The organism is Methylorubrum sp. SL192 (genome assembly GCF_026672325.1).
In the GTDB taxonomy this organism is placed as follows: domain Bacteria; phylum Pseudomonadota; class Alphaproteobacteria; order Rhizobiales; family Beijerinckiaceae; genus Methylobacterium; species Methylobacterium extorquens.
In genome coordinates this window covers 4,737,078-4,790,663 of the sequence record NZ_JAPPQV010000003.1, presented here as the reverse complement: position 1 = coordinate 4,790,663, position 53,586 = coordinate 4,737,078, and the positions used below count along the sequence as shown (strand labels likewise).

General features: G+C 64.9%; 63 protein-coding genes and 4 pseudogenes (1 of these 67 cut by a window edge). 40 read left to right on the top strand and 27 right to left on the bottom strand.

Features of this window, described 5'->3' with window-relative positions:
- The first annotated feature begins 315 nt into the window (after positions 1–315).
- Positions 316–2,343 carry a hybrid sensor histidine kinase/response regulator gene (locus tag OVA30_RS23240; protein ID WP_268177103.1) on the top strand — a complete coding sequence of 676 codons (2,028 nt, stop codon included), beginning with the start codon at positions 316–318 and terminating at the stop codon, positions 2,341–2,343.
- A gap of 88 nt (positions 2,344–2,431) precedes the next feature.
- On the opposite strand, the gene OVA30_RS23235 is transcribed toward OVA30_RS23240, so the two are convergent.
- Entirely contained in the window at positions 2,432–2,812 is a 381-nt protein-coding gene (locus OVA30_RS23235) for a response regulator (protein ID WP_268177102.1), read from the bottom strand.
- 197 nt (positions 2,813–3,009) lie between these two features.
- Here OVA30_RS23235 and OVA30_RS23230 point away from each other — a divergent pair, with 197 nt between their 5' ends.
- Positions 3,010–4,128, top strand: a complete 1,119-nt coding sequence (locus OVA30_RS23230; protein ID WP_268177100.1) for a sensor histidine kinase — start codon at positions 3,010–3,012, stop codon at positions 4,126–4,128.
- Positions 4,129–4,203: 75 nt separating this feature from the next.
- Here OVA30_RS23230 and OVA30_RS23225 read toward each other — a convergent pair whose 3' ends face one another.
- The 4 genes from OVA30_RS23225 to OVA30_RS23210 form a co-directional block, all read right to left on the bottom strand.
- The gene (locus OVA30_RS23225; RefSeq protein ID WP_268177099.1) at positions 4,204–5,064 is read right to left on the bottom strand and encodes a transglutaminase family protein; all 861 of its coding nucleotides are present in this window, start codon (positions 5,062–5,064) and stop codon (positions 4,204–4,206) included.
- Positions 5,065–5,118: 54 nt separating this feature from the next.
- Positions 5,119–6,024 carry an extracellular catalytic domain type 1 short-chain-length polyhydroxyalkanoate depolymerase gene (locus OVA30_RS23220; RefSeq protein ID WP_268177098.1) on the bottom strand — a complete coding sequence of 302 codons (906 nt, stop codon included), beginning with the start codon at positions 6,022–6,024 and terminating at the stop codon, positions 5,119–5,121.
- A 44-nt stretch (positions 6,025–6,068) separates the two neighbouring features.
- Positions 6,069–6,422: a hypothetical protein gene (locus tag OVA30_RS23215; protein ID WP_268177093.1), complete on the bottom strand. Its 354-nt coding sequence runs from the start codon at positions 6,420–6,422 to the stop codon at positions 6,069–6,071.
- A gap of 613 nt (positions 6,423–7,035) precedes the next feature.
- The gene (locus tag OVA30_RS23210; RefSeq protein WP_268177092.1) at positions 7,036–7,287 is read right to left on the bottom strand and encodes a 2Fe-2S iron-sulfur cluster-binding protein; all 252 of its coding nucleotides are present in this window, start codon (positions 7,285–7,287) and stop codon (positions 7,036–7,038) included.
- On the opposite strand from OVA30_RS23210, the gene OVA30_RS23205 reads away from it, so the two are divergent.
- Both OVA30_RS23205 and OVA30_RS23200 read left to right on the top strand, forming a co-directional pair.
- Positions 7,256–7,501 carry a hypothetical protein gene (locus tag OVA30_RS23205; RefSeq protein ID WP_056153852.1) on the top strand — a complete coding sequence of 82 codons (246 nt, stop codon included), beginning with the start codon at positions 7,256–7,258 and terminating at the stop codon, positions 7,499–7,501. The genes OVA30_RS23210 and OVA30_RS23205 overlap by 32 nt on opposite strands.
- A gap of 161 nt (positions 7,502–7,662) precedes the next feature.
- Positions 7,663–7,929 carry a hypothetical protein gene (locus tag OVA30_RS23200; RefSeq protein ID WP_268177091.1) on the top strand — a complete coding sequence of 89 codons (267 nt, stop codon included), beginning with the start codon at positions 7,663–7,665 and terminating at the stop codon, positions 7,927–7,929.
- 202 nt (positions 7,930–8,131) lie between these two features.
- Here OVA30_RS23200 and OVA30_RS23195 read toward each other — a convergent pair whose 3' ends face one another.
- Positions 8,132–8,380 carry a hypothetical protein gene (locus tag OVA30_RS23195; protein ID WP_056153845.1) on the bottom strand — a complete coding sequence of 83 codons (249 nt, stop codon included), beginning with the start codon at positions 8,378–8,380 and terminating at the stop codon, positions 8,132–8,134.
- Positions 8,381–8,481: 101 nt separating this feature from the next.
- On the bottom strand, positions 8,482–9,081 hold the full coding sequence (locus tag OVA30_RS23190) for a phasin family protein (protein WP_268177090.1): 600 nt from the start codon (positions 9,079–9,081) through the stop codon (positions 8,482–8,484).
- A gap of 280 nt (positions 9,082–9,361) precedes the next feature.
- Here OVA30_RS23190 and OVA30_RS23185 point away from each other — a divergent pair, with 280 nt between their 5' ends.
- Positions 9,362–9,523 (top strand): helix-turn-helix domain-containing protein, encoded by a 162-nt coding sequence (locus tag OVA30_RS23185; protein ID WP_268177530.1) that lies wholly within the window; start codon positions 9,362–9,364, stop codon positions 9,521–9,523.
- Between the two features lie 398 nt (positions 9,524–9,921).
- Here OVA30_RS23185 and OVA30_RS23180 read toward each other — a convergent pair whose 3' ends face one another.
- A complete protein-coding gene (locus tag OVA30_RS23180) occupies positions 9,922–10,305 on the bottom strand; it encodes a DUF6894 family protein (protein ID WP_056153839.1) in 384 nt (127 codons plus the stop codon).
- Between the two features lie 664 nt (positions 10,306–10,969).
- Between OVA30_RS23180 and OVA30_RS23175 the strand changes: the two genes are divergently transcribed.
- The 6 genes and pseudogenes from OVA30_RS23175 (at position 10,970) to OVA30_RS23150 (ending at position 13,468) form a co-directional block, all read left to right on the top strand.
- Positions 10,970–11,167 (top strand): hypothetical protein, encoded by a 198-nt coding sequence (locus OVA30_RS23175; RefSeq protein WP_056153836.1) that lies wholly within the window; start codon positions 10,970–10,972, stop codon positions 11,165–11,167.
- Positions 11,168–11,327: 160 nt separating this feature from the next.
- Positions 11,328–11,582 carry a hypothetical protein gene (locus OVA30_RS23170; protein WP_268177089.1) on the top strand — a complete coding sequence of 85 codons (255 nt, stop codon included), beginning with the start codon at positions 11,328–11,330 and terminating at the stop codon, positions 11,580–11,582.
- Entirely contained in the window at positions 11,579–11,845 is a 267-nt protein-coding gene (locus OVA30_RS23165; protein ID WP_082499643.1) for a hypothetical protein, read from the top strand. Before OVA30_RS23170 ends, OVA30_RS23165 begins: the two co-directional genes overlap by 4 nt.
- Positions 11,827–12,036, top strand: coding sequence for a hypothetical protein (locus OVA30_RS23160; protein ID WP_268177088.1), 210 nt, complete (start codon positions 11,827–11,829; stop codon positions 12,034–12,036). The genes OVA30_RS23165 and OVA30_RS23160 overlap by 19 nt, the downstream gene beginning before the upstream one ends.
- Positions 12,037–12,620: 584 nt before the next feature.
- Complete coding sequence (locus OVA30_RS23155; protein ID WP_056153827.1) at positions 12,621–12,842, top strand: hypothetical protein; 222 nt, start codon at positions 12,621–12,623, stop codon at positions 12,840–12,842.
- Between the two features lie 220 nt (positions 12,843–13,062).
- Positions 13,063–13,468 (top strand): annotated as a pseudogene (locus OVA30_RS23150) (helix-turn-helix domain-containing protein).
- A 162-nt stretch (positions 13,469–13,630) separates the two neighbouring features.
- Here OVA30_RS23150 and OVA30_RS23145 read toward each other — a convergent pair.
- A protein-coding gene (locus OVA30_RS23145) for an IS630 family transposase (RefSeq protein WP_268177086.1) occupies positions 13,631–14,592 on the bottom strand; the annotation gives its coding sequence in 2 pieces (ribosomal slippage) (positions 13,631–14,241 and positions 14,241–14,592; 963 coding nt in all).
- Positions 14,593–14,679: 87 nt separating this feature from the next.
- On the opposite strand from OVA30_RS23145, the gene OVA30_RS23140 reads away from it, so the two are divergent.
- The gene (locus OVA30_RS23140) at positions 14,680–14,925 is read left to right on the top strand and encodes a hypothetical protein (protein ID WP_268177084.1); all 246 of its coding nucleotides are present in this window, start codon (positions 14,680–14,682) and stop codon (positions 14,923–14,925) included.
- Positions 14,926–15,442: 517 nt separating this feature from the next.
- Here the strand turns inward: OVA30_RS23140 and OVA30_RS23135 are convergent.
- The 5 genes from OVA30_RS23135 to OVA30_RS23115 all read right to left on the bottom strand — a co-directional run bounded on the left by OVA30_RS23135 (position 15,443) and on the right by OVA30_RS23115 (position 19,668).
- Entirely contained in the window at positions 15,443–15,655 is a 213-nt protein-coding gene (locus OVA30_RS23135) for a hypothetical protein (RefSeq protein ID WP_268177083.1), read from the bottom strand.
- A 117-nt stretch (positions 15,656–15,772) separates the two neighbouring features.
- Entirely contained in the window at positions 15,773–15,997 is a 225-nt protein-coding gene (locus tag OVA30_RS23130) for a hypothetical protein (protein ID WP_268177081.1), read from the bottom strand.
- 557 nt (positions 15,998–16,554) lie between these two features.
- The gene (locus tag OVA30_RS23125; protein ID WP_268177080.1) at positions 16,555–17,922 is read right to left on the bottom strand and encodes a TadE/TadG family type IV pilus assembly protein; all 1,368 of its coding nucleotides are present in this window, start codon (positions 17,920–17,922) and stop codon (positions 16,555–16,557) included.
- Between the two features lie 399 nt (positions 17,923–18,321).
- Entirely contained in the window at positions 18,322–18,498 is a 177-nt protein-coding gene (locus OVA30_RS23120; RefSeq protein ID WP_268177079.1) for a hypothetical protein, read from the bottom strand.
- Between the two features lie 108 nt (positions 18,499–18,606).
- Positions 18,607–19,668, bottom strand: coding sequence for an HD-GYP domain-containing protein (locus OVA30_RS23115; protein ID WP_268177077.1), 1,062 nt, complete (start codon positions 19,666–19,668; stop codon positions 18,607–18,609).
- A gap of 423 nt (positions 19,669–20,091) precedes the next feature.
- On the opposite strand from OVA30_RS23115, the gene OVA30_RS23110 reads away from it, so the two are divergent.
- Positions 20,092–20,772: a sigma-70 family RNA polymerase sigma factor gene (locus OVA30_RS23110; protein WP_056153285.1), complete on the top strand. Its 681-nt coding sequence runs from the start codon at positions 20,092–20,094 to the stop codon at positions 20,770–20,772.
- Positions 20,773–21,033: 261 nt separating this feature from the next.
- Here OVA30_RS23110 and OVA30_RS23105 read toward each other — a convergent pair whose 3' ends face one another.
- The 3 genes from OVA30_RS23105 to OVA30_RS23095 all read right to left on the bottom strand — a co-directional run bounded on the left by OVA30_RS23105 (position 21,034) and on the right by OVA30_RS23095 (position 25,559).
- A complete protein-coding gene (locus OVA30_RS23105) occupies positions 21,034–23,583 on the bottom strand; it encodes an HWE histidine kinase domain-containing protein (RefSeq protein ID WP_268177075.1) in 2,550 nt (849 codons plus the stop codon).
- 252 nt (positions 23,584–23,835) lie between these two features.
- Positions 23,836–24,102 (bottom strand): response regulator, encoded by a 267-nt coding sequence (locus OVA30_RS25965; protein WP_326493626.1) that lies wholly within the window; start codon positions 24,100–24,102, stop codon positions 23,836–23,838.
- Between the two features lie 1,118 nt (positions 24,103–25,220).
- The gene (locus tag OVA30_RS23095) at positions 25,221–25,559 is read right to left on the bottom strand and encodes a hypothetical protein (protein ID WP_268177546.1); all 339 of its coding nucleotides are present in this window, start codon (positions 25,557–25,559) and stop codon (positions 25,221–25,223) included.
- Between the two features lie 156 nt (positions 25,560–25,715).
- Between OVA30_RS23095 and OVA30_RS23090 the strand changes: the two are divergent.
- The 6 genes and pseudogenes from OVA30_RS23090 to OVA30_RS23065 form a co-directional block, all read left to right on the top strand.
- Positions 25,716–25,901, top strand: a pseudogene (locus tag OVA30_RS23090) (hypothetical protein); the annotation flags it as partial.
- A 35-nt stretch (positions 25,902–25,936) separates the two neighbouring features.
- Complete coding sequence (locus OVA30_RS23085) at positions 25,937–26,620, top strand: thermonuclease family protein (protein ID WP_056155885.1); 684 nt, start codon at positions 25,937–25,939, stop codon at positions 26,618–26,620.
- Between the two features lie 118 nt (positions 26,621–26,738).
- Positions 26,739–27,143, top strand: a complete 405-nt coding sequence (locus OVA30_RS23080) for a helix-turn-helix domain-containing protein (RefSeq protein WP_268177074.1) — start codon at positions 26,739–26,741, stop codon at positions 27,141–27,143.
- Positions 27,144–27,311: 168 nt separating this feature from the next.
- Positions 27,312–27,455: a hypothetical protein gene (locus OVA30_RS23075; RefSeq protein WP_268177072.1), complete on the top strand. Its 144-nt coding sequence runs from the start codon at positions 27,312–27,314 to the stop codon at positions 27,453–27,455.
- A gap of 817 nt (positions 27,456–28,272) precedes the next feature.
- Entirely contained in the window at positions 28,273–28,692 is a 420-nt protein-coding gene (locus tag OVA30_RS23070) for a DUF6522 family protein (protein ID WP_326493625.1), read from the top strand.
- Between the two features lie 813 nt (positions 28,693–29,505).
- A complete protein-coding gene (locus OVA30_RS23065) occupies positions 29,506–29,703 on the top strand; it encodes a hypothetical protein (protein ID WP_056154140.1) in 198 nt (65 codons plus the stop codon).
- A gap of 48 nt (positions 29,704–29,751) precedes the next feature.
- Here the strand turns inward: OVA30_RS23065 and OVA30_RS23060 are convergent.
- Positions 29,752–30,263, bottom strand: a pseudogene (locus OVA30_RS23060) (DUF3280 domain-containing protein).
- Positions 30,264–30,489: 226 nt separating this feature from the next.
- Here OVA30_RS23060 and OVA30_RS23055 point away from each other — a divergent pair.
- The 7 genes from OVA30_RS23055 to OVA30_RS23025 all read left to right on the top strand — a co-directional run bounded on the left by OVA30_RS23055 (position 30,490) and on the right by OVA30_RS23025 (position 36,664).
- Positions 30,490–30,678: a hypothetical protein gene (locus tag OVA30_RS23055; protein ID WP_268177070.1), complete on the top strand. Its 189-nt coding sequence runs from the start codon at positions 30,490–30,492 to the stop codon at positions 30,676–30,678.
- Positions 30,679–32,181: 1,503 nt separating this feature from the next.
- Complete coding sequence (locus OVA30_RS23050) at positions 32,182–32,544, top strand: hypothetical protein (RefSeq protein WP_268177069.1); 363 nt, start codon at positions 32,182–32,184, stop codon at positions 32,542–32,544.
- Positions 32,545–33,233: 689 nt separating this feature from the next.
- Positions 33,234–33,626, top strand: a complete 393-nt coding sequence (locus tag OVA30_RS23045) for a hypothetical protein (protein ID WP_268177068.1) — start codon at positions 33,234–33,236, stop codon at positions 33,624–33,626.
- A gap of 266 nt (positions 33,627–33,892) precedes the next feature.
- Positions 33,893–35,076, top strand: a protein-coding gene (locus OVA30_RS23040; RefSeq protein ID WP_085985476.1) for an IS3-like element ISMex5 family transposase whose coding sequence is annotated in 2 segments (ribosomal slippage) — positions 33,893–34,157 and positions 34,157–35,076 — 1,185 coding nt in all. Because the reading frame shifts where the segments join, the coding sequence is not laid out codon by codon here.
- 376 nt (positions 35,077–35,452) lie between these two features.
- On the top strand, positions 35,453–36,211 hold the full coding sequence (locus tag OVA30_RS23035) for an SDR family oxidoreductase (RefSeq protein WP_056154147.1): 759 nt from the start codon (positions 35,453–35,455) through the stop codon (positions 36,209–36,211).
- A gap of 12 nt (positions 36,212–36,223) precedes the next feature.
- Positions 36,224–36,460: a hypothetical protein gene (locus tag OVA30_RS23030; RefSeq protein ID WP_268177067.1), complete on the top strand. Its 237-nt coding sequence runs from the start codon at positions 36,224–36,226 to the stop codon at positions 36,458–36,460.
- Positions 36,461–36,523: 63 nt separating this feature from the next.
- On the top strand, positions 36,524–36,664 hold the full coding sequence (locus tag OVA30_RS23025; protein ID WP_268177066.1) for a hypothetical protein: 141 nt from the start codon (positions 36,524–36,526) through the stop codon (positions 36,662–36,664).
- A gap of 3 nt (positions 36,665–36,667) precedes the next feature.
- Here OVA30_RS23025 and OVA30_RS23020 read toward each other — a convergent pair whose 3' ends face one another.
- Positions 36,668–37,567 (bottom strand): sigma-70 family RNA polymerase sigma factor, encoded by a 900-nt coding sequence (locus OVA30_RS23020; RefSeq protein WP_056154149.1) that lies wholly within the window; start codon positions 37,565–37,567, stop codon positions 36,668–36,670.
- On the bottom strand, positions 37,554–37,949 hold the full coding sequence (locus OVA30_RS23015) for a hypothetical protein (protein WP_056154152.1): 396 nt from the start codon (positions 37,947–37,949) through the stop codon (positions 37,554–37,556). The genes OVA30_RS23020 and OVA30_RS23015 overlap by 14 nt, the downstream gene beginning before the upstream one ends.
- A gap of 844 nt (positions 37,950–38,793) precedes the next feature.
- Here OVA30_RS23015 and OVA30_RS23010 point away from each other — a divergent pair.
- Together OVA30_RS23010 and OVA30_RS23005 are read left to right on the top strand one after the other, a co-directional pair.
- Positions 38,794–39,069, top strand: coding sequence for a DUF2312 domain-containing protein (locus tag OVA30_RS23010; protein WP_268177065.1), 276 nt, complete (start codon positions 38,794–38,796; stop codon positions 39,067–39,069).
- 147 nt (positions 39,070–39,216) lie between these two features.
- On the top strand, positions 39,217–39,717 hold the full coding sequence (locus OVA30_RS23005) for a MucR family transcriptional regulator (RefSeq protein WP_268177064.1): 501 nt from the start codon (positions 39,217–39,219) through the stop codon (positions 39,715–39,717).
- Between the two features lie 168 nt (positions 39,718–39,885).
- On the opposite strand, the pseudogene OVA30_RS23000 reads toward OVA30_RS23005, so the two are convergent.
- The 4 genes and pseudogenes from OVA30_RS23000 to OVA30_RS22985 form a co-directional block, all read right to left on the bottom strand.
- A pseudogene (locus OVA30_RS23000) lies at positions 39,886–40,257 on the bottom strand (integrase core domain-containing protein); the annotation flags it as partial.
- A 179-nt stretch (positions 40,258–40,436) separates the two neighbouring features.
- Positions 40,437–40,757, bottom strand: a complete 321-nt coding sequence (locus OVA30_RS22995) for a hypothetical protein (protein ID WP_056154158.1) — start codon at positions 40,755–40,757, stop codon at positions 40,437–40,439.
- Between the two features lie 3 nt (positions 40,758–40,760).
- The gene (locus tag OVA30_RS22990; protein ID WP_268177062.1) at positions 40,761–41,090 is read right to left on the bottom strand and encodes a hypothetical protein; all 330 of its coding nucleotides are present in this window, start codon (positions 41,088–41,090) and stop codon (positions 40,761–40,763) included.
- 763 nt (positions 41,091–41,853) lie between these two features.
- Positions 41,854–42,216, bottom strand: coding sequence for a hypothetical protein (locus OVA30_RS22985; RefSeq protein ID WP_268177060.1), 363 nt, complete (start codon positions 42,214–42,216; stop codon positions 41,854–41,856).
- A gap of 411 nt (positions 42,217–42,627) precedes the next feature.
- On the opposite strand from OVA30_RS22985, the gene OVA30_RS22980 reads away from it, so the two are divergent.
- On the top strand, positions 42,628–43,512 hold the full coding sequence (locus OVA30_RS22980) for a hypothetical protein (RefSeq protein WP_268177059.1): 885 nt from the start codon (positions 42,628–42,630) through the stop codon (positions 43,510–43,512).
- On the opposite strand, the gene OVA30_RS22975 is transcribed toward OVA30_RS22980, so the two are convergent.
- The gene (locus tag OVA30_RS22975) at positions 43,470–47,549 is read right to left on the bottom strand and encodes a bifunctional DNA primase/polymerase (protein ID WP_268177057.1); all 4,080 of its coding nucleotides are present in this window, start codon (positions 47,547–47,549) and stop codon (positions 43,470–43,472) included. The genes OVA30_RS22980 and OVA30_RS22975 overlap by 43 nt on opposite strands.
- A 291-nt stretch (positions 47,550–47,840) precedes the next feature.
- On the opposite strand from OVA30_RS22975, the gene OVA30_RS22970 reads away from it, so the two are divergent.
- The 11 genes from OVA30_RS22970 to OVA30_RS22920 are packed head-to-tail and all read left to right on the top strand — an operon-like array spanning position 47,841 to position 52,515.
- Positions 47,841–48,182, top strand: coding sequence for a hypothetical protein (locus OVA30_RS22970; protein ID WP_268177056.1), 342 nt, complete (start codon positions 47,841–47,843; stop codon positions 48,180–48,182).
- Positions 48,179–48,448: a hypothetical protein gene (locus tag OVA30_RS22965; protein ID WP_056154172.1), complete on the top strand. Its 270-nt coding sequence runs from the start codon at positions 48,179–48,181 to the stop codon at positions 48,446–48,448. The genes OVA30_RS22970 and OVA30_RS22965 overlap by 4 nt, the downstream gene beginning before the upstream one ends.
- 55 nt (positions 48,449–48,503) lie before the next feature.
- Entirely contained in the window at positions 48,504–48,725 is a 222-nt protein-coding gene (locus tag OVA30_RS22960; RefSeq protein ID WP_268177054.1) for a hypothetical protein, read from the top strand.
- Positions 48,722–48,991: a DUF7940 domain-containing protein gene (locus OVA30_RS22955; RefSeq protein ID WP_268177052.1), complete on the top strand. Its 270-nt coding sequence runs from the start codon at positions 48,722–48,724 to the stop codon at positions 48,989–48,991. The genes OVA30_RS22960 and OVA30_RS22955 overlap by 4 nt, the downstream gene beginning before the upstream one ends.
- Entirely contained in the window at positions 48,991–49,587 is a 597-nt protein-coding gene (locus OVA30_RS22950; protein WP_268177051.1) for a lysozyme, read from the top strand. Before OVA30_RS22955 ends, OVA30_RS22950 begins: the two co-directional genes overlap by 1 nt.
- Positions 49,588–49,598: 11 nt before the next feature.
- Complete coding sequence (locus tag OVA30_RS22945) at positions 49,599–49,811, top strand: hypothetical protein (RefSeq protein WP_268177050.1); 213 nt, start codon at positions 49,599–49,601, stop codon at positions 49,809–49,811.
- On the top strand, positions 49,808–50,347 hold the full coding sequence (locus tag OVA30_RS22940; protein WP_056154183.1) for a hypothetical protein: 540 nt from the start codon (positions 49,808–49,810) through the stop codon (positions 50,345–50,347). Before OVA30_RS22945 ends, OVA30_RS22940 begins: the two co-directional genes overlap by 4 nt.
- A complete protein-coding gene (locus OVA30_RS22935) occupies positions 50,344–50,703 on the top strand; it encodes a hypothetical protein (RefSeq protein ID WP_056154186.1) in 360 nt (119 codons plus the stop codon). Before OVA30_RS22940 ends, OVA30_RS22935 begins: the two co-directional genes overlap by 4 nt.
- Positions 50,700–51,077, top strand: a complete 378-nt coding sequence (locus OVA30_RS22930) for a hypothetical protein (protein WP_056154189.1) — start codon at positions 50,700–50,702, stop codon at positions 51,075–51,077. Before OVA30_RS22935 ends, OVA30_RS22930 begins: the two co-directional genes overlap by 4 nt.
- Positions 51,074–51,247: a hypothetical protein gene (locus OVA30_RS22925; RefSeq protein ID WP_268177049.1), complete on the top strand. Its 174-nt coding sequence runs from the start codon at positions 51,074–51,076 to the stop codon at positions 51,245–51,247. The genes OVA30_RS22930 and OVA30_RS22925 overlap by 4 nt, the downstream gene beginning before the upstream one ends.
- On the top strand, positions 51,247–52,515 hold the full coding sequence (locus OVA30_RS22920; RefSeq protein WP_056154193.1) for a metallophosphoesterase: 1,269 nt from the start codon (positions 51,247–51,249) through the stop codon (positions 52,513–52,515). Before OVA30_RS22925 ends, OVA30_RS22920 begins: the two co-directional genes overlap by 1 nt.
- Positions 52,516–52,663: 148 nt before the next feature.
- Here the strand turns inward: OVA30_RS22920 and OVA30_RS22915 are convergent, their stop codons facing one another.
- Positions 52,664–53,218 carry a hypothetical protein gene (locus tag OVA30_RS22915; protein ID WP_056154194.1) on the bottom strand — a complete coding sequence of 185 codons (555 nt, stop codon included), beginning with the start codon at positions 53,216–53,218 and terminating at the stop codon, positions 52,664–52,666.
- A gap of 2 nt (positions 53,219–53,220) precedes the next feature.
- Positions 53,221–53,586: the 3' portion of a hypothetical protein gene (locus OVA30_RS22910; RefSeq protein ID WP_056154197.1), read on the bottom strand. Its footprint extends 84 nt past the window's final position; the window shows 366 of its 450 coding nt (coding positions 85–450); its start codon lies off the right edge, out of view — the gene reads right to left on this strand; its stop codon occupies positions 53,221–53,223.

The following is a 53,586-nucleotide window of genomic DNA, read 5'->3' as shown; positions in this document are numbered from 1 at the left end:
GAGCTTGGGCATTCCGCGAGCACGCTTGGAGATCTATAGTCCGCTCACGCATCAACAGCGGACCTGCCGCCGAGCGAGTGCAAAGGTCTGCAAGTGGCGCACAGCCGAATAATCGGCGTGCGAACTCCTGACCCCAAGCGGACATTCGACCTGTGCACGCCGAATGTCCGGATGGGGTCGGAAGCGACGCTTCAGGGCCTGTCGGCTCAGTGTCAGCTCCTAGCGCGAGGTAGTCGTATCTCTTGCACCGATAACGGCAAGCGCACGTTTCCCCCGCACCTGGCAAAAGATCCAACATACCCGATCAGGCGTGGTATGGTCATCCGTATGAATGACGAACAGATTCGCCCTGATGCGCAGCAGAACCAGGTTGTAAAGGCTACTCAGGTCCTCGAAACGGCCGCTGATCGTGATGACCGCTACCGGTTGTTGGTTGAGTCAATCGTCGATTACGCAATCTATATGCTCGACCCTCAGGGAAATATCGCGAGCTGGAACCCCGGCGCTCAGCGCTTCAAGGGCTATACGAGCGACGAGATCATCGGGCAGCACTTCTCCCAGTTCTATACCGAAGAGGATCGGGCCACGGACTTGCCTGCCCGAGCTCTGCACATTGCGGCCACCGATGGCCGCTTCGAACAGGAGGGGTGGCGCGTTCGCAAGGACGGTTCCCTGATGTGGGCGCACGTGCTGATCGATCCGATTCGCAGCCCGGACGGTCAGCTTGTCGGCTACGCTAAGATCACGCGTGACCTGAGCGAGCGGAAGGCGACGCAGGACGCGCTGCGGCAAAGCGAACAGCGCTTCCGCCTGCTCGTCCAGGGTGTTCAGGACTATGCCATCTACATGCTCGATCCACAGGGTGCGGTGTCGAGCTGGAACCGCGGCGCGCAACGCTTCAAAGGCTACACCGACGAGGAAATCATCGGCCAGCACTTCTCGAGGTTCTACACGGAGGAGGATCGGGCCACGGGCTTACCCGCTCGCGCCCTGCAGACCGTCGCCACGGAAGGCCGCTTCGAGGCCGAGGGTTGGCGGGTGCGCAAGGACGGCACCCGCTTCTGGGCGCACGTCGTGATTGACGCCATCCGCGGTGATCACGGCGAGCTGGTAGGGTTCGCTAAGATCACTCGGGACGTCACCGAGCGGCGCAACGTCCAGCAAGAACTCGAAGCGACGCGTGCGCGCTTCATCCAGTCCCAGAAGATGGAGGCAATCGGCCAGCTTACCGGCGGCGTGGCGCACGACTTCAACAACCTGCTGGCGGTCGTGCTGGGCAACCTGAGCATCGCGCGTAAGCGTTTGCCGAATGACCCCAAGCTGCTGCAGCTAATCGAGAACTCGATCCAGGCGGCCGAGCGTGGTGCGACGCTGACCAAGCGCATGCTCGCCTTCGCCCGCCGGCAGGAGCTGACCAGAGGGCCTGTCGACGTGCCCGAACTGGTGCGCGGCATGGCCGAGCTTCTGCAGCGCTCGATCAGTTCGAACATCCCAGTCAGCACGCAGTTTCCGCTACAGCTGCCGCTCGCCTTCGTTGATGCGAGCCAGCTGGAGCTGGCGCTGCTCAACCTAACCGTCAACGCCCGCGATGCGATGCCGGACGGTGGCTCGATCACGATCTCGGCGCGGGAAGAACGGATTAGCACCAGAGAGGCTGCCGGACTTCCCGCGGGCAGCTACGTCTGCCTGTCGGTCACCGACACGGGCATGGGCATGAGCGAAGAGACGCTCGCCAAAGCCACAGAGCCCTTCTTCACCACGAAGGGTGTTGGCAAGGGTACGGGACTAGGCCTCTCGATGATCCACGGCTTTGCAGGCCAGTCCGGGGGACGCCTGGTGCTCAAGAGCATTCTGGGACAGGGAACAACCGCCGAGCTATGGCTGCCTGTGGTTGAGGCGCACCTCCTCCATCAGGAGGGCGAGACGCCTCACCCAGACCTCCCGATCCTGAACCCGATGACGGTGCTGGTGGTCGATGACGATCCGCTGGTGCTGATGAACATATCAGCGATGCTGGAGGACCTTGGCCACGAGGTGTTGGAGGCGACCTCAGGCCAGCAGGCCCTGCGCATTCTGCGCCGTTCCGCCGAAATCATCGATCTGGTGATCACCGATCAGATCATGCCGGGTATGAGCGGCGTTCAGCTGATTGAGGCGATCCGCGCGGCGCACGCGGAACTGCCGGTGATCCTCGCGAGCGGCTATAGCGAGCTGCCGGAGGACAAGCTCACAGGGCTCGTCCGCCTGGGCAAACCGTTCGAACAGGCTGACCTCGCCCGCGCGTTGGTGACGATCATGCGGCCGTCCGGCCAAGTGCTCACGTTCCGACCTAAGCACAGCTGACGTAGGCGTGTAATGCCTGCCGTCGGGCGGAACTGGCAGGAGAAAGTCTGCCGATCTCCCTACTCCTGAACGGTGACCAGGAAGGCCGCTAAACCGGTCCGGCTTTGTCAAAGGCGTTGAGCACCTGTTCGACCAGATAGGGCTTGGGCACGAACATACCGTGGTCCGGCACATCGCGCGGCGCGGGGCGACACCGCCCCGACGTGATCACCAGGCGGATGTGCGGCCAACGCTCAGCAACCCGAGCGGCCAGCCCGAAGCCGTTCATCGATCCCGGCATCTCGATGTCGGTGAACAGCAAGCCGATGTCGCTACGGCTCTCCAGGATGTCCCAGGCCTCGTCGGCGCTCGCTGCTTCGAGCACGGTGAACCCAGCGTCCTCCAGCATGTCGGTCGCCATCATGCGTACAAGGTCCTCATCCTCAACAACAAGGACGAGGGAGGAAGAAGGGGTACGCAAGCCGGTCATCGTAGAGGAGAACCGTGTCAGGCGCGTGAGGTTTCAGGGGAGGCCGAACTCCCCCGGAGACGCAATAAGGCACTCCGGCAGAATGCGGCCGCACGCCGCCTGCAGTTCGCTAGAAAAGTATCCCGTCCGCCCAGGATCACCTAGGGTTCGCTATGAATGAGTTTCAACGGGACCTGTCTGGGACCCCAGAACGTACCTTGGCCGAGCGGCATATCGAGGCGATCCGCCAGCACGGGGGCATCTTTGTGGATGCGGTGCGGCTTACCCGGATGCCGATGATCGTCACTGACGCCACCCTGCCGGGCAATCCGATCATCTTTGCCAATCAGGCGTTTATGGAGCTGTCAGGCTACAGCCTGGAGGAGCTGCTCGGGCAGGATCCGCACTTCATGAACGGCCCAGAGACCGATCCGGCGACGGTCCAGGAGTACGAGGCGGCAATCCGCGAGAGCCGCAACGCGACGCTGGAGATCCTGCAGTACTGCAAGGACGGCAAGCCATTCCGGGCAATGCTGTTCGCCGCCGCGCTGGATGACGGCCAGGGCACGGTCACCAACCACTTCTTGTCGTACTTGGATATCACTCGTCGCGTCGAGGCCGAGACAGCGCTGCAGGCGCTGGCCGCCGAGCTGGAGCAACGCGTGGCTGATCGGACACACGAGTTGGAGGCGGCGAATGCACGGCTGAAAGCGCTCGGGGCCGAGCGCGAGATGTTGCTGGTCGAGGTCAATCACCGGGCCAAGAACAGCCTATCCATTGCTGGAGCGCTCTTAAACCTGCAGGGGCGCCGCCAGTCCGATCCTGCTGTCAAAGCGCTGTTCGCCGAGACCCAGGAGCGGATCAACGCCATGGCACGGGCGCACGACCTACTGAGCCGATCGGAGCACGTGCAGCAAGTTAATGCCGGCAGTTACGTAGCCGACCTCTGTGCTGCCTTGGAGGCATTGACCGAAGGCGATGATCGCATCCGGCTGGAGGCCCAGGTGGAAGAGGGGATCTTCGTCAGCGCCGACCGCGCTATTCCGCTGGGCTTGGCACTGACCGAGCTGGTGACCAACGCGGTCAAGTACGCGTTTCCGTCTCCGCGTTCCGGCACGATCCGCGCCCAGGTCCGCAGGCCGCATCCCGGTCGGATCGAACTGGTGATCCAGGACAACGGAGTCGGCATGGCGGGCGTGCGAGAGGGGTCCCTCGGCTATGGGCTGGTGCGCTCGCTGGTGCAGCAGATCGCGGGCGACATCGACATCCGCAACGATGCCGGGGTGACCGTGACAATCTCCTTCCCGGATTTGCCGCCGCGCGAGGCGGCGAGCTAGGCGCCGTAGGGATTGGCTGCCTCAACTCGCTCAAGCTAGAGCTTGCCTACTGACATGCGCGACTTCAGCAGCACGTTAGTCGTGAACTTCGACGGTCACGGACATATCCAGGAGGGCATCAGCGGGCCCGATGAAGCTGCCAGTCACCGGCATGGCCTGGCGAATGTCACGTGCCACAGCGACCGGGATCAGGTTCGCACCGCCCAAGCTGCCGTTCGTCGGGTCGAAGGTGACCCAGCCTGCGCCGGGTAGGTACACCTCGCCCCAGGCATGAGTGGAGCCGGCATCGGCCGACCCAAGCAGGCGACGTGTGGGGTCGTACAGGTAGCCCGAGACAGCCCTTGTGCCGAAGCCGAGGCTACGAACCGCCTCGACGAAGAGCGTGGCCAGATCCCGGCATGAGCCCAGACCTGATGACAAGGTTTGGCTCGGCGACTGTGTGCCCTCGTCCTCCCGAGCCCGGTAGGTGATCGCGACACTCACTCCGGCATTGATGTCCCTGAGGAGCGATAGAGTATCGGTGGGGTAGCCCGCAACGAACCCCTGCGCCCAGTTCTGCAGGCGATCCCCATCGGGGTATTGCCGAACCGTCAGTGCTCCGAGGTCCGTCCACTCGTCGTCAGAGTACCGGAAGGGAAACGAGATGGCAGAGGCGGCGATGTCGAAGACTGGATAGGCAGCCGCGGAAAGTTCGACCTGAGCTGCGCTATCGATGACGAGTGTGCTGGACGGTTTTGCAAAGATGGCGGTCGCGACCGCGTTCCCGGCGATGTCGTCGGCCCAGCGCACGGCTGCATCCGGCGTTACCGTGATGTCGCTCGAACGCAGCCTCAGGTCCCGGGCCTCTCGCGGGCGCAACATCAGCCGATGCGGTCCAAGTTCGACAGGCTGCCTGTAACGGTAGGTCGTCCGGTGGTGGATGCGTAGATCAACCAAGGGATGCTCCTAAGGAACCATTTCGGGCTGTTTCATCCGGACGGGCAGTCAGTGTCAGTACGCTCCGTCGCCCTTCGCGTGTGTCATGAAGAACCGGAGCATCTCACGGCTTGCGTCGGGACCGGTCGGATCGGTGTGCGAGCCGGACGGGTGGCCGCCGGCCCAAGCATGACCGCCGCCATGCAGGACCCACTGTTCCGACGACCACTTGCCATCCGGTTCGATTAGGATCGTTCGCGTATACGCCATTCCGCCATCGGAACGCCCCTCGACGGTGGTGATGTTCAGTTCCCCATCGGGCTGCGCCTGGGCGATGGCCTGATCGCCGTTGACCGGTGAGACGGTCGTGTCGCGGTCTCCGTGGAAGACGATAGTCGGTAGCGGATGCGTTGCTTGACGCGGACGGAGCAAGGCGCCTCGGCGCATCGTGGAGAAGGCCACGGACATCGAGCCTGCCGAACCACTCGCTAATCCAGAGTGTATGCCCACGGCAGCGTAGATGTCCGGGTAGGCCAGCGCCATGACCGCCGCGGCAGCCCCACCTGAGGATAGGCCAGCGACGTAGACCCTCGCGGGATCGACATTGAACTTAGCCATAATCTCACGCGTCAGGCCGGCGAGAATGGACGGCTCGCCCTCGTCGCGCTTCTGGTCCCCATTCCTGAACCAGTTCCAGCTCTTGCCGAGATTGGCCGACCTCGGTTGGTCGGGGTAGGCAACGAGGAAGCTCTGCTCCTCCGCCACCCGGTCCATCCCCGTGCCGATGGCGAAGTCGCGCGATGATTGAGAGCTGCCATGCAGCATCACCACCAGCGGGAGGGGGGCTCCCTCGTATCCGGAGGGGACGAAGAGGTCGTAAGCTCGGCTCCCGGCAGCGTTGCCGAACCGGCGTGCGAGCGCGCGGGGCCGGCCGATGGCCAGCCCCGACATCGTCGTCGACGCGTCTGCGAGGAGTGTCATCGCGGTGCTTTCGAGAAGGGATCGGCCGACGGCGACGAGATTGACTACGGCAGGGCGCCAATCATGCCCTTGGCCTCGGTCATGGTGTTCTCGCAGGCGCGTTGATCGCCCCGCTGGTCCTCGTCGCTCGCGCGGATGATGAGGGTCCTGGCCACTGCCACACGGTTCGCCGTCGAAATCAGGTCGGGGTCGCTCGGTGCGTCGAGGCGAGCACCCTGCACGCCCCGGGGCGAACCGGTCTGGAGCGAATGGCCCGCCTTAAGGCCCGCGATCTCCACAGCACCTGCACTGTCGAGGCGGCGTTCGATGGTCCCGATCTGCTCGGCGCAGGAGGATGCCAGCGCCGGAAGCGGCGAAAGGGCGAGTGCAAGCGTCGTGAGGGTGGCTACGAAGCGCATCGGAAGGGGACTTTCAATGAGGTGGCAGCACCGTGGCTTCGCCCGGCGAGCGAACGCCCCGAAGCCGTCCCTCACTAATCGATGCGAGGGTAGCCCTTATACAACGGCCTTCGACCCCACCTGTTGCACTGCAACATGAAACGCAGGTCAGATGCGCGCCAGCGTCTCAGCCACGACATTATAGGTCTCGGCCGAGGCTTGGTACGGTCTCGTTCCAGGAGCGGAACTTCAACCGCCCACAAGCGAAGGTCCGTTTGTGGCGCGTAGCCGACCAGTCGGCATGCTAAATCCTGACCCTTTGCAGACCTGGCGGCTTGCCGGACGAGGCGTCTGCTCCGAGCGGGAAGCGGACCCCCCGGGGCGGTTGCGGCATTAGGATGTCGTGGACCATTACATGCTATCGGACGAGGGGCCTCTGCCTGCTTCAACGACGCCGAAGGCTACCTCGTCACCGCTGGCCACGCGGCCATCAAGGCGACCGAGGCTGAGTTCGTCGACTTGGAGGCATCTGAGTTCTCGACGGCGGTCAACCCCAGCATGGTGAAGCGCCTCGTATCGGAGCTTGCGACCGAGCGGTGAGACGACACCCCCGGTCGCCTCGGCTCAAGACCGCCTAGGCTTCCAGCTCCACGTCGCCCTCGGGTTCGGCTTGGCAAGCGAGGATGTAGCCGTCCTCCCGGTCACCGTCGCTCAGCGCGTCCTGCACCGACATGCGAACGTTCCCAGCTCTCAGTTTCACCATGCAGGTTCCGCAGGTCCCAGAGCGACACCGAACGGAAGCACACCCGTATCCCAGTCTTGGTGACGGCGCGGGATCGTGCCATCCTCGCCATATGGACAGACTGAACGACGTTGCCGCCGGCATCCACATTGTTCGCGTCTACATGGACAGCGGCGTCGGCGGCATACCCACCGTGCAGCTTTGGGTGGCCGCCGTGCCTCGTGACCAAGCCGAGGAGGCCGTGCAGAGGGCGGTTCCGGCGGGTTGGCGGGCGGAGTTGACCAGGGACACCCTGACTAAAGAGACCGTCGCCCGTATGAACATCCTTGCTGAAGAGGTTCGGCAACTCGCCACCTAATTGGCCTCGCAGTGCCGTCCTCCTCGCGACAATTTGCCCGGGGATTAGAGACCGCACCGTCGCCACTGGGTCGCCGCGGGCGAGACGACGACGGCGCTGTCCGGCGTGGCACTTGGGTGCTGACGATGGCGCGCGCCCAGTCCAGGCGATAGGGTCCACGCATGGCTGATCCTAACCCCACCGTCGGCGAACTGTTCAAGGCCAAGGTCGTCACCCATGACGATTTGAACGCGCTGGTCGACGCTGTGCTCGGCGGCCGGATGGAGGAGCGGGCGGAACTCGGCGAGGGCGACACGGTCGACGTGGCGGCCGCCGTCAAGGCAAACGCCTTCGCTACCGCTGTTCTACGTGACAAGACGAGCACGACCGGCGCTAGGCGCACCGCCACGCGCACGGCGATCCTGCTGGCCCGGACCCAGAAGGCGTGAGGAAGATCAACCGGTAAGCTTAAGACAACTCGGCCCCCCTATGCCATCGGCTCCGCCTTCAGCCGCCAGCCGTGATGCTCCTTCCCGTCCTCGCTGTCCTACCACTATCTCATTCACATCGGCGTAAAGGGAGGCAGCCGGCTCGCTAGCAGACGAGAGCCACGAGAAGGACCCAAGTGAACTCCCAAATGCGCGGAGATCCCTAAGCAGCGCTCGTCAGGCGCTTTGTGTTCTCGGCAACGTGCTCGCGGTATCGCGCGACGACCGCGTCCAGTGAGCCGCCCATCATTAGGCTGCCGCTAGCCTCGATCGAGGCGCTAATCTTCTCGCTGACCATCCGAGATGCCTCGGCCTGCGCCGCAGCTCCGCCCCATGACATCTTCACCAGGCGAAGCTCGACCACCCTCTGTGCCTCGAAGGCCAGCATCGCGACGGCAAAGGGATTGTACATGGAACACTCCGTGTCGGAACGAGAAAGGGCGGTCGAAAGGACCGCCCTCAGGTTGGCATCGCTAAGAAATTTACTGCCGGGCTTGGCGGCGGCAGCCGATCTCAGCGAGCCGGAGCGACGCTGGAGAAGGTTTGGCTGGCTTCGTTGACAGCACGGGCGGATGTTTCGGTGATCGCCTTGCTGTCCTGGACCATGTGCTGCAGGCTCTCACGCATCAGATCGCTCTGGATGGTGGCGAACTCCTGAACCGTCTTGGCCTGAGTCAGCTTGGTGAGGCCGTCCAGATTGCGCTGGAATTGCTTCTGCCCAAGTTCGAACAGGCTGCGCGAGGCATCTTGGAAGGCTTGGCTCAGCACCGTGCCGCAGCGGGTGACCGCCTCGATGTTCTGCTTGGACTGCTGAGCCAGACGCTCACCGTCTTGGCCTGAGAAGCCCAGGGTCTTCGAGAAGCGATCGGCGGCCTCACGAGTGTGCTGGGAGGCTGTCTCGATGCTGTTCTGCATCACCTGCTTGGTGGTCTCGGTTGCTCGCTCGTGCAAGTCAACGATCTTGTTAGCGCCCTCACGAGCCGCATCGGAGAACTGCTTGCTCTGCTCGTTGGTCTTATCGGCAGCCTTGTTGAAATTAGCCTTTGCGGCCTCAGCGATGCGCGCGTCCTGACCGTTCTGCTTGGCGGTGCTGACGTTCTGTTCATGGGCCATGTGGGCTTCCTTTCAGTATTTATGAAAATATTTCTACAAAGCAAACAGACGAATTAGGCCGATCGCTCTGCTGGCGAAGCAATCGGCTGCGATTGCTGCACTGCATCCAAGTCGTGCCTTTATGGAGTATTTCAACCCTCCACGAGACAATTTTTATACAATTGAAAAGCGACGAAAATAATCAGGAATTATACTCGAATTTAACACGCTGAGTTCATTGCAGAATTACCTTCGGGCTGCGTCGATATCTTCGCACCCATGGCCGGACTGGTTGGCCGACGTGACGGGACTGACGACGGTGCATGTCAGCCGGGCGGTGAAGTCGCTACGCACGGACGGACTCGTCAGGCTGGACGATCGCCAGTTGGTGATCCAGAACTGGAGGCGCCTCTATGATGCGGCCGAGTTTGATTTGACCTACCTGCCTGAAAAACTGAGGTAGTCGGAAAACAAAGAGCCTCGCTGCGGCTGATTCGAGCGGGGCTGGAAGAGCCTCAGATTAGATCGATAGCCACGGACTGCACGACGTTGTCGTTGAGCGCAGGGTGATGATTGTCGATACGTACCGAGGCCCCCTTGCGCCTCGCCCACCTTATTGTCTCAGCCGTTCGGGCGGATCTGCGATCAATCCAAGCCTCATGACGTACAGGCGCGCCACGCCCGTAGCGTCGTTGGGTGGGCTTCATGATTGCTCCAGTGCGTGCGGCGGAGGAGCCTCATGGGTCGACAGCTCAGCCCGAAATCGTACGGTAGCGGTGTTCGGGGTCTGATTTGTGACGTGAGGCAGCACGAAAAACCCAGCCGCGGCTGAGCCGGGCGGGGCGCCGAGAAGCTGACATCCTAGGAATAGCGCAGCCACTTCATTGAAGCTGCGCGTGAGTCTGGCGCGAGCGAGAACGAGGCTGACTTCAACGCAGCGTTGAATCGGAGCGCGAAGCCGAAGAAGGCCGAGGGCTGAGTTCTACAGCCCCGACGGGCGTTCACTGCCCTGCGCGGCTGGCGCGACGTAGGCTGAAACATTGATGTAAACAGGATCAGCCCCCTGTCGTCCGTCACGTCCATCTGCCAGTCTTTATCCGCCCAGATTTGCTGCGCGTGTTCGGTCAGCAACACGCGCACGCGGCGCGCCGCCTCGGTGCGAGCCTTCTCTAGCCCTGGAAGGTCGGCCGCCTCGGTGAAGGCAACGTGCGACTGGGTCCTTACCTGGAAGTGGAACCTAGCCAACCGCCGCCCCCCTGCTACCGCACGACAACGCGGCGGACATCCGGCCGTTCAGTCGGGGCTGCTAAATCGCCCGTATGTGCGAACGATATAATCGCCAAACGAAAATGCCCCGCGCGGCGGGTGCCGGCGGGGCGAGTCGATATGCGGAACGCCCGCTGGAGGGCGGGCATGATGTAGACGGCTGGTGGTCGGCGGATAGTCCCTCAGCTCGGCGCCGCCCCGCCGAACGGAAGCCCCCGTCCGCCGCCAGTCCCCGATTCACGTCCGGGGCGCGATCCATCATCGTTAAGGCGTGCTACTATCCCGCCATGCCTCGTTTTTCCGTTTTCTTCTGTGCCGCGCTTTTCCTGCTCACTACCTATCTCGTGTGGTCGCATTTTCACGACGGTGAATCGGCGGAATGGGGAGGGTCGATCACGGAGCAGCGGGCTCGGTGATCGGCACAGACCAGCGGTGAGCGGATTAGTCCGGCGCCTTCGGCGGCCCACGCTCGACGCACGGTGCCCGCACCACCTCCGCAGGTGCATCTCGGGCCTGCCCCCCCGCCACGGTGAAACCGGGTGGGGCTGGGTAGTGATCGACAATGGCGTAGTTGTGTCAGTTTGAAATCTATGACGGCTGACCCGCTCTTGGTCCTATTGATTGGGCGATGTAGGCCCAGGTCATGACCGATCCGGCAACCCACCCCTACAGCCTTGAGATCCTTCACCCGAAAAAGGAGGGGGGCTCGTTCCAGTGGGCCATCCGCAAGAACGGGAAGCTTGCTCAGAGGTCGGACCGCGACCTGCGAACCGAGGCCAAAGCCCGAGAGAACGGGATGGCGCAAATCGACAAGTTGCTGTCGGGAGTTGGCGAGCGATGAGCGCGCCTAAAGCGCTCTCGCTGTCGATGCGGCGGTCGTTAAGCATTTATGGGCCAGCCACGTCATCGCCAACGATGAGTCGAGCCCCGGCCTGAGGCGCGGCGCCACCCGCACGGCGGTCCTGTTGGCGAGGACGACACCTGCGCGGTAGGTTCGCCGCATGGTCGAATCGCCTCCATTCCGGCCTGACAGGGCAAAGGACGCCATCGAAGGCGATGGCAATTTCCTCCTGCCGATCAGTGCGCCGAAGCCCGGTCTACTGATGGGCGAATCGCTCGCTGTCATCGTGCTGACGACGGTCGAGGGACAGCGTGTAGGTGTGCCGATTGGGATGCAGGGGCTCTCCGACCTGCATGAGGTCACTCGGGAGGCTCTGCGGATGCTCCAGGCCAAGGACAAAGATAGCCTGCAGTGAGGCGGCCCGACCGCACCTTCGCCGACTGGATCGCCGAAGGGCTGACCACGATGGCCCTGCATTGCTCCTGTGGGCACTATGCAACGGTGACGCTGGCCGATCTGCCGCCGAGGCTGACGCGCACCTGCCTCGGGCAGAACGCATGTTGCGCCAAATGCGGCAAGCGAGGCGCCCAGGTGATGCGGGACATGAAGGCGCACAACGCCTTTCTCGAGGCGACCGGCTGGAGCTGCGAGCCGAAGCCGTGGCCAGCCAGATCATGACCGACGATGAGCGCAAAGTCGCCGAGCTGCGCGGCCTGCTCCGGTTCGCGCAGGGCCTCGGTCTGGACGAGGCGACCGTGCGGGAGATCTACGAGGCCGTCGGACGTGAGGCCATGGTGACAGGCGCCAGCGACGACACCCGCATGGCTGAGGTGCGGAAGCGGATGATTGCGTCGGCGAGTGGAGCCTGAAACGAAAAACTCCGCCGAGCGAACCAGGCGGGGAGCCGAGAAGCTGACACCGGAGACAGCGCCGCCGCTTCATCGATGCTGCACAGGCGGCCGAGGCGAGCGAGGATGAAGCGGATCGCGAAAGCGAAGAGCCCCGCGTCCTAAGCGTCCCGAACTCGGTCATCGCCGGTCCCAGGTGCCTCGTTAGCTTCCTCTCGCGCCACAGACACGTCGTCGCCGTACCCAATGACGTGAGCGGTAGCGACGCTCGCCTCAATAGCTGCTGCCTGAGCGTCGAACTCTGCTGCCATGGCTTGAAGAGACGCCTGAGTCGGATCGTTCCTCGACAAAATCGCATTGGCGAGGCGCCGACACTGCTCGGCTTTTTCGCGGAAATAGGAAGCGTTGTGGGTCATGCGCCTTCAGTGGCGCAAAACCTAACTGTGCACAATCATACCTTTGGCCGCTCTCCTTACGGCCGGTTGTTCGAACATTATAGTCGCGAAAAATTTACGCTGATCCGAGCGTTCCCTGGGCCGTTCGGAGCCGGAACGACAGGCGAGGGTTCCTTCTACGGCCACGCCTAGAGCGTAGGCCGGGAGCGAGTGAGAGCGCTGAACCGCACCATCCGACACGGGGACGATTACGTGCTCAGTCCCATTGCCTGGGCGCTGATTGAGCTGGACGAGATCGGCTATGTGGTGACTGCCGCTTCGGCCGCCCCGGCGCCGCGCTGGTACGTCGACACGGGCTCCGTAATGACATCTCGCCAGATTATCAGCTTCGCAATCGAGGCAACCGCGCACGCGTCGAGCCGACGTCGGTGATGATGATCGCATGGCTGAAATCCGGAAGCGGCTGCACCTGGCGGTTGATTGATACGAGATGTCGCCGAGCATGACCGGCGGAAGCCCTAGAAGAGCGGGTGCAGGTGCTGACGCGCGTTTGGCTCCCGCAACGAAAATCTTCTCGCGGGAGTTGCTAGGGCCCCTCGGCTAGCTCGGCCACAAGCCTGCCCGGCCGTTCTACGATACAGGGCTTAAAGCCATGGAAACCCCAAAAGCACCACCAAAGCGTGCAACCGATCAGGACCGTCTTGTCGGAGAACGCATCAAGGTGCTGCGCAAATCCAAGGGTCTTACGCAGACCGCGCTCGGTAGGGCCATCGGCGTGACGTTCCAGCAGGTCCAGAAGTACGAGAACGGCATGAACCGCGTCGGCGTTAGCCGTCTGAGCGACATCGCTCGCGTGCTCGAAGTGCGAGTCTCGTCCTTCTACGATGGCGACGAGGGCGGAGGTAGGGACCGGGCCGAGGTGTTCGGTTTTTTTACGCACTCATGGCGCCATCGATCTCCTGCACGCCTTCAGCGAGATTGAGGATGATCAACTGCGCCGCGAGGTTCTGGCGATTGTGCGCACGGTTGCTCGCATCGAGCAGGTGCCGGACAGCTAGCGCACTGCCATGCAGGCCCCCGCTGGACCATGCGACCGCGATGGAGATCTACAAGGCTGTCGGGCAGGAAGCCGTAGCGGCCAGCGCCACTTACGACGACCGCATGGCGGAGGTGCGGAAGCGGATGCTCGCTGCGGCGCGCGGGGCTAGAGCCGTGCCCGTTCACGTAGCGACGGCCAAGTCGGTATCGTAACCGGCTGCGGCGAGGCAGTTGCGGCACTCATCGGCTGTGAAGCGAGCGCAGGCCTGCCGGATGGCGTGCCACAGGTCTGGAACAGTGCGGGCCGCCGCGGTTCGGAGGAGGCCCTTCAACTTAGCGAAGATCTGCTCGATCGGATTGAAGTCCGGGCTGTAGGGCGGGAGGTAGAGCGGCCTCGCCCCGGCGGCTTCGATGGCCTCGCGCACCCCCGTCACCTTGTGGGCCTGCAGGTTGTCGAGGATGACGGTGTCGCCGGGCCTGAGCACGGGCACGAGCGTGTCGGTGACGTAGGCCCGGAAGCGTGCGCCGTTGGTGGCGCCGTCGAACAGGGTCGTGGCGCACAGGCCATCGCTGCGCAGGGCGGCGGTGATCGTGGTGGTCTTGTAGTGCCCGTGCGGGACAGCCAGCCGGCAGCGCTCGCCCCGCGGAGCCCGACCGTAGCGGCGTGCCATGTTGGTGGCCGCGGCAGTCTCGTCGAGGAAGACCAGCCTGTCGGGATCGAGGGCGTCCTGGTTCTCGAACCAAGCCTCGCGGGCTGCCCTTACGTCCTCGCGCGCCTGCTCGGCGGCGTGGATCGCCCCTTTTTACGAGTGATGCCACGCCGGGCGAAGAAGCGGGATAGGCTGCTCGTGCTGGTCTGCAGGCCGCGCTCGGCCAAAGCGTCACGCAGTTCGCGCAGAAAGATCGCCGGCCGCGCCTCGTAGATCGTCAGGATCAGGTCGGCCTGCGCCTCGATCCGGTGCGAGGCGTGATCGCCGCCCGACGGCTTGGGCGCAAGCTGTCCCTCCTGGCGAAACCGATCCGACCAGCGGCTGGCGCTGGACACGCTGACCCCAAACCGGGCTGCAGCCTGATGACAGGACGCGCCCGCGGCTACGGCCGACACGACACGCTCGCGTAAATCGACGGACAAAGGTGAAGGCATCGGCATCCTCCTTCACCCCTCAACGTCCCGACCCTCCAGCCGTCCCAAACCGCTCGGGCACGGCTCTAGTAAGTGCAGGAGGGCACAATGACGGAAGCCATTGAACACCTGAAGAACTGGTGCGCCGATCAGCACAAACTGTTGTCCAAAAACCTCGACCTCATGGAGAGGGGATTGCTCCATACGAGCGAAGGCCGCGTCGGCGGTGGCGTCGTCGATACAACAGACGCATCGATTGCTCGAACGAAGGAGTCGCTCGCCGAACTTGAGAGTGTGCTCCGGATTATTCGCGACGATTCGGCGGAGCAGGCGGCGGACGGACCGAGCGAGTAACGCCTGAAACGAAAAACCCCGCCGCGGCTGAGCCGGGCGGGGCTGGAGAAGCGCCTGCTTGGGAACGGACCTGATGTAGGCGGCCTCTGATGGCCAGCGATCAGTGAAGGCGAGCGTTCAAGCGTCGCCCCATCTCCATTCCAATCTCCTTCAAAAGCTCCTGCATCGCCTCGTGGAGGCGCGGCGTCTCGGCTGGATCAATGATCTGCGCGGCTTCAGTGCAGAGCCTGAAGATGGCGATCAGGGGGTCCGTTTTGTTTCCGGCTCCGCCGGGGTCAGATGCTTGGGCCAACGCTGCAATCCCCGCGTCAGAGGATGTGCCGCAAATCGGCCGCTAGCTTGAGTTGGCAACACCACTCTGGTTCAACTAATTGTTAGGGGCGGATAACCTCACCCCGGCGCGCCCCCTCCGAAAGGAAGCCCCCTGTCCGCCATCAGTCGCCGATGTAGGGGCGGGTCCGCTCAATCGCCGGCCCGATGTCCGCGCTGGACGGAAAGCCGATGTTAAAATGAATACTCAGGAGCGCCGCTCGGGGATATCGACCGGTGCGGGTGCTCCCAACTCGCTCGCCTGCAACTCTGCGAAAACACCCCGCGGGATCAGCACTGCAATCATCTGTCCATCAGCTGCGGTAAAACGTACATCAACGGTATGGCCCGTATCTATTAGCTCGATACTGGTAAGGGACTTCACTGCAACGGCAAGGGGAATATGCGTTTCATCGGTCAAGGGCGCGTCTCCGGCCGCCTCAAGGCCCAGATAGTTAAAACGGTTGCCTCACAATTGCGTGACCCGACCGTCCTTTTGTATTCATGAATGTGACGTTTGCTATCAGGCATCCTCTCGCTAGAGATCGTTAGCATCGATCAGGCAGCCACGTAGTGCAGCCGCCTGCCCGAAAAAAAGAAGTGCTTTGATCCGATGTGAGCGCGTCATCCTCCGCAGAGAGCGCTCTTCATTTAATTTGTTTTTGTCGCGGTGGGCGAGTGCGGCGGCTGCTATGGCGTCCGCCACATGCTCCAAGAGAAGCGCATCGGCCACTAAGTTTGCTATGTGTCGATCGTTGGTCACTGCTGGCCTCCCGTAGGACGTCTTCAACCTGCTTCACCATTGAGACTGAAAGGGGAGGCAAACCGTTCCTGGAATGCCACAGGAGGAAGGGGGGTAGAGCAGGCGCCGGACTGAGGCCACTTCGGCTCGGAGGCAGACCCGAGTGTCAGCTTTTGATCACTGCTCTGCCGATCTGTTCCCGCGCTCGACGCACGGAGCCCGCACCACCTCCTCCCGCGTCTCCTGCGCGAGCGACGTCAGTGGTCCGATGGTGATCTCGGAGCGGGCATGCGGCCGGCTACCGGGATCGGCAGCGACCGGGCTGATGCGCGTGCTCGGCCCGATGTAGAGATAGGCGCGAGCGTCCTTGCCGGCTCTCCCCGCTTGCCAGCGGTCCAAATCCGACCCTTGATGCCCATTCGGACGTCCGCTGAGGGTGGATAGCGGTCATTCGTTGATTGCGAGGTCAACGTCTGGATTGCAGCTCGAAGCAGACGATACGGCATTTCGCCCTGCCTCCCACAATCCGAAGAAGCCTGAGAGAGCACAACCAGTATGGTGGCGCGCTACGGTCCATGTCACTGGCTAAGCAGGAGCCGTCCCGAGACAGGGCCAACCCCCTTCGGCACCGGCACGCTGGAGTTGCCGTAGTTGGCGTTGAGAACGAGGTTCGGCCCCTCGTAGAGATTGATCTGCTGGGCCACAACGACGGTGTAGGCCGACATATCAGCCACTGGGCGGCTGGCGTCGATCACCAAGCGCCCGCTCGGCAAATAGATGGTGCCAAGCACGTTGCGGGCATTGTCGCTGATGATGCGGTAGATGCGCATCGGCTTGGTCGCAGCCAAGGGCGGAGGGGTTGGCGTAATCACGTCACCGAGCAGAGTATCGACCAAGTCGGCCGGGTCGGTCGGAGCCATCACCGTCCGCTCCTCACTCATCAGCAGCCCGGCCATGACACCAGTGGTCGGCGCCGACAGGCTGATGGTGGTCCTCTTGTCGAACAGGAGCCCCGCGTTGTCGCCGGTGAAGTAGAACGCCACGCCGGTGCCGGTCAGCGTGGCCTTTTTGTCCACGATCAGCGGACCGTCCTTCATCACGTAGATGCCCGGCCGCAGGGTCACCACGGAGTCCTTGGTGATCTTAAGGCCGCCGCAGTAGGTGCCGGGGCTGAGCGTGTAGTTCGTCGGGACCGGGTTCTTCCCCTTGCTTTTGCCGGTCATGGCATCGAGGGTCTGCATAAGGTTAGGCAAGTTCAGGCAACTGCCGACAGGCGGCGCGGGACGATCGGCCAGCGGATCGGCGATGACGGGGCAGTTGGTCTGCGGATTGGGCGTGAAATTGGCCCGGTCGTCCTTGAAGCCACCGGCCGAGCAGATGGTCTGCGCCCGCGCCATCGAGTTGTTGCGCCCGACCATCCCACCCGAGTTGCTAGAGTTGGAGTAGAGCGCACAATCGTAGGCCGTGACCTGCGCACTCTTTTCGAGGTTGAACGCACCGGCCGCAGCGGGGTCGAGCGCGAGCATGCATAGCCGCATCTTGCCGACGACGCTGGCCTTCGCTTTGGCCGAAACCTTGGACTCCGACATGCCGACGAACGGCCCGAAGGAGAGGTGGACGGTTTGTTCGACGACGGCCGTCACGCTGGTTTTGTCGCTGGCGACGTCAACCTGGATTGTGACGGGGTTTTTGGCGCTGTCCTTGATCTCGTCCTGGATGGTCTGGGTGGTCAAGCCGATGACCGAGGCGGTGTTGGAGACGACGAGCTTGAGGGCGTTGCCACCGGCCATCACACCGGCGTCGGTGGCCTGCTGAATCTGGCTCCGGGCCGAGACCAGCCGGGCATAGTCGATCGCCCCACCCACGAGTCCCATCAGGGTCGTTGCGGCGAGCGCAACGATGACGGTGACTGTGCCGTCGCGATCCTGATGGAAGGTGCTGGCCACGCGGTAGGTCGGCGCCAGTCTGCTCCACAAACGTCCGAAACCGTGAACCAAGGTGACCCGCCGAGTGCCTTCTATTCAGCTTCGGGCTAGCATCACCAAGTTAACAGGGTGCCTACGACTCTCTGCTGCTCGGTCATTTATGAATCAAGCGTTAGCGCATAACCCAAGTTAGGCATGTCGGAACCGCCGTTATCCGGTGCATGATTTGCTTTCGGCGCAGCGAAGTCTGGGAGGCACATGCCCGCCGCTTCACTCCCATTCTGAACTGTCGTTAGCGGCCAGTTTCGCAGATCGACATAAGCGTCCGCTAGGAAAGAGGCCCGCAGGGTTTGCCAAATGCCTTTGGCACATGCTGCAGGTTCGATCGGAGACTACCTACGGATGAGGAACATCGGTTCCTCAGGCGAGGGTCCCAAGCAGGGTCATGATTCCGACGACGCCGACGGTCGACGCGGCAAAGCCGAGAAAGGCGATCAGCAGGGAAGGCACCGTGACTTCGGACCGGCTCGAAACGTTGACCTGCGGCTGCATTAACTCGTCTCCAGGATCAGGAATGAGCCCGTAACGCAGCGCCAAGCGAGACAGTTCCGGGAGTAGACCGACGCGCGTCCGGACCGTGACGTGCTCCACCTGAATCGACGCATGTGTTGTCGCTGATGCCGGTGCCGGTGCCGGTGCCGGCGTTTAGGCGGCGACCGGCACCGAATGCAGCGCTGTTCGCAGACGCAGGTTCGCCTCAACCTGGGCCCACCGGCTCAAGAATGCTGTGACCACCGCCGGGTCGAAATGGGAGCCGGCGTTCTCCTGCAGAAAGGCCCGTGCATGCTCCGGTGACCAAGCCGGCTTGTAGGGACGCTGGGTCGTCAGCGCGTCGAAGACGTCGGCCACCGCGACGATGCGGCCGGACAGGGGGATGGCCTCGCCCTTCAGGCGATAGGGGTAACCGGTCCCGTCCCAGCGCTCGTGATGGCTTCCCGCGATCTCGGCGGCGAGGCGCATGACGGGCGAGTCGCTGCCGCCCAGGATGCGCCGTCCCCGGTCGGCGTGCTGCTCCATCTCCCGGCGCTCCTCGGGGGTGAGAGCGCCCGGCTTGAGCAGGATTGCGTCCGGTACGGCGATCTTGCCGACGTCGTGCATGGTCGCGGCCAGACAGAGCTGCCGGGCGTCGGATGCGGGCATCCGCATCGCCTCGGCGATCAGCCCGACATAGGCGGAGACGCGGGCGATGTGATCGCCGGTGTCGGAGTCGCGGTGCTCGGCGGCGCGCATGAGCGTCGAGACGATCTCGCGCTCGCGCTCTTCGACCAGGGCCACCGCCGCCGCGACCTCGCGGGCGAGCTGCGCGGCATGGTCGCGCTGCGCCCGGTGGGCCGCGGAGAGGGCGAGCAGGTTCGTGACGCGGGCACGGATCTCGACCGCGTCGGCGGGCTTGGTGAGGAAGTCGGTCGCCCCCGCCTCCAGTGCCTCGCGGCGCAGGCTCCGCTGGTCGTGGCTCGTCACCATGACCGTGGGAACGTTGGTGAGGCCGGGAATGCGCCGCACCGCCCGGATGAACGCGACGCCGTTCATGCCCGGCATCTCGTAATCGGTGATGACGACCCCGATCTCGGACGCCCGCGCCTCTGCGAAGGCGAGCGCCTCGGCCGGCACGGTGAAGGCCTGCGGCGTGCAGCCGGCGAGCGGCCGCAACGAGGCGACCATCACCAGGTTGTTCATCTCGGCATCGTCGAGGACGAGAGCGAGCATCGAGCTTTGTCCCAGGCTTGTTCGACCCCCATTGCCCGTCCGGCTGCTCTGATGGCGGCCCGATGACGAACTGTGCCAGCAAGGCCCCGGCACGTTGCCGAACAATGAAGCCGTCGCGTCTTTCCGCAAGGCACAGCGGGCATTATGCTCAAGGGTTAGCAGAACCTTGTCCTGGGGTTCGAAACCAGCTTCTAGCGAAGCATTGTCAACCGAAATGCTTGAAGCTTGAAGGCTTCGACACGGCCTGTCGCGGCTAGCCGCAGCCCGCGAAAAGGAACTCGGCCGTGTACTGCCCAGCTCTTTCGACAATCTGATGAAGACTTCGTTAGCTCGCATTCAGCATGAGCCTGCCAGAAGCTCCCTCGCTAGGTGCCGATCCGTCCCGGACCAAGCGGCATATGAGGGGAGGCGAAAGGGACAGGCATGGCCGAAGGAACTTCCCGGACAGCTCCGTCCCGCTCGCGTGAGAGCCGAATTCCCGAGGGCGCGCGCCAACACCTAGGCTCCGAGTTGCGCAGCTACTACGCCTCCATGTTGGCCGAGGTGCAGCCATCGACACTGCTGGACCTGATCGCGCGGCTCGACGGCGCTTCGTACGACAGGGAGGCTGCAGACTTCCGAGACGGGCTCCTCGCGTCTCTTCCGAGCCTGCGTGCCTTCGCGCTGTCTCTCGCCATGAACCATGCTGTTGCCGACGACTTGGTGCAGGAGACCTTGCTCAAGGCGTGGAAGAACCAGGACAGGTTCGAGCCCGGCAGCAACTTGCAGGCATGGCTCTGCACCATCCTGCGCAACCATTTCTACACTGACATCCGCAAGCGGAAGCGCGAGGTCGAGGACGCCGACGGGACTATGGCCGGCCAAATGGTGGCATCCGCTGCCCAGGAAGCCAACAGCGAGTTGCAGCAGGTCAAGCAGCACCTTGCTAAGCTGCCAGCGGCCATGCGCGAGGCGCTGCTTCTCGTGGGCGCCCAGGGCCTGACCTACGAGGACGCCGCCGAGCTCATCGGCTGCCAAGTCGGCACTGTGAAGAGCCGCGTGAGCCGGGCCCGTGCCCTTCTGGCAAGATCGCTGGGCATGGACACGCGCAGCACTGCGCTTTGAGCTGTCCGTTCCCACGCATACCAAGGACGTCGCCATCAGGTCCCCTCCAGCTTCCGAAACGGACGCCCGAACCGGAAAGGCCAAGGGTCCGATAGGGGTCGGAAGCTGACCCATCACGCATGGGCTATTGGCAACTCGCCTACCGTAGCGCCGCGCCGAAACAGCAATTTTGTACAGCTCGGCGCCTCGACAACTCGGAGCGCCGCCGCGCGAGCCTTAGCATCGGCTTCGGCATCGGCTTCTGCCTGCGCCATTGCGGGTTCAGTGGGTTCGGGAGCGGCCAAATGCTTGCCGCAAGCTGTCGGCTCCGTAGGGCTTCTTGATCACCGGCACGTCGCCCAGGTCCGGCGGGACCTGGAAGCTCTCGCCGTAGCCGGTTGCGAACGCAAACGGGATACCGAGTTCCGCCAAGCGCCGAGCAACGGCGATGCTCGTCTCTGACCCGAGGTTCACATCGAGAAGCGCCCGGTCCGGCGGCGAAGCGTCGATCACCCGGAGCGCCTCCCGGACTGAGGCCGCCATGTCGACCGAATCGGCCCCCAGCGCGGTGAGCGCCTCCTCCGCCTCCAAGGCGATGATCATGTTGTCCTCGACCACAAGCGCTGTCCCACTGAGCAAAAAGGACGGGACCGCTTCGGGCTGGACGACGCGGACCGCCCGCGGCGGCGCTGCGCGGACGAAGGCGGCCGGGATCGAGAACCGCGCGGTCAGGCCGGTCAACGCGTAACGTACCTCGGCCTCGCCCTTCAGTTCATAGGGGACGGAACGCTCGATGATGGTCGAGCCGAACCCGCGCCGGGTCGGAGCCTTGACAACGGGGCCGCCCGTCTCGGTCCAATGCACCAAGAGGCTGTCGAAGCCATCCCGCTCCCAGCGCACATCGACCCGACCGCCGCTGTCGCTGAGTGCACCGTACTTGGCCGAGTTCGTCATCAGCTCGTGCACGACGAGCGCCATGGTCGTGAAGGCCTGCGGTTCGAGCAGAATGTCGACGCCGTCGAGGACGACGCGGTCGGCCTTGGCGCCGAGGTAGGCTGAGGCTTCGACGGTGAGGAGCTCGGCGAGCGAGCCGGGTCCCCAGTTGGCCGAGGTGACCTGGTCGTGGGCCCGGGCGAGCGCCTGGATGCGGTCGCCGACCACTTCGGTGAAGTCGTCCGCGTCGCCGGCGTTGGCCCGGCTCTGGGTGACCACGCCCCGGATCAGGTTCAGGATGTTGCGCACCCGGTGGTTCAACTCGGCGATGAGGAGTTCTTGCCGCTCCTGCGCCTCCTTGCGCTCGCGCTCGGCCGTGTCGCTGAGCCGGAGGATCACCTCAAGGAGCGTGACCCTCAGCGCCTCGGCGGTGCGGGCTTCCGCCTCCGACCAGGGGAGCGAACGGCCATGGACGACCTCGCGCCACGTCTCGAAGCTCTTGCGCGGCGTCAGGCGGACACCGTTCGGGCCGAGGCTTGCGGGCTTCTCCGGATTGCCCGCCCACGTCACGGTCCGCGCCACCTCCTTGCGGAAGAACACCAAGAAGTCTCGGGGCGTGCGTGACACGGGCACGGCCAGCATCCCGGCCGCCCGCTCGGTGAAGTCGCGGCCAGGCTCGTGGAACCGCCCGATCTCTTCCGTGGCGTAGACCCTGCTCGCCGCCGTGCGGTTGAGGAAGCGCACGAGGCCGGTAAACTCCTCCCGCGTCGGCGTCATGCCTTGCAGGGTGATCTCGCCGTCGACCCATAGGCCCAGCCCGTCGCAGGCGACGATGCCCGACAACTCTTCGGCGAAGTCGGCCAGCCCCTCCAAACCGGTGCCGCCAGCGGCCATGGCGCTCATCAGGCGGTTGTGGGTTTCGCGGGCGAGTGCCTCCTGGGCGGCGAGGACCTCCCGCTCGCGGCTCTCCAGGATCCAGGAGAACATCTGCCCGAATAGCTCGGCGGCGGTCCGGCGCTCCAGGGAGATGTGCCGCGGCTCCGTGTGGTGGCAAGCGAACAGGCCCCAGAGGCGGCCCCCGCGCAGGATGGAGACCGACAGCGAGGCGGCGACGCCCATGTTGCGTAGGTATTCGAGGTGGATTGGCGACACCGTGCGCAGGGTCGAGAGCGACAGGTCGAGGGGCTCGCCCATGGGGTCACGCGCCGGGACCACCGGGATGGCCGGGGCATCGATGTCGGCGATGATGCGCAGCCAGTTCCGTTCGTAGAGGGCGCGAGCCTGTTTGGGGATGTCGGAGGCCGGGTAGTACAGGCCGAGGTAGCGGTCGAGGCCCGAGCGTACGGCCTCGGCGATGACCTCGCCCGAGCCATCGGGGGCGAAGCGATAGACCATGACCCGGTCGAAGCCGGTGAGTGCACGCATTTGCCTTGCGGCCTCGCGGCAGAGCGGTTCCAACTCCACCGTATGCTGCAGGCGGGAGACAATGTTGCGCACGAGGTTGCCGGCGCTGAGGTGCTCGGGCGCGCTCGGCTCGGCCTCCATGACGATGGCGCCGCCGGACACGTGCAGGGCGATGTCGAAGACGGGCTTGTCTGGCACGAGGCGGACGCCGAAGACCCTATCCACGGCGTCGGGACCGCGCAGGGTCTGCAGGTGGCCGCGTAACAGGTGGATGGCCTCCTGATCGACTAGGATGTCGAGCGGAAGTCCGAGAAGGTCCTCGGCCGGCCGTCCGAGCCACTCCGGGGCGTTGGCGCTGGCGCGCACCACGATCCAGTCCGACGAGACGCCAAGGAGGAAGCCGAACGGCTGCACCGCGCCGAGAATGTGGATCGGCTCGCGGTCGCAGGATGTCAGGTCGACGGGCTGCCCCTGGTCTTCCGTGCTCGCCTCCATGCGCCCTGCGTCGTCCCGAGGATTCTGGTCGACACTCGACCTTCGACCCCCAATAATGCGGAACGCCGGCAAATGTATCCGGCAAACTGCGGCGACTGGCCGGTCAAGCCATGTCGCGCAACGGGGCCGGCTTAAGCCCGTCTGGCAGGATCTCCTTGAGATGGTCGTGCACCATTTCGGCAGTGAACGGCTTGCCGATGAAGCGAGCCCCTTCGGGCATGTCGCCGGGTCCCGGATGCGCTTGGCCTGAGGCTACGACGATGGCGATGTGTGGCCATCGTTGAGCAGTCTCGCGAGCCACGGCGAAGCCATCGCGGGAGGTGGCATCTGGACGTCGGTGAACACCAGGACGATGAGGGCGTGCTCACGGGCCAGCAGCGCTATGGCCTTGTCGCCGTCGCCGGCCTCGAAGGTGCGGAACCCCACCTTCTGCAAGATGTCCATCGCATCCATGCGGATGAGGCCCTCGTCGTCGACGACGAGGGCATAGGGAATTGAGGGATCGGCTGGATCGGTCATCGGCACATAAGTCCCGATTCTTGCAAAAGGTCCCGTCCGCCCAGCGCTGCAGGCTACCGACGGCTCACGGGCGGTCGCAGGATCATGCGCATCTGTGGCGGACCATACCCGAACCAAATGTACCGCCTTCGGTTGGAGCCAGTCGAACGTCGAGCGTCAGCTTTCGAAGTCCGACGCTCAAGAGCGGATTGGCAGAAATCCACCCAACCCAGTACTACTTGTCCGCTACCAGACCGCCGGTGAGCGGCCTTTTTGAGAGGCCGCAAAGGGTCGAAGGCGGGCCCTCGCAGAGCGACGATCATCGTGCCATCGGCTCGCGCTCCACGCACGGAGCTCGCACCACCTCCTCCGGCGTCTAGCGCGCACGAAAAACCCCGCCGCGGCTGAGCCGGGCGGGGCAAGTATGGGTATCGAGATGGAAGAGCCGGCCGGAGGGCGGGCATGAGGTAGACGGCTAGAGGCGGGCTGATAGTCCGCCTCAACTCGGTGCCGCCCCTCCGAACGAAAGCGCCCCTGTCCGCCACCAATCCCCGATGTAGGGCCGCGTCCGCTCGATCGCCGGGCCGATGTCCGCAGACTGCTGGACACCGCAGCCCAGCTCAAATCGCCGAAGATCTTTTACAAGCGAGTTGCTGATATTGATTTTATACAACTACCCGATATTAGATCAATTGAGATGACTTGAGAAATAATTATTATTAATTAGATCTTTAGCCAGACTCGATCTTATCCTTATTGCTTTGATGCAAGGCAAATAATTCGATCTTCTGCGGATAAGTTAAGAGGATTGTTGCATCACATTGATAGCATTGATACTTTGCAGCTGTTGCAAACCACGCACCTTTCCGAACATGCACGGTTCCGCAGAATGGGCACGGATTCTGCAGAACGTCTTCGTACAGTGCTTTAGACAAAGGCATAATCTGGCCTGTACCGATGGTAGAAATGAACTGAATCGGGATATAATGAATGCTTTAGAAATATGCACGAGGCAGTAACGAAATCGTGCTTTTTATTTATGAATTGGCCAGATTGTAGTCCTAATAGAAATCGGATTCGTTGAGCTTTGATAGACGTCTCGGGTTGAAACCTGTCTCCGCGTCCGCGTCAGTTTTTGATCACTGCGGCGGCGGTCCTCGCTCCACGCAGGGCGCCCGCACCACCTCCTCTGGCGTCTCTCGGGCGAACGTCGTCAGCGGCCCGATGGTGATCTCTGAGCGCGCGTGAGGACGATCAGCCGGCGCCGTGACCACCGGGCTGATGCGCGTACTCGGCCCGATGTGGAGGTAGGCGCGAGCGTCCTTGGCCGGCTTCCCGCTCGCGAGCAGGCCGGCCAGGGTGACGGCGACGAAGCAGGGGGTCACGGCCGCTCTCTCGTGCGACGGGTTCTCGATCGCCTTCTCGCGCTCGATCAGGCCGAGGATCGTCGCCGGGCATGGTTGGGCCATCTCGGTCATGGCCAATTCCGAGCCGAGCGCGGTCCTGAAGTGCGGCGCGATCCGCACCGCGATCCTGCTGGCGCGGGCGCAGAAGGCGTGATGGCGGCTGGGCGGTAGGCCTGGAGCAACCCACCTCCCCTATGCCGTCGGCCCCGCCATCAGCCGGCAGCCGAGATGCTCTTTCCCAAACTCGCGTTCGATCCGCTCCCCGCAGAGGCCGCCGAGTGGCGCAAGGCCTTCGGCGTCCTGCGCCCCAACTCTTCACCCTGCTGGTATTTCGGCGCCACCGCTTGGGCGAACATCCATGAGGCCTGCACGGACTTCATCGAGCGCTTCGGCGCTAAAGCCGTGCGCCCAGGCTGAGGCGACCTGCGACGGTGTGATAAAGTGGCGAGATGCGCTCCCGGTCCTGGCTCCTTGTCCTGCTTCTCGCCACGCCAGCCCACGCTGAGCCGTTCGTCGGCCGAGCCTCGATTGTCGATGGCGACACGCTCGACGTTCGTGGAACGCGCATCCGCCTTCACGGCATCGACGCGCCGGAAAGCGCCCAGCTCTGCAAGGACGCCGCCGGCAAGGACTACCGCTGCGGACAGGTGGCTGCTCTGGCTCTCGCGGATCACATCGGCAAACGCCTCGTAACATGTGATCCGCGCGAGACCGACCGCTACGGCCGAGTCGTCGCCGTTTGCCGGGCTGACGCGGAGGACCTGAACGCCTGGATGGTCGGACAAGGCCACGCCGTTGCGTACCGGCGCTACACCGAGGACTACGTCAACACTGAACTCACCGCGAAGGCGCTCCGGCACGGCATCTGGGCGGGCAAGTTCCAAGATCCATCCGAGTGGCGACGAGCGAAGCGTGCTGGCGGTGAACGCTCGAGGCCTGAGACTGTCACGCCACCGAACAAGGCGAGTGGCTGCAACATCAAGGGCAACATTTCAGCCGGCGGAGAGCGTATCTATCACTTGCCCGGCTCGCGCGACTACGAGCGCACCCGCATCAACGACCGCGCTGGCGAGCGCCTGTTCTGCTCGGAGGACGAGGCAAAGGCGGCCGGCTGGCGGGCGCCGCGGGGCTGATGAGTGGCTAGCCGAGGCGCGCAGGTGCTTGGATCGCTGCAACCAAAATCCTCGCGCAGCAGTTGCTGGAGGCTTCCTGGGTGCATGCCTTACTGTTCTCCCGTACAGGCCTGAAGCCATGGACACCCCAAGCGTCCCGCCGAAGCGTGCGACCGAGCAAGACCGTCTTGTCGGAGAGCGCATCAAGGTGCTGCGCAAGTCCAAGGGGATTTCGCAGACCGCGCTCGGTAGCTCCATCGGCGTGACGTTCCAGCAGGTCCAGAAGTACGAGAACAGCGTGAACCGAGTCGGCGCCAGCCGCCTGAGCGACATCGCTCGCGTGCTCGAAGTGCGAGTCTCGTCCTTCTACGATGGCGACGAGGGCGGAGGTAGGGACCGGGCCGAGGTGTTCGGTTTTTTACGCACTCATGGCGCCATCGATCTCCTGCACGCCTTCAGCGAGATTGAGGATGATCAACTGCGCCGCGAGGTTCTGGCGATTGTGCGCACGGTTGCTCGCATCGAGCAGGTGCCGGACAGCTAGCGCACTGCCATGCAGGCCCCCGCTGGACCATGCGACCGCGATGGAGATCTACAAGGCTGTCGGGCAGGAAGCCGTAGCGGCCAGCGCCACTTACGACGACCGCATGGCGGAGGTGCGGAAGCGGATGCTCGCTGCGGCGCGCGGGGCTAGTAAGTGCAGGAGGGCACAATGACGGAAGCCATTGAACACCTGAAGAACTGGTGCACCGATCAGCACAAGCTGTTGTCCAAAAACCTCGACCTCAAGGAGAGGGGATTGCTCCATACGAGCGAAGGCCACGTCGGCGGTGGCGTCGTCGATACAACACCCTAGCTCCCCCGACAGACCCGAGAGGCCGGGAGAAGGCATCTCGCCCTCGGCTCCCGGGACCTGCCGTCCAATGATCTCGCCATGTCACGTGCATTGCTCCGTGGCCGGCGGAGGGCTCACCGAGTTCGCTGAGGTGCTTTTTGACATAGGCGGTCAGGACCGACGTTAGCTGCCTCGGTTCGATCTTGACCTCATCGGCCATCTCGATCGCGACCCGGGCCGACCACGCCAGCCAGGCATCTCGGAGCGCCCGGCCTTCCTCGAAGAACGCTGCCTCGGCTGCGGGTCGATCAACGAGCTTGCTGCCGCCCCGCTCGACGATCTGCTTCCGGTGGAGGCCGAGCCAGTTTTCCTTGCGCCGGACCGCAATGGCCGTCGGCAGGTTCGGGTCGTCGGGGTCGAAGGCATCTTCCTGGCCGCCGTCGCCATCGAGAGGCGCCGGGCGCGGGTGCGGCTCGGGAGCGGGCTTCGGTGCCGGCTTCGGGGCTGCGTCGGCGTGAGAGGCGTTGTTACCGTCCTTAGCCCTCACCGAGCGATGGGTTACACCGCCCCGATAGGTCGTTGGCCGCTGGTCGAGGTTCCACTCGGTGGCTTCCACATCCACGCGGCCGGTGCCGTCGAGAACAAGTAAGCCCTTCTGCTTCCAAATGGTTACAGCCTTGCGCGACACGCCGCGGTGACGGGCGAACTCGGCTTGGCTGAGGAATTTTGGTCCGCTCGCTTCGGCAATGGGCGCTGTTACCTGTTACCCTGTTGCCGGGCTTCACGACCTTGGCGCTAGGAAAGCTGGGGGCCCCCGACCACCCGTATAGTTTTGGGGATGCCAGGGTCCCCCGGGCTGCAGGGCAGCGATCGCGCAGTAGCAGGTTTTCCCCTGCCGCCCCCTGGGATGCGTTACGGTGCATCTCAGCCCGCCAAAGCTGTCGTGCGACAAGGAGGGCACACCATGCGATTTGAATGCGACCCAGACGGCGCATGGATTGTCGATCCGGCATCCCTTGCCAGTAAGCTCGGAATGACAGCGGCCAGTCTTCAGAGCCAGGAGCGTCGCGGGTTGGTCGCCAGCCGTGTCGAAATCGGAAGTGGCTCCGATGAAGGCCGTGCTCGTGTGACGGTTACGACCGAATATTCCGGCTGGCAAGGGCTTTTCGATGCAGACGGCGCTCTCATAGGCGAGCGCTTTTTCGAACCTGCAGGAACCGATGTCACTGCGTCGACCGGGTTGAGCGGCAGACATTAGGCCGCTGATAGTGCCAACCTCAGTCTCCGCCGCCCGACGATCCGCCCTCGCTGCAGGACGACCCACTGTCCAAGTAGGACGACGAGGTGGTGCAGCTATCGAAGGACGAGTGATCCGACACACGCCGTAGCTCGGCGCGATTGAGGAGAGCGGGCTCAACACCATGCCCGAGGGCGAGGCCGGGTTCATCTGGCTGTCGTTCGCTGCCGACCGGGATAAGCCAGAGGCATCGAGAAGCCGCGCGCAGCGCAGGCGGTTCTCCTGCTCCTCTCGGCGCCGACACTCTTTCTCGCGACGCTTACGGCCGAAGATGCCGAACATGCTAGCCCTCCCGTGCGGTGCTACGCCCTACTTACCTTCGCGCCATGCAAATCTGCCCAGATCTCAACTAGCTTGCCCCGCCGGCCTGTGCCTGCGATCTAATGATCTCCACTAGCGTCAGAGAAAAATCAATGGCTTGGTCGGTCGAGATACTGAACGACTAGGCCGACGATATCGAGTATTACAGTGCCGTCGGCGGCGAACGCGAAGCGCGAACATACGCCAATGAACAGAAGTCGTTGGGACGGATCATCCTTGCGATAAAAAATCACGCAGGCAATCTGGTGTTGGACAGATATTACCTTCTGCCAGCTAGCCGCCGCCCTGTGAGCGAACGCGCCTACCCCCGGAAAAAGTAGAGTTGAGCTTGGTTGTGATCCCAGGGGGGAGATTGCCGAACCGAATCATAGGCCGCAGAGGCGGGTGCGGCCTGTCGGTGTCCAGTCCACCGCGGCGCTAGTGGCTGGACGACCCGCATGGCATACCGGTGCTATGACGAACGAAGTCCCGCACCCCTATTCCATCACGGTCGAGCCGCTGAAGAAACCCGAAGGCCATTTCGAATGGGCGCTGAGGAAGCACGGTAAGCTGACCGAGAGGTCCGACCGTTCGTTCCCCACCGAGGCCAAGGCGTTCGAGAACGCGTTGAGAGCGATTGAGAAAGATCAGACTGGGTTCGGGAGCCGATAGGCTTCTGAGAGCTGTATAGCGGCACAGGCCGCAAGCCCGCAGCCAGCCTCACTTCTGCGGTGACACTGCCTCAGTCGGGGGGGCATGTTGTTCTTCACGAGGTACTTCACACCGCGATCGAACGAGGTGTCGTTGTTGCCGCGAATATCGACACTATAAGCTTGTTCGGGCGTGTCGGCCTTCAGATCCTTCACGTAGACGTTGATATTGAGGAGCAAGTTGGAGACCTTCTGGATCTCGCCAGTGATCGCAACGTCCGCATTGAGTTTGCGAGCATAATCTTCGGCGCATCCGCCGCACTTGCGCAGGTCGGAACTCTTCTCGACCTCAGCCCTCACGGGATCCGTGGACACGATCTGATAGCGACCGCTCTCCTGTAGCTGCTGACGTAGCAGATCGGTGAGGGGGCCGAGGCGGGCTTGGTCCTCACCGGTTGGACTTTGGGCGCCGAGGTTCGCAAGCTGGAAGTCGAAAACGGCAGCTTTGGGTGGCTCGGCATGTGCAGCTTTGGACACGAGCATTACTGCCGAGACTGCCACCAAAAATTGATGTGGGCTCATTTATATTCCTCCTAAGACTTTTGTCTCCTGAAGGAACGCGCGAACGAGAGATAGGTCGCATCCAGGGTGCCGAGACGCAGGGCGGGAGTGGTGAGGCGGCCGAGCTCTACGAACCCTTGCCTAAGTGCGCCCGCTCGCACTTCACACCCGCAACGGTTTGCAAATCATCCGCCATGGCATATCCGAAGCTCGGCCGTTTCCGCGGTCGCATTTTTAAGGAGTTCGGATGACTTCAGACACGCAGCTCGATCGCTCTGCCTCGCCGCTTGCCTCTGTCTTGAACCAGATCCACCCAAGCGAACCTAATCAAATGATCCATCAGCTTGCCGAGGGCGCAGATGCCCTGCCGAAGGACGGCAGCAAGCCGACTGCACCGCCGACGAATGCGTTCGAAGGATTTGGGTCCTTCGCCTGATAGGCCTCGTCACCCGCCTGCTACGGTAGCGCCAATAACTGCAGCAGGCTGCTTCAACCCTCGTCACCGCTCCACTTGCATGCGGGCGACCTGGCTCAAGCTGGGCTTGTCGGATGACGCAGCGGCTCATGATGCGCGGGGGATGAAAAAGCCCCGCAGCGGGTCATCCGCTCGGGGCGCATCTTTCCAACGTGAGAAGCGGCAGGGCCTATGGCGGCCTCACATCCGTTCTCGTACCCGACCCGCGCATATTCTACGTCGATCGGTGCAGGACAGACAATAGTGGCGCTCTATCCGAAGTCAATCACGTGATAGCCGTCATGCAGCTCAAATTCATATTCTCGAACTTGGGACCGATCGCAATTTTAGGAGCTTGACCGTCAGAGGATGGCTTTGAGGTGGAAAGCGGCGGTTCGGCCGGTGGATGCTGAACGGCAGGATCGTGTCGCTCCCGGACCTTCGATAAGGGCTGCCAAGTTGCAAGTTCGTTGCCATACCTCACCACGGCGATGTTGGGACGCATTACCTTCAGTATTGGCTCGTTCCGGCCTCGCTCACGCAGAGCACGAATCGAATCGACTCAGTTGAGTGCACCGCGCAGGTGCCCGCCGCCTGGATGAAAAGCGTTGTCGACATGCTGCATCCAACTTTTCGTAAGCAGCAGGCTGCTAGGCAAAATCCTTTGGCCCATTGTTCCTAAAGTCGTACTGATGCTTCCGCGCATTGAGACTTTTTGCCGCCTCCATCGCCCCGGACCACCCTGGCCCGAAACGACAGAGAAGCATGTTCACTCTGTCTCGCGAAACGTGATATTTTATATTCAACTCTTCCAATATGTCCGCAAAATCATCTGCACTACATTCTTGGGCCTTCAATGCAGCAGCAATAGCATCCGCTTTGACCATCATCATGAGCTCTCGCTTTATCTCGAATGTTGATGGAAGCCGCACTTTACGTCCGAACCGTAGTATTGTCGCCATGACTTCCGTCCCTACGTTGAGTACATGACAAATTCCAGCCATATGAGCGGAAAGAATTTGGCATATATCTTATGTCCCTAATAAACAACGATTCGAGACATCCTTCGTTCCTCAAACTTTTGCAAATGACCGCCTAAAAAAATACGATTATTTCTGACATTAATTTTTTATAGGGGTTGAATACGAACCAATGATCACTAAATATTGAGCTGATTGAATTGCCAGTTTTAAAACAAAGAGTCGATCTATGAGCATATCTGTGTTCAGGCCTCAGATCTTCGGCGGCAAGGTTGAACCGGCAAACCCGAATCAGAAGGCTTCACGCCTCGATCGGAGAAAGCCGGAGGAGATAACTAAATCAGAAACAAAACAACCTGAGTTGTCCGGCTCGGCCTGGTACCATGATGCGGCTATCATGGCGGAACTCGGCCCAAATCGTAGTAAAAACGTTAGCATTACACTTGCGGTGCTAGCGACCATAATAACAATATGCACTTAGTATACTGCCGATAAATCCGGAAAGATGGAGCTGATCATGGCACTCCCAAGATTGACAGGTCTTGAGTATTACTGGTTTGGGAAAAGTCAATCACTTGTGTCGGCGTACTCACGACATCGAAGCATGGAACTCGGACCAGCTGTCGCAGATGTTGTTCTCGCGATAAAAATAGATGCAAAAACATGCTATACTGGCCATCAATCGTTGCGGCGACTCGCCGAACGTCTAGACAACGAATCAGTTGACGCTGCGTTCATGGAAGCGCTGGCGGTACCTAATGACGGGAAGAATGTAGAAAATAATCGCCGTGTGGAAGCGATGCGTTGTCTTTCATCCCTGTTTTTCGTAACAGCCGACGAACTCCAAGCAGAAAAAGAGCGACTATAATTTGGTACAGGCTCGATCCTGCTTAACGTTCCGATAGCTTCCATCGCTATAAATTAGGAAATTTAATGCAATGACTAGCATTGGTAAGAGGTCTATGCTTAGATATCTTGGTACGATACGTGGACGGGGGGATCTCACGATTGGGGATGATCTGCTTAACCTCGGCATCGTCAGCTATGAGATCGATAGCTATCTTGACCGAAATACATATTCTGGAGACGGGCAGATCGAGGGCGATACCGCGCATTTGATGCGAGCTTTCGACGCCGGTGCCGCCCGAATCTTTTTGTCTAAAGGCCGATCTGTCGGGGTAGTACTCGCTGACCCAAAGGGCAGTTCAGCGGTCGAAATTGTGATTCAAGGCCGGCTGCTGCTCTGATTATCGCAAGTATCGGGCCTATTAAAGCGGTTACTATGCTGCAAATGTCTGTGTGAGCGACTAATTTGCTCGCCGCGTGTTTCCTATGAGTATTTCTGGCGGCCATCAGTAGCTATCACTTGCAATTGCTCTCACCAGAGTTCGGGGTTGATCTGTCGGAAGCCGGGCCATCGCCGCCCGCTCCACACGCCGATGACATAAGTGTGCGATTTGCGCGTTACATCAAGCATTCCACATTGCTGCGGTGGCGATCGAAGCCTGACCGGACGTACCGCCATAAGCGCGGCAATGGGCTAGGCGGCATCGGGCGATGAACGCCTCTGCTGAGCAGTTTGAGGAGGCGTTCGTGCACAGAAATGAGGGCTCGGACACGGATGTCGCCACCGATGCTCTGCTGCGTAGCATGGTTGAGAGCGAGCGCGTTGGCCTAACCTTCAGTGCCGTGCGCGACGGAGGAGTACTCACTACATGGCAGGTACCCGGAAGGGCACAGCTTGGGCCGGATCTCGGCCGTGTTGGCGCAGACCTAACTGGAGATTCCTACTGGCGAGAACTCCTCCGGCTCGGCGAGCGTATTCACGCTGTTGGCGGCCTTGATGCCTTAGATGAAGCCAACATTTACATTGTGCATATGGATCCCCAACATTCAGACTGGCGCGCTATGGTGCTGGAGAGCGTATGGTTTAATATTGGTCGTGAATAGTAGTAATATAACTGCCAGCAATCCGCACCCGTTGTCTCGTCCTTAGGTCGTTGCTTTCCTCGCGAGGTGTCTGATCTAAATTCTGGATGGGATCTTAAGCAGCCCTCGTAGGGAGAAGGGTATGTAGACTTAATTTGAAATGGTGTATCACGCCACCCTCTGTACGTCCTCGATCGGCAGCCGATAGTCGAATGGCGAGCCTGATCCGCCCCCACTGAAGTGGTCCGCCCTGAGGTATGGCTTTTGAGCCAGATGAGGACGGACAGATGGGAACGAAGCGGCACAAGCCGGAAGACGTGGTCGCCAAGCTGCGGCAGGTGGATGTTCTGGTCTCGCAGGGCCAGAGCGTGGCGGAGGCGATCCGGGCCATCGGCGTGACGGAAGTGACCTACTATCGCTGGCGCAAGGAGTACGGCGGCCTGAAGAGCGATCAGGTTCGACGGATGAAGGACTTGGAGGTTGAGAACCAGCGGCTGCGCAAGGCGATTGCGGATCTCACCCTCGACAAGCTGATCCTGCAGGAGGCCGCTCGGGGAAACTGACCAGCCCCGCGCGCCGACGCGCCTGCATCGCGCATGTCATGAACGTCCTAGACGTCTCCGAGCGCCGCGCCTGTCGGGCGCTCGGGCAGCATCGCTCGACGCAGCGCAAGGTGCCGCGGGGAAGAGAGGATGAGGCCGCGCTGACAGCCGACCTCGTGGAACTGGCTCGCCAGTACGGGCGCTACGGCTACCGGAAGATCGGTGCATTGCTGAAGGCGGCGGGCTGGTTCGTCAACGACAAGCGGGTCGAACGGATCTGGCGGCGCGAGGGGCTGAAGGTCCCGTCTCGGCAGCCCAAGCGCGGCCGCATCTGGGACGGGGATGGTTCCTGCCTGCGATTGCGGGCGGAGCGTCGCGATCACGTCTGGTCCTACGACTTTGTCGAAGCCCGCACGCACGAGGGCCGCAAGTTCCGGATGCTGAACGTGGTCGATGAGTTCACGCGGGAGTGCCTGGCGATCCGCGTCGCACGCAAGCTGAAGGCGGCGGACGTGATCGACGTGCTGTCCGACCTGTTCATCCTGCGCGGCGTGCCCGGCCACATCCGCTCGGACAACGGTCCGGAGTTCATCGCCAAGTCCGTGCAGGCCTGGATCACCGGTGTCGGCGCCAGAACAGCCTACATCGCACCCGGCTCGCCATGGGAGAACGGTTACGTCGAGAGCTTCAACGCACGACTACGGGACGAGCTTTTGAACGGTGAGATCTTCTACACGCTCAAGGAGGCGCAGATCGTGATCGAGAGTTGGCGTCTACACTACAACAGCGTGCGCCCGCACGCCTCGCTCGGCTACCGACCACCGGCCCCGGAGGTGTTCGTGCCGGCCTTCACCGCTTGGCCGGCTGCGCTCACCCGGTCGGCTCCGCCGGCCAAGCGACCCGTGGAGCAAAGGCCGACCCTGCACTAACTTAGAACTTGGACCACCGCGTGGGGGCCGATCACCGATCCTGCTCGTGGCATCGGTGGTTTGCAGTAACCCTGAGTCTGCCCGACATCATGCCTGTTGAAACTGGGGATCACGCACGGGTGACCCCATCGGTAATGGTTCATCCTCGGGATTTGTCCCGAGGATGCGCTTTCACGAGATGGCGTACCGTCCCGGCAGGCTCGAACTGGCACGGCTTTTTCCACAGCCGCCGGCGTCCCGAGCACCCTACAAGGTCAAGCCCTCGCCAAGCCCACTTTGGGTACATCGATCTTCCGCGCCGATGTCACACTGCAAAGGGCGCTCCTCGTCATGTCCACGACGGTCCCGATGGGACTGGAGTGAGATGGAGCGTCATATGAAGATCGTCGTCATCGGCGGCACTGGGCTGATTGGCTCGCAGGTTGTCGCCAACCTGAGGAGCGCTGGCCACGAGGTGCTCGCGGCTTCGCCCAATACGGGGGTGAACACTGTCACGGGCGAGGGGCTCGCGGATGCGTTGCAGGACGCCGGCGTCGTCGTCGATGTCGCCAACTCGCCCTCCTTTGCTGATGACGCGGTGATGGACTTCTTCGTCCGCGCCGGACGGAACCTCGCGGCGGCTGAGAAGGCTGCGGGCGTCACGCATCACGTAGCGCTCTCGGTGGTCGGGACCGAGTTCCTGCTGGATAGTGGCTACTTCCGCGCCAAGCTCGCCCAGGAGGAATTGATCGCCTCGGCGGGCGTGCCCTGGACGGTGGTCCGCGCCACGCAGTTCTTCGAGTTCGTCGGCACGATTGCGGGAGCAGCAATCATCGACGGCATCGCGCGTGTGACCTCGGCGTCGATCCAGCCGATCGCTTCGGCCGATGTAGCCGCGAAGGTCGCCGAGGCCGCCCTGGCGCCACCACGGAACACCATGATCGAGATTGCGGGCCCTGAGCGGCTACCGATGGTCGAGTTGGTGAAGCGCCACTTCGATGGCATCGGCGAAACGCGCGAAGTCATCACGGACGACACAGCACCGTACTTTGGGGTGCTCCTCGAAAACCGCTGGCTCACACCCACCGGTGACGCGTGGCTGTCGGAGCGGCGTTACAGCGACTGGCTGGCAGCGCAGCCGAAGCGCGGGGCCTGAGGGACGCAGCCGATGGATGCGGCCTACGTCTCGGCGCTTTCCGCGCTTGCGGGTTCCGCCATCGGCGCGATGGCCTCGTTCGCGACCACATGGCTGACGCAACACAGCCAAGAGCGTGCAACTCTGCTGGTGCGGGATCGCGCGCGACGGGAAGCGCTTTACGGCGAGTTCATCCGGGAGGCGTCGACCTTGTTCGGCGACGCCTTCCGGCATGACCTCGACGACCCGGCCAAACTGGTGAACCTCTAGGCCATCGTCAACAAGATCCGGCTCTTCGGAGAGCCGGAGACTCTCGAAGAGGCGGAGCGTGTCATGCAGCGCATCGGCGAGACTTATTTCGCCCCGAACAAGGACCTCTCCGACTTCGCGGACATCCACCATGCCAGCGGCCTCGACCCGCTTTGCGCGTTTTCGACGGTCTGCCGCAGGGAACTCGCAATCGCCCGGCGTTGAGGCTCAGTGAGGCATCGGCGCTCCCGCCGCCCCTCCAAACAACCTTGCCATGCGTTCGAGCTTGTCCGGGTTGCGGGTGAAGTAGATGCCGACGATCAGGCCGCCCTGGATATCCAGAGCGACGGTCTGGAGTGTTCCGCCCGGCTCCAGGCTGAAATAGCCCGGCAGCCCATCGATCCAAAGGTCCTGCAGCTTCTGGGCCTGCTGGATCCACGCCTTCCGCGCAGCGCCTTCGAACATACGCGTAACCTTGTCGATCCCGATGATCGGCCGCGGGAATGCGTGCACCTTCCCGCCACCATCGGAGTGCACGATGACGGCATCGGCGAGCATGCTGCGGAGCGCAGCGACGTCGCCTGTCGCCGATGCCTCGAAGAAGGCCTTCGCGATGCGTGCCCCCTCTTCCCTCTCGACGGGGAAGCGCGGGCGCGCGGACTGCACATGTTTCCTGGCTCTCGCGGCGAGCTGACGGACAGCCGGAGGCTCACGCCGGAGTGTCGCCGCGATCTCCGCGAGTGGGACCGCGAAGACGTCGTGCAGGAGGAACGCAGCCCGCTCCAGAGGCGAGAGCCTCTCCAGGGCGAGCATCAGCGTGAGTGTCAGGTCATCCTCAGGGGCTTCGTCTGGACCCACGGTAACGGGCTCGGGCAACCACGTTCCAAAGTAGGTCTCTCGCCTCACCCGAGCGGACTTCATGACGTCCAGGCAAAGCCGCGTCACCGTACGCGACAGGAAGGCCCCGGATGAGGACACACCAGCATGGTCGACGTGCCGCCAGCGGAGCCAGGCGTCCTGTACGACATCCTCGGCCTCGCCGAGAGAACCGAGCATGCGGTAGGCGAGTCGGACGAGCCGCGCCCGCTCCTGTTCGAAGACGAAGGTCGGATCATCAATGGTCGGCATGGCGAAACGACCAGATGCTGAAGGCAACCGCAATGAGCGCAGGAAGTGTCACCGCCGGGAAGTCGCGGGGCAGAACCTCCGGCCCGCAAATGCCCACCGCGACCTCCCACAAGTGGAACAGCGCATGCCCTGAGAGCCAGATTGCACCCATGCTCCAAAGCAGTACGCGCGAACTGGGTCTCACCGCACCGTATATAAACCCCGACCCGACCAGCACGAAGATCAGGCCGATATCGCGCAGGAAGTGCTGATTGAAGGGGCCTGTCGTCGTCACACCCGGCACCGCGAAGTACCATGCCTCAGGTGAGGCGAGCATGAAGATGCCGTTGCCGGCTAGTCCTACGCCGAGAAGGCCGGCTAGCACCGGAATAGCTGCGCTCATTGCACTCTCCCCACGTGATTGGTCCACGAGGGTGACGACGCACTCAGGCCGGATGTGACATCGAACGGAAATTATCTCGGGGCTTTCGTCAATGCCTCGGCCTTGCACAGACCGCCTCACCCAGCTTGATTCGGCTGAACCGACGTTCGAGGTCGTTCCGAAGCGTCCGATGTCCCAGAACTCCAGCCGGACCGACCATTCCAACTCAACGGTAGCTGTGGGGCTACAAGCGGCCATTCCGGCGGTTTCGGCCGACGGTCCGCTGATGGCGCGAAGCCGAACAAGGCGGGGGCGAACTCCTGACCCCCTGCGGACTTTCAAGCGTGCAGGTGCAGAAGTCCGCTCAGTAGGAGGAAGCGGACCTGTGAGCAGCGACCACAATATCAGCATGTCGTGGGAGGCGTTCGGGGTGGCCGCCCAGGTGTGAGGCCGGCTCTTCGGAGCCGTTCGGAGCGAGCCGGCTTCCCCCACGCGGCGCTGAATGGGAGAGCCGTCTCGGCGGCCTCCCGCCGTTCAACCGGCGCGCCCGTCCCCGTCGTCGTCCGTCCGCCGGAACGGGAGGATGCGGCCGGGTCGGCCCGCCAGGAGCCGCTCGACGGCCGTCCGCAGATCACCGAGCGCGAAAGGCTTGCGCAGCACCGGCAGCGCACCAGCCTGCAGGGCGGCCGCGTCGTCGAGCGATGGCCGGCGGCGCAGGCCGCATGATCCGCCGATCGAGCACCCGCATCAGCTCGGTCATTACCGGGCCGGGCCAGCGCCCGCACCCGCGTTCGCGATCTCGGCCTTAACGCCTCGCTTACCCTGAGCCGCGAGATTGCGCGTGCCCGGTAAGCACGAGGAAGACATGGCCGACGCCACGGACACGGTAGGCATCGCAGGTGAGCGGATCCGCTCCATCATCGAACGCGTCGAGCGGATCGAGGAAGAGATCAAGGATCTAATGGAGACCAAGAAGGAGATCTTCGCCGAGGCCAAGGGCGAAGGCCTCGACGTGAAGGTGCTCAAAGAGATCCTGAAGCTGCGCAAGCAGGACAAGGACGAGCGCGACGAACAGGAGAGCCTTTTGGAGGTCTACCTGCGCGCCATGGATGCTCCTGCGCCCGTCGCCCAGGCAGCTTAATTCTTCCAGCGGGTGGCAGCCTTGCCGCTGCTACCCGCTGAGGCTCCTGCCGGATAAACTGAACACCTCCACACAACTAATTTAGTGCGGACCTGTTGCGATACGGCAAATGTCGTGATTGTGCTGCCTGAGAAGGAGCACACCACTATGGACGACAACACATCCCCCGACTTGCTGACGATGGCGGCGGATATCGTCGCTGCCTATGTCAGCAACAACTCCGTTCCAGCAAGCGATTTGCCGACCCTGCTGGTGCAGGTGCATGGTGCGTTTGTCAGCCTGTCAGCAACACCGGCAGCCGAAGCCGATAGCGAGATCGAGAAGCCGACGCCAGCGCAGATCAAGAAGTCGGTTACGCCGGACGCGCTGATCTCGTTCGTTGATGGCAAGCCGTATCGCACCCTGAAGCGGCATCTCAGCGTGCACGGCCTCACGATCGAAGGGTATCGCGCTCGCTACGGACTGCCGAACGATTACCCCTCAGTCGCTGCAAACTACTCGGCATCGCGCTCGGCGCTGGCCAAGCAGCTCGGCCTGGGCAATCCGCGCAAGAAAGCGGAGCCTGCGCCTGAGCCGGCACCTGAACCGACGATGGCCTCTAAGCCGAAGCGCGCCGGTCGGTCTCGCAAGGTCGCCGAACCGGCTTGAAGGTAAGCTTAGTACAGGGCTCGACGGAGGATGGAGCGCCGAGCCCTGACCGCATGTCACGTCGGCTGCTGCTCGGTGTCCTTCGTCGCGAGAGCCGTGCCCGCGCGGGTTGGGACGGCTTGGGAGTTGGTGACCTGACCGGTATTTTGGACCGGGCCAGATGGGAGGCTACTGCATGGCCGCTGCCATGGGTAGCCGGAAGGCCAGATCGGGGAAGCTGACAGGCGCGAGCGGCCGGTAGCCCAACGACGAATGCGGCCGGACGCGGTTGTAGGTGTTCTGCCATAGGGCGATTACGGCCTGGGCTTCCTTGAGCGAGTAGAAGATCTCTTGGCGCAGGCACTCGTCGCGCAGCTTGCCGTTAAAGCTCTCACAGTACCCGTTCTCCCACGGCGAGCCCGGGGCGATGTACTGGATTTGTGAGCCAGCTTTGGCGACCCACTTGCGCAGTGCCTTCGAGATCATCTCAGGGCCATTGCCGCAGCGGATGTGCTCTGGGATGCCATGCAGGCACATGGCGTCGGCCAGCGCCTCGATCACAATAGAAGATCAGAAATACGGTGCAACGAGTTTCCGGCAAACGAAAAGAAACCGAAAAATACGGGTTTTCCCAGTATTCACGGCAATTTAAGCGTTCTTATTATTCCCTTGTGCTGGAAGGCGCACAGAGGGCGCACGTCAGCCTTACGTCGGCCCGACGGCAGGCGCACGGCGGCCCTTCAGTGCAGGACGCGGTCCTCGGGAGGGGCCTCGATCGCGGACTCGGCCGGGGCATCGACGCCGAAGGCGGCCAGCGCGCTGGCGAGGTCGGCCCGGGCGTGCTCGGCCTTGTAGACCATGCCCCACGTGGACAGTGTGAGCACGCCCGCCTTGTCCAGCAGGTCGCGCAGGGCGGCGACCGAGGCGGGCAGGGTCGGGTCGATCCCAGCGCGCGTCATGGCGGCGTCCCAGGCCTCGATGACGTCGTCTAGGAAGACGTGCTCAACGACCGTTGAGCCCTTGCCGAACGCGTCGGGAATCCGTGAGTGTGTCGTCCGCATCGGCTACCTCTGGCGCCCCTTCCGGGCGGCGTGCTCCAGGCGGCCGGTGAGCTCCAGCGCGAGCCGGTCGGGCATGGTCGCCGCGGCGGCCTCCATGGCCCGCTCCCAGCTCGGCGTGGCGCTCGGCTGGTACTCGGCCTGCGGGGTCGAGAGGAACACCGGCCGGGGAACGTCGGCGTTCACCACCTTCGGCACGGTGACGGTCTGGCCGCTCCGCCGGGTGAACTCCGTCATCGGGGCGGTGCACTTGCCGGCCCGGATGGCCTTGGCGACCTTGGCGCGCCCGACGGCGGCGACGACGCGCGGCGGCCGGGCGTAGATGCCCGGGCCCATGAAGTAAGCCGCCCGGCCGGCTCGCCTCGCTGGGCTTGATCTCGAAGACGCCCCACCTGGCGGAGCCGCGGGTCGCGCCGGCCGTGCCGGTGTTGCGGGTGTAGCCGGCGGCCGCGAGCCGGCCGATGTTGCGGGCGTCGCGGGACGAGACCTTGCCGGCCGCGCTGGGGGACCCGAGCCCGGTGTGCTTCAGGTTCGAGGAGACCGGGACCTTCACGGACTGCTGATCGCCGAAATACGCCTCGATGCCGTCGTCTCCGCCGGTCCGCGTTTGGGGACCGTGGCCGAAGCTGTACCTGAGCCTGATCGAGGGCGGGTCCTGCACGAAGACGCTCGCCTGGGCCTCGCCGATCGTGGTGACGCGGTTCAGCAGGTCTCGATCGACGACGTAGCGCAGGGCGTCCCGGGTGACCCTGTTGGGCGCGTCCCAGATGTTGAGGATGTCACGGCGGAAGGCATTGGCGGCGTCGATGACCACGCCGGTGAGGGCGAACTGGACTGCCCGCGGAAACCGATCGACCGCGAATCGCTCGAATTCGGCCGCGTCGCGCACCGCCCCGGCCACGTCGATCCGCACCCCGAGACCGGACACCCGCACCTCCTATGGAAAAATGGCCGCCGGAGTTTCCTCGACGGCGGCCTTCAGTTTCCAGCCCATGCATCTCGCAGACGAGCTACTCGGACACTGGGATTCTACCCGCCACGCCGCCAGGAACAAGAGTCCTCTGAGCAACGCGAGCATATTTCCGCGCCGCAACACGCTCTAGGCGGCGGGGGCGGCCTGCAGGGCGGCGCCGAGCCGGTCCCGGATCGCGGCCTCGGCCTCGGCCTCGGGCAGGACGGGGGAGAGGGCACGGCGGGCGAGACGGATGACGTCGCCGAGCGGCAGTGCCGGGGCGCGCTCCCCGGTCTCGTCGCGCAGCTGGCGGTGGCGATCGACGAGGGCGTCGACGAGGGCGCCGTCGACGGCGAGGCGGGTGCGCAGGGCCTCGGCCTCGGCGCCGGCGGCCTGCAGGGCGGCGCGCTCGGCGGCGCGGCTGTCGCGCCAGCGCTGGGCGCGAATCCGGGCCCCGGCCTTGCGGCGGGCCTTGCGGGTGGCGGGCGAGGTCTCGGCGGGCTGGGGCACGTGCAGGTCTCCGGGGCGTGTCGTACGCAGCAATCTCGCCCCCGGCCACGAAAGGCACAACGGCTGGGCACGTGCGGCCCATGGAGCCCATCACCCTCCATCCAGTCATGAACTCGGGAGCTTTCCCCAGTCCGCCCCCATACCCCTTCCACACCGCCTTTCCGGCCGCCCGGGCTGCGCAGCAGCCCGCTAGCTCGACGGGTCCGCGCATGAGAAATCCATGGGGCGAAGCCCATGAGTCGACCTATTCTTTTAAGCGCTAAATTCTGGATCGACGCGGTTTCGCATAAGCGATTGCGAAGCAAGGACAAACGTGTGGGTTAAATCGGGGCCGTTCGCTTCCCGACTTTTTCGCCTCCCTTGTCGGCGTCATGGGGCCGTGGCACCGTGTCGGACAGCCCGAGGCCAGCCATGTCCCGATCCGTCGTCATTCCCCTCTCACGGTACTTCGCCGGCGGCCTGTGCCTGCGCGGCGGCTCCCTGACGAGCCTCGACCTCTGCCTGTGGCTGGCGGCCGTCTCGGGCACGCTGGCGCTCGTGGACGAGCCCGACGAGAGCGGCCTCACGATGCGCGATCACTGGATCACGGCACGCGGCGACGCGGCCCCGGTCTGGATCGCCGGGCCGGTGCTGCTGCAGGCGACGGGACAGAGGGGCTACGCGCTGTTGGAGCGGTCCTTCGAGCGCCTGGCCGAGGCCCGGGTCTCCATCGGCCTGCACGGCCCCGCCGACGCGCACCGGCTCTGGCACGGCTGGGAAGCGACCCCGGTCTCTAAGGAGGACCCGATCGATCGGGGCGTCGTCTCTGGGATGATGCTGTCGCAGGCCATGATCGAGGGGGATCCCCACCCCGTCGCGGTCAAACTGAGCGCGATGGCGGCCTTTCGGTCGCGGTTCTCCGCCCTGATCTACCTGCGCGCCCTGGGGTGGATGGCGGGCGCGGGCACGCCGAAGGCTTGGAGCCGCACGAAGCCGGGGCCGAGGGTCACCGTGACGGTGCCGATCGGCGACCTGCATCGGGCGCTCGGCACCGATTCGCTCGCGATGGTGGGGGACTGGAACGCCAAGTGTTTCGGTCCTGGGGGGCGGGGCGGGCCGGTGCACGAGGACCTCGCCACAGCCGGAATCCGGCTCAAGACCGAGTGGCTCACGGGCGCGGCCGGATACGGCACCCGGCAGGTGCCGACCGGCTTACGAATCACCGTGTCGACGATCGCCGGGGCGGAGCGGCGTCCGCTGCCCCGGCGGCCGCGTCAGTCCTCGTCCTCCTCGATCTCGGCGTCGTCCAGGCCGTAGCGCCGGGCGATCACGAGCTCGGCGAGCGAGACGCCCTGCAGCTTGCGGTCGGCCCCGGGGTAGGGGGCGAGCTTGCTCCAGTCGATCGCGGCGATCCGCTTGCGGCGCAGGGCGGCCTCGATCGCCTCGTCGGGTGCGTCGATCGGCAGGCCGGAGAGCTCGGCCTTCACCCGCGCGATCATGTCGGCGCGCTCGGTCGCCTCCTGGTCCGCGTGGGCGCGCCGGGCGTCCTCGTGCGTCAGCTCGGCATCCGGCTTCAAACCAAGGTTCGCCCGATCGATCTTGTCGGGCGCCTTCGTGCCGGAGGCGGCGCGGGGCGTCCCCTCCCAAAGGATCTCCCACTCCAGGGCTTCCTCGGCCTCCTCGACCGTGAGGCCCTGCTCGGCGGCGATCGCCCGGGCGAGGGGGGCGACCGGGTTCTCGGGCCACGTCAGCACCGAAGAGGTCGTCCACTCGCCGCCTGGGAGCCGCCAGCGGATGCGGGACGTGCCCTGGCTCTCGGGGAAGCCCGGACGCTCCAGGCGCGCGCCTGCGAGGTGGCTCTCGACCGTGCGGTTCGGGCCGACGAGATCCTCGCGGTCCTGCACGCCGTAGCGCGCGTCGAGGACGCCGCCGGTGGCGCGGGCGAGCTCGAACGGGCGCTGGCCGTTGTCCGGGCCCGGGGTGAGCAGGTCGCGGATGTCGACCACGTCGTCGACGATGAGCCCTTCCGGAATCGCGGTGCAGGCGACGTAAGCGACCGGGGCGCGGCCGAGCCGGTGCACCGGGCGGAGGCGGGCGACGAACTGGCGAACCTCTTCCTCGCGGAACTGCCCCTGGATCAGGCGGGCCCAGGCGCCCTCGTACGTGGCGTCGTCGACGGCGATGTCGCGACCGTCGCGCATGGCGATGAGCTTCTCGCCGATGAGGGGCTGCAGGGGCTTGCCCTCGTCGTCGAGGCCGTCGCCGTTGCGGTCGACCGGCTGCTCCGGGGCGTCGTCGTCGTACGTCAGGGCGGCCACGAAGGCGTCGATCGCCCGCGGCGGCAGCTCCAGGCGGCCGAGCAACAGGGCGGCCGCGTGGTTCTTGAACTGGTCGAGGCCGCGCATGGCGCCGTTGTGGACGAAGTCGGTGTTGGCCGGCGGCTGCCACCCGGCGCGCAGGACCGTCATCGGGCCCATGTTGCCGCCGACGAGGAGCTTGCCGTAGCCGTGGACGCCGGCGAGCCGGGTGACGACCTCGCGGTGCATCTGGACCCGCTTCGAGGCCGAGAGGATCGTGCGGGCTCTCCTGCTCCGGCCCGGCAGCATCGAGAAGTCGGAGAACGTTGAACCGGTCACGAGCACGGTGCGCAGGTGGCACGGGGCCTGGACGTCGAGCACCTCGACCTCGCGGTCGGCCCAGATCTTCTTGACGATCGCCGGGGCGGCCGAGGCGTCGAGCATCAGGAGCGGGATCCCGGGGAAGCCGGGGGTGCCGCGCCAGCTCATGCGGATCGCCGGGCCGGTCTCGCCCGAGACGACCTGCAGGCGGGCGTCGCTCGCGCCCTTGGACTGCCGGGGCGTGCCCGGGTTCTCCTCATCGTGCGCCAGCGCTTCCAGGCGCTCGATCACGAGGCTCCAGAACCGGCGCTCGTCCCAGATGCCCTCGCCGCGGGGCGCTCCGGCGAGCGCGGCCGCGGCCTCCTCGGTCATGCCGGGCGCGACGTCCTTGGCGAGATTCGAGCCGCGCGAGCAGACGGCGTAGGCGCTGCGGGCGATCTCCAGGCCGGTGCGCTGGTTGCCATTCCGGGTCCGGTGCAGCGCCACGACGGCGGCCCCGGCGTCGCGCTTGCGCAGGTGGGGCAGCACGATCTGGACCGCGGCGTGCCGGTCGGCGAGGTAGCCCTCGCGCCGGTCCTCGATCGCCTGCCGGGGGTTGGCCTGCTCCAGGAGCGGTTGGATCTCTTCGTCGAGGAGGCGCGGCGCCGGGCGCGGCAGCTCCAGCACCGACACCGGCATGGGGTTCCGCGAGTTCGTCCCGAGCAGGCCGTTGTAGGGGCGCTCATCAACGACGAGGGCGAGCAAGGCCTTCGTCAGGGCGGCCGGTGCCTTCGCCGAGAGGTAGGCGCTCGCGAACAGGACGACGTCGGCGGTGGCGACCTCGGCGAGGGTGCGCTGGTACTCGCATGCCTCGACCATCGGGCAGAGGCGCTCCTCCCATTCGGGCTCGGCGCCGGGGATCTTCTCGTTGACGTTGACGCGGCTCTTGCACAGTCGCTCGGCCTGGATCGAGGCCGCGTTCAGGGACCGGATCTGCTCCTTGAAGCCGCAATTCGTGCGCAGCTTCCCCCGGAACACGACGACCTTGAGGCCGGCCTTCTCGCCCGCCTCGACCGCTTCGGAGACGCTCTGCTCCCACGCGAGCTGCGCCTTCGACGCGCTCTCCAGGGAGTCCTCGATGTTGGCGTGCGTCGGCATGGCGAAGCCTACGGGGAAGCCGAGGCGGCCGCGCTTGTCGACGGCCCGCGCCAGGGCCCGCCAGAACGTCGACGTCTTGCCCACGCCGGCGTCGCCGCGCAGGATCGAGATCAGGCCGGCGTCGAGGGGCGTCTTGTCCTTGCGAAGCTCCCGGCTGCGGCGCTCGGCGGCGCGCTCGTACAGGCCGTCGATCCAGCGGTCCTGATGATCCCGGACCGATGCGGTGGCGGCCTGGGCGGCCTGCGTGCGCAAGAGCTCGTCCGTGAGCAGAGCCCGCTTCAGGGCCCGGATCGGATGGGCTCCGGCCTTCAGCGTGTAGCCCTTGCGGCCGGACCGGGCGAGGAAGCGCGCGAAGTCGGACCGGATGTGGGCCAGCTCCGGCATGTCGTCGGCCGGGGCCAGGTCGTCCGTGCGGGATGGAGCGTGCTGGACATCCCCCTCGCCATCGACCGCAAGCGGCGCGCCGCGGCGGATTCGGGTGAACCGCTCCTCGCGGATGTGCCACTCGCACGAGGAGGTCACCATCGACCGGATCTCGGTCTTCACCTTGAGGGGCGTCCACGTACCGCTCAGCTCGGCCCGGGCGAGGAACTCCTGCTCGACGAGGGCGCAGAGCTGCGCCCGGCCGGCCCCAGCGTCGCGGGCCGCCGCCTCGTTCGCCCGGACCGTGTTGCTGGTCAGGCGGATCAGGAAGCGATTGCGCCCGTCGACGACCTTGCCCTCGCTGACCTGCCAGTCTGGCTCGCCTAGAGCCGTCGGCCGGTGCAGGCCAGCGGCCGGATCGAACGTCCAGGCCGCGTCCGGGGACTCGTGCACGGCCCGACGCGCGAAGGGGCGGATCTCGTTCACCGCGTCGAGGAAGGCGTCGTACTGCTGGCGGGTGACGAGGGGAGCGTGCTCCGGCGTGAGGACGTGCGGCGAGCCGTCGACCCAAATGAAATACTTGCCGGTGCCGTGGTGCAGGCCGAAGAACGTGACCGGCTTGCCGTGCCCGAGGACCTCGATCTGCCCGGGGCTGTCCTCGCCGGGGCGGGCGGTGAACCGGGGCGGGCTGACACGAATCACCGCGTCCGCGCCGACCTCGCTCGCCGGGGCCTGCCGATAGACGAGGACGATGCGCGGCACCCGGCCGACGCGGCGGAAGGGCGTATAGCCGAGGTGCTCGTCGGCGAGCGCGACGATCGCGTGCGAGAGCTCGCCGTCCGAGACGTCGACGTCGAGGGCCCACGTCCCGCCCGAGGCGGCACCGAGGATGCAGGCGACGTTGTGGGACGGGCAGAAGCGGCTCCACCAGTCGATCTCGCCGAGCGTCGGCAGGACGTCCTGGTACGGCTTCCACTTCAGGGCGGCGTTGTCGACGAGGCCGGAGCCGCGCTTGCCGTCGCGTGTCTGTGGGAAGACCGACCACCCGCGGGTCACGAGCTCCGGTGCGAGCGCGCTGAAGCACGGGGCGTTGATCTGGTGCATGCCGCCGACGACGGGCAGCGCGCCGGCTGGGGGCGCCGTGTCGGTGACGATCTGCGCGCCCGGGAAGCGGGCGAGGACGGCGCGCGCGACCGGATCGTCGGCGAGGCTCAGGGGGAGGGGGGTGTCGGCCACGGTCGCCTTCTCTTGCAAACTGTAGGAGCTGGAAGGCGGTCTGCGTTGGTGCTCCCGGAACCGAATCCGACGCGTGCAGTCCTGCCTGCACACATGAAAGCGCGAGCGCATGCCCGCCACAAGGGCCGATGGCGGCCATCGCGAACGAAACATGAATCGCAAGGATGCCGAACGGCTTGGCCCCCTGTGTCCGTGAGTTTCCGCGCATTCGTCAGAGTTGACGCGACGGCGGTCGCTTTTTCACGAAGGGTCCCTTGTCGAATCCGCGGGAAGTGAGATCCATCCTATCCGATGGAACCCGCTGCCGCCTTTGCAGTTAACTCGCCCCCGCTTCCGCTGGCCCGCCGGGCGCCGCGGGGTCGGCACCGGCGTGCCGCAACCTCGATTGAGCTGCGGCTCTGCCTGGTCAAGGCGATCGCCCGTGACATCCGCGATCGGGCCCTGACGGCCGAGGACATCCGCCGGATGCTCGGCGAGGCCGAGGCTTCCGCGATCCGCCGCGAGGTGGGCAATCTCCGCGCGCACCGGGCCGACCGGTTCGGACCCGAGCGCCTTCAGGTCTACTGCAAGATCCTCGATCTCGACGTCTTCGCGGTGATCGCCGGCCACGCCGCCCGGAGGCTCGCGGCATGACCGGGCGCCTCGATTACGACCTCGCCCGCATCGACGACGCCAGGCTCACGGCCGTCCCCGGCGGGCACGAGCTCTCCACGACCGTCTCGGTGCCCCGGATCGTCGAAGGGGATCGCCTCTCGCACTTTACGGCCGTCGCCGTGCTGACCGAATTCTACGAGGGCTGGCTGCCGCACGACTATCAGCGCGCCGCCCTCAGACTCTACCGCGCCGCCAGAACCCGCCTTCGCGACCTGGCGACCGAACATGCCCGGGAGAGCGATTGATGCGCCCCGGTCTCGCCCTCAGCCTGCTGGCCGCTCTCGTGACCGCGGCCTCCCTGTGCAACCGCTCCCTCCGCGGTCACCGCCGGCAGGCTCCTCCTCTCCCCCGTCCCCGGTCCGCCGGCTCCTCACCGCCGAGGAGGCCGTCCGGCTCTCCGGTGGCCGCGCCGTCGCCGAATCCCTCATCGCCGCCGACTGGCGGCTCTCCCCCGAGGAGGCCGCCCGCATCGCCATGGCGTGGCCGGCCTACACCCCTCTGGTTTCCACGAGGCTCCAGTGAGCGCCCTGTCTCGCATCCGGGAGTTCCGGATCCGCCGCATCGAGAACTTCCGGGCCGTCCTGCTGAAGGCCTGGAGCGTCCGCCTCATCGTGCTCGCCACGCTGCTGGAGGGCGCGCAGGCCGGCTGCGGCTTCTTCACCGGCTCCGACCTCGTCAGCCCCGGCACGCTCACCGTCCTGAACTGCGGCCTGATGCTGGCCGCGCTGGCGGCGCGCCTCGTCGCCCAGGAGGCCGTCAGCGGCTCCACCGTCAAGGGAGACGCATGATGCTGGCCCGACTCCTCTCCGTCTTCCGTCGGCCTGCCGTCGCCGGCGCGCCCGTCGTCCGGACCCCGGCGCCGATGGCGGCCGCGGCCGCCTCGCCGAAGGTTCGCAACCGCATCGCGGCGGCCATCCTAGCCGGCACGATGGCGACCGGCGTCGGCGGCCTTGCCGTCACGAAGATCGGTGGACACGAAGGCTACTCCGAGAAGGCGATCATCCCGATCCGCGGGGACGTCCCGACGATCTGCTTCGGTGAGACCCGCGGCATCCGGATGGGCATGACGCGCACTCGCGCCCAGTGCAACGCCATGTTCCTGGAGGCCCTAAGCACGTTCGCCGACGGGATCGAGAGCTGCGTCAAGCGGCCCATGAGCGACGAGACGTACGTCGCATTCCTGAGCCTGGCCTACAACATCGGCGTCGGGTCCAAGTCCAGGCCGGGCTTCTGCCAGTCGACCGCCGTGCGCCTCTACAACGCCGGCGACAAGCGCGGCGCCTGCGAGGCGATCACCCGGTTCAACCGGGCCGGCGGCCGCGTCGTGAAGGGCCTCGTCAACCGCCGCGCCGACGAGCGCGCCCTCTGCCTGAATGGCATCTGACGATGTGCGGTTTGCCCTTCGCCGTATCGCTCGCCCTGACGCTGCCGCTCCAGCCCGCGCCCGCGCCGCTCTGCCCGCGTGCGGACACGGCGGTGATGGCCGCCCTCGTCGGCGACGTGCGGCGGGAGCCGGCCGCGACCGATCCCGCCTTCGAGGCCGCCATCCGGGCGATCCGGGCTCCCCAGCCGCAGAAGGCCGCCCCCCGGCGGAAGCACCGCCGATGAGCGCCCTCGACATCCTCGCGGCCCTCGGGCCGATCGCCTTCCTGGCGGTGTTCCTGCTCACGCCGTGGGGCAGCGCCCTCGCGGGTTTCCTGCTCGGCACCCGGGTCGGCCGCTGGATCTCGCTCGCAGGCCTACTCGTCTACGCCGGCCTCGTGGCCTACGCGGCTGCCTACCGCTCCGGCCGCCGCGCCGGGACCGCGGGCGCCCTGAAGGACGTGGCGCAGGCCAACGCCGCGGCCGTCGCCCGTCACCAGCGGATCGAGGCGAAGGTCTCGACCGCGAAGACCGACACGCTGCGCGACGAGCTCAAGCGGTGGGCACCGATGCTCCTCGTCGGCCTGATGCTCGGCGGCTGCGCCAGCGTCCCGACCGGCGGTCCCGGCCGCGGCGGCGCCTGGTGCGACATCGAGCGGCCGATCCGCCTGTCGCCCGAGCGCGTCGACGCCATGACCGACGCAGAGGTCAAGGCGGCCGTCGCGCACAACCGTCACGGGGCCGCCGAGTGCGAGTGGAAGCCCGGGGAGAAGCAGTCGTGACCTCCGGCGAGATCCTCACCGTCATCCTCTCCGTGACCCTGCCGCTGCTCGCGATCGGCACCGTCATCTGGCGCCAAGCCTCGACCCAGAGCGAGCTCAGGGCGTCGATCAGGTCCGTGGACGAGAAGGCCGGGTCCGCGTCCGAAGGCGTGAAGCGGGTCGAGAGCAGCGTCGCCACGATGCGGGACGAGCTCCATCGCGAGTACGTCCGGCAGGATTCCCAGCGGGAGATGGAAGCCCGCATCTCGAAGCGGATGGACGACGTCGAGCACACCGTCCGCAACACGGCCACGACCATCATCGCAGCCTTGTCCGGAACCGAACCCCTGCCTCGCCGCCGGAGGCCCACGCCGTGATCCGCGCCGCCGCCATCCTCCTCCTCGGGGCCCTGGCGGCGACGCCGGCCGCCGCGGCCTGCCGCACCGTGCCCGAGCTCGTCGAAGTCATCCGGGCGCCCCTTCCGCCCCAAGCCTTCGTCGGCGAGCTCTCGGCCTCGGTCGTCCCGACAGTGCTCGCCTGGCTCGAATCCGAAGGCCTGCCCCACCGGGCCGACCGCATCGTGCAGGTCGCCGGGGATCGCGGGCTCGCCCTCGTCCTCATCTCCGGCGAGCTCGCCTGCGCAGGCGCCCCGATCGCATTGCAGATCTTCGGCACGAAGGCGGTGGAGCTCGCCCGCCTCGTGCGCCGATTCCGCGAGCTCAAGGGCTACGGCCCGGAGCTGCCAGCATGACCGCCGCCGACCGCTCGACCCTGCTGGCCATCGCCGCGCTCCTGAAGACGCCCTCGACGATCAAGGGGCCGACCCGCCGCTACGGTGAGGACGAGCTCAAGGCCGCCGTCTTCGGCGCCGGGGCCCGCCTCGCCAGCTCGACTTTCACGAATCCCATCGGGAGGGCCTGATGGCCAAGCAGCTCGCCAGCGACGCCGAGATCCTCGCTGCGGTGAAGAACGCCGGCTCCATCCGGGCCGGCGCCAAGGCCCTCGGGATGGCCCATTCCTCTGTCCGGGAGCGGATCTGCAAGCTCCGCCAGGCCGTACAAGGAAATGATACCGACCTGGCTTTCGCTTCCGAGAAGGGGCTCCTCGGCACCGAGCCGGTCCTGCCGGGCTATGCCCTGAAGCGCTCGACGGCGGTCAACGGCAAGGAGGGCGAGGTCGTCCGCCAATACGTGACCCAGGCCAAGGCGCCGGGGCCGCGGGCTGAAATTCCAGCCGGCCACGTCGTGAAGGGGGTGTCGCAACTCCGGGATTCGAGCGGGCGCGTCACCCAGGAGTGGGTGAAGACCCGGGAGGCCGACGGCGACCCGGCCCTGCTCGCCAAGACCCTGCGCGAGGTCATGCTCGACGCACGAGGACCGTCGGGAATCGTGCTGCCCGAGGTGGACCGGGATGAGGACCTGCTGACGGTCTACGTCGTGCCAGATCTACACCTCGGCATGATGGCACACGCCAAGGAGTGCGGTGAGAACTACGACCTGCGCATCGCCTCGGAGATGATCCGCCGTGAGGTCTCCCGCCTGATGGCGATGGCGCCTCCGTCCAAGCACGCCGTCCTGCTCTTCCTCGGCGACTTCTTCCACCAGAACGACCAGAAGAACGCCACGCCCCGCAGCGGGCACGCCCTCGACGTCGACGGCCGCTGGCGCAAGGTCTACCGCGTCGGTGCCCAGGTCGCGATCGGCCTGTCGCGCGCCGTTGCCGAGCGTCACGAGAACGTCGAGGTCGCCTTCCTTCCCGGCAACCACGACGAGGACGCGGCCCTGACGATGGCGGTTGCCCTGGAGATCCACTTCGAGGAGCATCCCCGGATCACGGTTGCAGACGGCGACGGGATCCACTGGTTCCGCCGATTCGGCCGGTGCCTGCTCGGCGCCACCCACGGCCACACCATGAAGCCCGACCGCATGGCGATGATGCTCGCCACTGACCGGGCCAGGGACTGGGGCGAGACCGACCACCGGCACTTCTTCTTCGGCCACATCCACCACGAGACGGCCAAGGAGGTCGGCCCGGTGCGGGTCGAGAGCTTCACCTCGCCGGCCGCCAGGGACGCCTACGCTGCTGCCGGCGGGTACCGGTCAAACCGGTCGCTCAACGCGGTCACGTTCCATCGGGAGGATGGCGAGGTCTGCCGCCACCGGGTCAACATCAAGGGGGCCGTGCAGTGACGATCGTCGTCCAGGCCTGGTCTCGTTCACCCCAATTCTGAACGTCTGTTCATTTTCACGGGCGCACAGGGGGCGCACGTGCGCCCGACGGCGAGCGCACGTCGGTCCGAAGGCAGCCTGCGGGCTACGAGGAATGCTTCGGGCAGCCTCAGTCGAAGGTCATCGTGCGGCTCAGCCAGAACACCTCCATCGCCCGGCGGGCCTCGGCCAGGGGCACGCGGCGCTGCCGGGCATAGAACACCGCGAAGGCGAGCTCGGGATCTTTGGCCGTCTTATCGATGTGATCGGCCGCCTCATGCCAGCGGGGGTCCGAGCCGATCGGGCCGTCGGGGCGGAGGGACCGCCGCGGGGCGCGGTAGCCGGCATCGTGCGCGGCGAGCTCCAGCTCCCGGGCGTGCGCCGGCAGCAGGTGGCGGCCCTCGCGGTGGAGCTCGTCGCTCGTGAGGGCGAGCCTGAGCCAGCCGGTGAGCGTCCGGCACCAGCCGATTCCGCCGGGGCCGGTGAGCATCGCCACGACGGGTGAGCAGGTCCGGGGGTGACCGTTCAGGAATCCCACGAGGGCCATCGTGCCGCTCAACGGGTGCACGCCGTACGCCCACCGGTTCAGGATCGGGGCGTCGGCCCAGACGTAGCCGTTGGGCTCCCAGCCGGCGGCCATGCGATCCCGGTCCTCGAACGCGGCCTCGATGAGTGCGCGGGTCATGCTCAGGGTTCCAGTGGGGGGAGGTCGTCGTCGGCGCCGGGGATGCCGGGGCCGAAATCGGGCTTCACGGGGGGGAGGCCGTAGAGGAGCGAGCGGCCCCGGCCGCGGCGGCCGTCCAGGATTGGCGGGCGCTCGGGCTCGGCCATGCGCCCAAGCAGGTAGAGAACGCCGTCGTCCGTCTCCATCCACGTGTCGGCGCGGTGCCGGATCGGCGGCGTGACGATCGGGCCGTCCTCTCGGCCCGGGTGTCCGTACGCGATGCCGGAGAGGCAGATCGCCCCCGGCACCGTAGGGGACTCGCGCAGCTCCCAGCGGTCGAGGAACGGGGCCATGCGCAGGTCGGTGTGCACGAATCGGCCGCCGGCCTT

Bases quoted from the DNA above. Each gene is read 5' to 3' on its own strand.
- OVA30_RS22980 (WP_268177059.1), top strand. From the start codon at position 42,628: ATGTCCCGATCCGTCGTCATTCCCCTCTCACGGTACTTCGCCGGCGGC.
- OVA30_RS23045 (WP_268177068.1), top strand. From the start codon at position 33,234: ATGAACGCCTCTGCTGAGCAGTTTGAGGAGGCGTTCGTGCACAGAAAT.
- OVA30_RS23115 (WP_268177077.1), bottom strand. From the start codon at position 19,668: ATGCTCGCTCTCGTCCTCGACGATGCCGAGATGAACAACCTGGTGATG.
- OVA30_RS23050 (WP_268177069.1), top strand. From the start codon at position 32,182: ATGGAGCTGATCATGGCACTCCCAAGATTGACAGGTCTTGAGTATTAC.
- OVA30_RS23080 (WP_268177074.1), top strand. From the start codon at position 26,739: ATGGACACCCCAAGCGTCCCGCCGAAGCGTGCGACCGAGCAAGACCGT.
- OVA30_RS23215 (WP_268177093.1), bottom strand. From the start codon at position 6,422: ATGCGCTTCGTAGCCACCCTCACGACGCTTGCACTCGCCCTTTCGCCG.
- OVA30_RS23140 (WP_268177084.1), top strand. From the start codon at position 14,680: ATGACGGAAGCCATTGAACACCTGAAGAACTGGTGCGCCGATCAGCAC.
- OVA30_RS23065 (WP_056154140.1), top strand. From the start codon at position 29,506: ATGACGAACGAAGTCCCGCACCCCTATTCCATCACGGTCGAGCCGCTG.
- OVA30_RS22920 (WP_056154193.1), top strand. From the start codon at position 51,247: ATGGCCAAGCAGCTCGCCAGCGACGCCGAGATCCTCGCTGCGGTGAAG.
- OVA30_RS22950 (WP_268177051.1), top strand. From the start codon at position 48,991: ATGCTGGCCCGACTCCTCTCCGTCTTCCGTCGGCCTGCCGTCGCCGGC.
- OVA30_RS23030 (WP_268177067.1), top strand. From the start codon at position 36,224: ATGGATGCGGCCTACGTCTCGGCGCTTTCCGCGCTTGCGGGTTCCGCC.
- OVA30_RS23095 (WP_268177546.1), bottom strand. From the start codon at position 25,559: ATGACCGAGATGGCCCAACCATGCCCGGCGACGATCCTCGGCCTGATC.
- OVA30_RS23190 (WP_268177090.1), bottom strand. From the start codon at position 9,081: ATGGCCCATGAACAGAACGTCAGCACCGCCAAGCAGAACGGTCAGGAC.
- OVA30_RS23005 (WP_268177064.1), top strand. From the start codon at position 39,217: ATGGACGACAACACATCCCCCGACTTGCTGACGATGGCGGCGGATATC.
- OVA30_RS22995 (WP_056154158.1), bottom strand. From the start codon at position 40,757: ATGCGGACGACACACTCACGGATTCCCGACGCGTTCGGCAAGGGCTCA.
- OVA30_RS23205 (WP_056153852.1), top strand. From the start codon at position 7,256: ATGGACAGACTGAACGACGTTGCCGCCGGCATCCACATTGTTCGCGTC.
- OVA30_RS23070 (WP_326493625.1), top strand. From the start codon at position 28,273: ATGCCAGGGTCCCCCGGGCTGCAGGGCAGCGATCGCGCAGTAGCAGGT.
- OVA30_RS22965 (WP_056154172.1), top strand. From the start codon at position 48,179: ATGACCGGGCGCCTCGATTACGACCTCGCCCGCATCGACGACGCCAGG.
- OVA30_RS23020 (WP_056154149.1), bottom strand. From the start codon at position 37,567: ATGCCGACCATTGATGATCCGACCTTCGTCTTCGAACAGGAGCGGGCG.
- OVA30_RS23110 (WP_056153285.1), top strand. From the start codon at position 20,092: ATGGCCGAAGGAACTTCCCGGACAGCTCCGTCCCGCTCGCGTGAGAGC.
- OVA30_RS23200 (WP_268177091.1), top strand. From the start codon at position 7,663: ATGGCTGATCCTAACCCCACCGTCGGCGAACTGTTCAAGGCCAAGGTC.
- OVA30_RS23170 (WP_268177089.1), top strand. From the start codon at position 11,328: ATGGTCGAATCGCCTCCATTCCGGCCTGACAGGGCAAAGGACGCCATC.
- OVA30_RS25965 (WP_326493626.1), bottom strand. From the start codon at position 24,102: ATGACCGATCCAGCCGATCCCTCAATTCCCTATGCCCTCGTCGTCGAC.
- OVA30_RS23175 (WP_056153836.1), top strand. From the start codon at position 10,970: ATGACCGATCCGGCAACCCACCCCTACAGCCTTGAGATCCTTCACCCG.
- OVA30_RS22990 (WP_268177062.1), bottom strand. From the start codon at position 41,090: ATGGGCCCGGGCATCTACGCCCGGCCGCCGCGCGTCGTCGCCGCCGTC.
- OVA30_RS22925 (WP_268177049.1), top strand. From the start codon at position 51,074: ATGACCGCCGCCGACCGCTCGACCCTGCTGGCCATCGCCGCGCTCCTG.
- OVA30_RS22970 (WP_268177056.1), top strand. From the start codon at position 47,841: ATGGAACCCGCTGCCGCCTTTGCAGTTAACTCGCCCCCGCTTCCGCTG.
- OVA30_RS23240 (WP_268177103.1), top strand. From the start codon at position 316: ATGGTCATCCGTATGAATGACGAACAGATTCGCCCTGATGCGCAGCAG.
- OVA30_RS23055 (WP_268177070.1), top strand. From the start codon at position 30,490: ATGACTTCAGACACGCAGCTCGATCGCTCTGCCTCGCCGCTTGCCTCT.
- OVA30_RS23035 (WP_056154147.1), top strand. From the start codon at position 35,453: ATGAAGATCGTCGTCATCGGCGGCACTGGGCTGATTGGCTCGCAGGTT.
- OVA30_RS22915 (WP_056154194.1), bottom strand. From the start codon at position 53,218: ATGACCCGCGCACTCATCGAGGCCGCGTTCGAGGACCGGGATCGCATG.
- OVA30_RS23195 (WP_056153845.1), bottom strand. From the start codon at position 8,380: ATGTACAATCCCTTTGCCGTCGCGATGCTGGCCTTCGAGGCACAGAGG.
- OVA30_RS23235 (WP_268177102.1), bottom strand. From the start codon at position 2,812: ATGACCGGCTTGCGTACCCCTTCTTCCTCCCTCGTCCTTGTTGTTGAG.
- OVA30_RS23010 (WP_268177065.1), top strand. From the start codon at position 38,794: ATGGCCGACGCCACGGACACGGTAGGCATCGCAGGTGAGCGGATCCGC.
- OVA30_RS23025 (WP_268177066.1), top strand. From the start codon at position 36,524: ATGCAGCGCATCGGCGAGACTTATTTCGCCCCGAACAAGGACCTCTCC.
- OVA30_RS23085 (WP_056155885.1), top strand. From the start codon at position 25,937: ATGCGCTCCCGGTCCTGGCTCCTTGTCCTGCTTCTCGCCACGCCAGCC.
- OVA30_RS23105 (WP_268177075.1), bottom strand. From the start codon at position 23,583: ATGGAGGCGAGCACGGAAGACCAGGGGCAGCCCGTCGACCTGACATCC.
- OVA30_RS23075 (WP_268177072.1), top strand. From the start codon at position 27,312: ATGACGGAAGCCATTGAACACCTGAAGAACTGGTGCACCGATCAGCAC.
- OVA30_RS22940 (WP_056154183.1), top strand. From the start codon at position 49,808: ATGAGCGCCCTCGACATCCTCGCGGCCCTCGGGCCGATCGCCTTCCTG.
- OVA30_RS23220 (WP_268177098.1), bottom strand. From the start codon at position 6,024: ATGACACTCCTCGCAGACGCGTCGACGACGATGTCGGGGCTGGCCATC.
- OVA30_RS23210 (WP_268177092.1), bottom strand. From the start codon at position 7,287: ATGCCGGCGGCAACGTCGTTCAGTCTGTCCATATGGCGAGGATGGCAC.
- OVA30_RS23015 (WP_056154152.1), bottom strand. From the start codon at position 37,949: ATGAGCGCAGCTATTCCGGTGCTAGCCGGCCTTCTCGGCGTAGGACTA.